The organism is Bartonella sp. AC535YNZD, assembly GCF_042196625.1.
Classification (GTDB): domain Bacteria; phylum Pseudomonadota; class Alphaproteobacteria; order Rhizobiales; family Rhizobiaceae; genus Bartonella.
On record NZ_JBHIQP010000005.1, the window covers coordinates 57672 to 115342 of the forward strand.

At 36.9% G+C, this 57671-nt stretch carries 46 protein-coding genes (2 of these 46 cut by a window edge); 18 read left to right on the forward strand and 28 right to left on the reverse strand.

Annotated features, from left to right (window positions below; translation table 11 throughout):
- Nucleotides 1-172 carry the beginning of an ATP-dependent protease ATPase subunit HslU gene (gene hslU / locus ACFIM8_RS04540; RefSeq protein ID WP_375606778.1) on the reverse strand. It extends 1139 nt beyond the left edge of the window, so the window shows 172 of its 1311 coding nt (coding positions 1-172); the start codon lies at nt 170-172; the stop codon falls past the left edge of the window.
- The gene (gene hslV, locus ACFIM8_RS04545; RefSeq protein WP_012754621.1) at nt 173-754 is read right to left on the reverse strand and encodes an ATP-dependent protease subunit HslV; all 582 of its coding nucleotides are present in this window, start codon (nt 752-754) and stop codon (nt 173-175) included.
- A 220-nt stretch (nt 755-974) separates the two neighbouring features.
- Here hslV and ACFIM8_RS04550 point away from each other — a divergent pair, with 220 nt between their 5' ends.
- From ACFIM8_RS04550 to ACFIM8_RS04565, 4 genes are all read left to right on the forward strand, one after another.
- The gene (locus tag ACFIM8_RS04550) at nt 975-1964 is read left to right on the forward strand and encodes an asparaginase (protein ID WP_375606777.1); all 990 of its coding nucleotides are present in this window, start codon (nt 975-977) and stop codon (nt 1962-1964) included.
- Nucleotides 1965-2086: 122 nt separating this feature from the next.
- The gene (coaA, locus tag ACFIM8_RS04555; RefSeq protein ID WP_375606822.1) at nt 2087-3085 is read left to right on the forward strand and encodes a type I pantothenate kinase; all 999 of its coding nucleotides are present in this window, start codon (nt 2087-2089) and stop codon (nt 3083-3085) included.
- A gap of 13 nt (nt 3086-3098) precedes the next feature.
- Nucleotides 3099-4472 (forward strand): M17 family metallopeptidase, encoded by a 1374-nt coding sequence (locus ACFIM8_RS04560; protein WP_375614575.1) that lies wholly within the window; start codon nt 3099-3101, stop codon nt 4470-4472.
- A 152-nt stretch (nt 4473-4624) separates the two neighbouring features.
- Nucleotides 4625-5488: an NlpC/P60 family protein gene (locus ACFIM8_RS04565; protein WP_375614581.1), complete on the forward strand. Its 864-nt coding sequence runs from the start codon at nt 4625-4627 to the stop codon at nt 5486-5488.
- A gap of 1572 nt (nt 5489-7060) precedes the next feature.
- Here ACFIM8_RS04565 and mutT read toward each other — a convergent pair.
- The 3 genes from mutT to ACFIM8_RS04580 form a co-directional block, all read right to left on the reverse strand.
- Nucleotides 7061-7474 carry an 8-oxo-dGTP diphosphatase MutT gene (gene mutT / locus ACFIM8_RS04570; RefSeq protein ID WP_375614576.1) on the reverse strand — a complete coding sequence of 138 codons (414 nt, stop codon included), beginning with the start codon at nt 7472-7474 and terminating at the stop codon, nt 7061-7063.
- 126 nt (nt 7475-7600) lie between these two features.
- Nucleotides 7601-8833, reverse strand: coding sequence for a bifunctional glutamate N-acetyltransferase/amino-acid acetyltransferase ArgJ (gene argJ, locus ACFIM8_RS04575; protein WP_375614067.1), 1233 nt, complete (start codon nt 8831-8833; stop codon nt 7601-7603).
- Between the two features lie 128 nt (nt 8834-8961).
- Nucleotides 8962-9915: a peptidylprolyl isomerase gene (locus tag ACFIM8_RS04580; RefSeq protein WP_375606773.1), complete on the reverse strand. Its 954-nt coding sequence runs from the start codon at nt 9913-9915 to the stop codon at nt 8962-8964.
- A gap of 434 nt (nt 9916-10349) precedes the next feature.
- Between ACFIM8_RS04580 and secA the strand changes: the two genes are divergently transcribed.
- The 4 genes from secA to prmC all read left to right on the forward strand — a co-directional run bounded on the left by secA (nt 10350) and on the right by prmC (nt 15659).
- A complete protein-coding gene (gene secA, locus ACFIM8_RS04585) occupies nt 10350-13067 on the forward strand; it encodes a preprotein translocase subunit SecA (RefSeq protein WP_375614577.1) in 2718 nt (905 codons plus the stop codon).
- A 10-nt stretch (nt 13068-13077) separates the two neighbouring features.
- Nucleotides 13078-13497, forward strand: coding sequence for a Fur family transcriptional regulator (locus tag ACFIM8_RS04590; RefSeq protein WP_375606771.1), 420 nt, complete (start codon nt 13078-13080; stop codon nt 13495-13497).
- A 222-nt stretch (nt 13498-13719) separates the two neighbouring features.
- The gene (gene prfA, locus ACFIM8_RS04595) at nt 13720-14796 is read left to right on the forward strand and encodes a peptide chain release factor 1 (protein ID WP_375606770.1); all 1077 of its coding nucleotides are present in this window, start codon (nt 13720-13722) and stop codon (nt 14794-14796) included.
- Nucleotides 14793-15659 (forward strand): peptide chain release factor N(5)-glutamine methyltransferase, encoded by an 867-nt coding sequence (gene prmC / locus ACFIM8_RS04600; protein WP_375606769.1) that lies wholly within the window; start codon nt 14793-14795, stop codon nt 15657-15659. Before prfA ends, prmC begins: the two co-directional genes overlap by 4 nt.
- Here the strand turns inward: prmC and nrdF are convergent.
- Genes nrdF through nrdH form a run of 4 tightly spaced genes read right to left on the reverse strand, consistent with a single transcriptional unit; the run spans nt 15656 to nt 19396 of the window.
- Nucleotides 15656-16630: a class 1b ribonucleoside-diphosphate reductase subunit beta gene (gene nrdF, locus ACFIM8_RS04605; protein ID WP_273722534.1), complete on the reverse strand. Its 975-nt coding sequence runs from the start codon at nt 16628-16630 to the stop codon at nt 15656-15658. The genes prmC and nrdF overlap by 4 nt on opposite strands.
- Before the next feature lie 11 nt (nt 16631-16641).
- Complete coding sequence (gene nrdE, locus ACFIM8_RS04610; protein WP_375606768.1) at nt 16642-18792, reverse strand: class 1b ribonucleoside-diphosphate reductase subunit alpha; 2151 nt, start codon at nt 18790-18792, stop codon at nt 16642-16644.
- Complete coding sequence (gene nrdI, locus ACFIM8_RS04615) at nt 18774-19172, reverse strand: class Ib ribonucleoside-diphosphate reductase assembly flavoprotein NrdI (protein ID WP_375606767.1); 399 nt, start codon at nt 19170-19172, stop codon at nt 18774-18776. Before nrdI ends, nrdE begins: the two co-directional genes overlap by 19 nt.
- Complete coding sequence (gene nrdH, locus ACFIM8_RS04620) at nt 19172-19396, reverse strand: glutaredoxin-like protein NrdH (protein WP_005774163.1); 225 nt, start codon at nt 19394-19396, stop codon at nt 19172-19174. The genes nrdI and nrdH overlap by 1 nt, the downstream gene beginning before the upstream one ends.
- Before the next feature lie 680 nt (nt 19397-20076).
- Here nrdH and ACFIM8_RS04625 point away from each other — a divergent pair.
- Genes ACFIM8_RS04625 through ACFIM8_RS04635 form a run of 3 tightly spaced genes read left to right on the forward strand, consistent with a single transcriptional unit; the run spans nt 20077 to nt 22630 of the window.
- On the forward strand, nt 20077-20832 hold the full coding sequence (locus tag ACFIM8_RS04625; RefSeq protein ID WP_375606766.1) for an ABC transporter ATP-binding protein: 756 nt from the start codon (nt 20077-20079) through the stop codon (nt 20830-20832).
- Between the two features lie 3 nt (nt 20833-20835).
- A complete protein-coding gene (locus tag ACFIM8_RS04630) occupies nt 20836-21705 on the forward strand; it encodes a metal ABC transporter permease (protein WP_375606765.1) in 870 nt (289 codons plus the stop codon).
- Between the two features lie 10 nt (nt 21706-21715).
- Nucleotides 21716-22630, forward strand: a complete 915-nt coding sequence (locus tag ACFIM8_RS04635) for a metal ABC transporter solute-binding protein, Zn/Mn family (RefSeq protein ID WP_375606764.1) — start codon at nt 21716-21718, stop codon at nt 22628-22630.
- 1915 nt (nt 22631-24545) lie between these two features.
- On the opposite strand, the gene ACFIM8_RS04640 is transcribed toward ACFIM8_RS04635, so the two are convergent.
- The 7 genes from ACFIM8_RS04640 to ACFIM8_RS04670 all read right to left on the reverse strand — a co-directional run bounded on the left by ACFIM8_RS04640 (nt 24546) and on the right by ACFIM8_RS04670 (nt 33611).
- Entirely contained in the window at nt 24546-25592 is a 1047-nt protein-coding gene (locus tag ACFIM8_RS04640; RefSeq protein ID WP_375606763.1) for a sn-glycerol-3-phosphate import ATP-binding protein UgpC, read from the reverse strand.
- A gap of 2 nt (nt 25593-25594) precedes the next feature.
- Nucleotides 25595-26446 (reverse strand): sn-glycerol-3-phosphate ABC transporter permease UgpE, encoded by an 852-nt coding sequence (ugpE, locus tag ACFIM8_RS04645; protein WP_375606762.1) that lies wholly within the window; start codon nt 26444-26446, stop codon nt 25595-25597.
- 10 nt (nt 26447-26456) lie between these two features.
- Nucleotides 26457-27341: a sn-glycerol-3-phosphate ABC transporter permease UgpA gene (gene ugpA / locus ACFIM8_RS04650; protein ID WP_375606761.1), complete on the reverse strand. Its 885-nt coding sequence runs from the start codon at nt 27339-27341 to the stop codon at nt 26457-26459.
- Between the two features lie 95 nt (nt 27342-27436).
- Entirely contained in the window at nt 27437-28771 is a 1335-nt protein-coding gene (gene ugpB, locus ACFIM8_RS04655) for a sn-glycerol-3-phosphate ABC transporter substrate-binding protein UgpB (RefSeq protein WP_375614578.1), read from the reverse strand.
- Between the two features lie 971 nt (nt 28772-29742).
- Nucleotides 29743-30465: a glycerophosphodiester phosphodiesterase gene (locus ACFIM8_RS04660; protein ID WP_375606759.1), complete on the reverse strand. Its 723-nt coding sequence runs from the start codon at nt 30463-30465 to the stop codon at nt 29743-29745.
- A gap of 170 nt (nt 30466-30635) precedes the next feature.
- Nucleotides 30636-32192 carry a glutamine-hydrolyzing GMP synthase gene (gene guaA, locus ACFIM8_RS04665; RefSeq protein WP_375608103.1) on the reverse strand — a complete coding sequence of 519 codons (1557 nt, stop codon included), beginning with the start codon at nt 32190-32192 and terminating at the stop codon, nt 30636-30638.
- 132 nt (nt 32193-32324) lie between these two features.
- Nucleotides 32325-33611, reverse strand: a complete 1287-nt coding sequence (locus tag ACFIM8_RS04670; protein ID WP_375614579.1) for an RsmB/NOP family class I SAM-dependent RNA methyltransferase — start codon at nt 33609-33611, stop codon at nt 32325-32327.
- Between the two features lie 513 nt (nt 33612-34124).
- Here ACFIM8_RS04670 and ACFIM8_RS04675 point away from each other — a divergent pair.
- Entirely contained in the window at nt 34125-34271 is a 147-nt protein-coding gene (locus tag ACFIM8_RS04675) for a hypothetical protein (RefSeq protein ID WP_273722522.1), read from the forward strand.
- Nucleotides 34272-34447: 176 nt separating this feature from the next.
- On the opposite strand, the gene guaB is transcribed toward ACFIM8_RS04675, so the two are convergent.
- The 3 genes from guaB to ACFIM8_RS04690 all read right to left on the reverse strand — a co-directional run bounded on the left by guaB (nt 34448) and on the right by ACFIM8_RS04690 (nt 39467).
- A complete protein-coding gene (guaB, locus tag ACFIM8_RS04680; RefSeq protein ID WP_375606757.1) occupies nt 34448-35947 on the reverse strand; it encodes an IMP dehydrogenase in 1500 nt (499 codons plus the stop codon).
- Nucleotides 35948-36096: 149 nt separating this feature from the next.
- Nucleotides 36097-37668, reverse strand: coding sequence for a phospholipase D family protein (locus tag ACFIM8_RS04685; RefSeq protein WP_375606756.1), 1572 nt, complete (start codon nt 37666-37668; stop codon nt 36097-36099).
- Nucleotides 37669-38081: 413 nt separating this feature from the next.
- Nucleotides 38082-39467, reverse strand: a complete 1386-nt coding sequence (locus tag ACFIM8_RS04690; protein WP_375606755.1) for a sigma-54-dependent transcriptional regulator — start codon at nt 39465-39467, stop codon at nt 38082-38084.
- A 253-nt stretch (nt 39468-39720) separates the two neighbouring features.
- On the opposite strand from ACFIM8_RS04690, the gene ACFIM8_RS04695 reads away from it, so the two are divergent.
- The gene (locus ACFIM8_RS04695; RefSeq protein WP_375606754.1) at nt 39721-40080 is read left to right on the forward strand and encodes a hypothetical protein; all 360 of its coding nucleotides are present in this window, start codon (nt 39721-39723) and stop codon (nt 40078-40080) included.
- 277 nt (nt 40081-40357) lie between these two features.
- Here ACFIM8_RS04695 and ACFIM8_RS04700 read toward each other — a convergent pair whose 3' ends face one another.
- The gene (locus ACFIM8_RS04700) at nt 40358-41350 is read right to left on the reverse strand and encodes an SIS domain-containing protein (protein WP_375608011.1); all 993 of its coding nucleotides are present in this window, start codon (nt 41348-41350) and stop codon (nt 40358-40360) included.
- Nucleotides 41351-41389: 39 nt separating this feature from the next.
- Nucleotides 41390-42280, reverse strand: coding sequence for a UTP--glucose-1-phosphate uridylyltransferase (locus tag ACFIM8_RS04705; RefSeq protein ID WP_375608010.1), 891 nt, complete (start codon nt 42278-42280; stop codon nt 41390-41392).
- Between the two features lie 266 nt (nt 42281-42546).
- Between ACFIM8_RS04705 and ACFIM8_RS04710 the strand changes: the two genes are divergently transcribed.
- Together ACFIM8_RS04710 and ACFIM8_RS04715 are read left to right on the forward strand one after the other, a co-directional pair.
- The gene (locus ACFIM8_RS04710; RefSeq protein WP_375608009.1) at nt 42547-43806 is read left to right on the forward strand and encodes a lytic murein transglycosylase; all 1260 of its coding nucleotides are present in this window, start codon (nt 42547-42549) and stop codon (nt 43804-43806) included.
- Nucleotides 43807-43820: 14 nt separating this feature from the next.
- Nucleotides 43821-44897, forward strand: coding sequence for an SGNH family hydrolase (locus ACFIM8_RS04715; protein WP_375608008.1), 1077 nt, complete (start codon nt 43821-43823; stop codon nt 44895-44897).
- 161 nt (nt 44898-45058) lie between these two features.
- Here ACFIM8_RS04715 and ACFIM8_RS04720 read toward each other — a convergent pair whose 3' ends face one another.
- Nucleotides 45059-47083: a M3 family metallopeptidase gene (locus ACFIM8_RS04720; protein ID WP_375610566.1), complete on the reverse strand. Its 2025-nt coding sequence runs from the start codon at nt 47081-47083 to the stop codon at nt 45059-45061.
- Nucleotides 47084-48034: 951 nt separating this feature from the next.
- Between ACFIM8_RS04720 and mgtE the strand changes: the two genes are divergently transcribed.
- From mgtE to ppa, 3 genes are all read left to right on the forward strand, one after another.
- Nucleotides 48035-49411 (forward strand): magnesium transporter, encoded by a 1377-nt coding sequence (gene mgtE / locus ACFIM8_RS04725; protein WP_375608006.1) that lies wholly within the window; start codon nt 48035-48037, stop codon nt 49409-49411.
- A 1263-nt stretch (nt 49412-50674) separates the two neighbouring features.
- A complete protein-coding gene (typA, locus tag ACFIM8_RS04730) occupies nt 50675-52501 on the forward strand; it encodes a translational GTPase TypA (RefSeq protein ID WP_375606747.1) in 1827 nt (608 codons plus the stop codon).
- Between the two features lie 68 nt (nt 52502-52569).
- Complete coding sequence (gene ppa / locus ACFIM8_RS04735) at nt 52570-53100, forward strand: inorganic diphosphatase (protein WP_375606746.1); 531 nt, start codon at nt 52570-52572, stop codon at nt 53098-53100.
- A 52-nt stretch (nt 53101-53152) separates the two neighbouring features.
- Here the strand turns inward: ppa and ACFIM8_RS04740 are convergent, their stop codons facing one another.
- From ACFIM8_RS04740 to ACFIM8_RS04765, 6 genes are all read right to left on the reverse strand, one after another.
- A complete protein-coding gene (locus ACFIM8_RS04740) occupies nt 53153-53467 on the reverse strand; it encodes a DUF167 domain-containing protein (RefSeq protein WP_375606745.1) in 315 nt (104 codons plus the stop codon).
- A gap of 22 nt (nt 53468-53489) precedes the next feature.
- Nucleotides 53490-53783 (reverse strand): YggT family protein, encoded by a 294-nt coding sequence (locus ACFIM8_RS04745; protein ID WP_375610568.1) that lies wholly within the window; start codon nt 53781-53783, stop codon nt 53490-53492.
- A 326-nt stretch (nt 53784-54109) separates the two neighbouring features.
- A complete protein-coding gene (locus ACFIM8_RS04750; protein WP_375606743.1) occupies nt 54110-54670 on the reverse strand; it encodes an invasion associated locus B family protein in 561 nt (186 codons plus the stop codon).
- Between the two features lie 101 nt (nt 54671-54771).
- Entirely contained in the window at nt 54772-55299 is a 528-nt protein-coding gene (locus ACFIM8_RS04755) for an RNA pyrophosphohydrolase (protein ID WP_375606742.1), read from the reverse strand.
- Between the two features lie 39 nt (nt 55300-55338).
- A complete protein-coding gene (locus ACFIM8_RS04760) occupies nt 55339-56649 on the reverse strand; it encodes a S41 family peptidase (protein WP_375606741.1) in 1311 nt (436 codons plus the stop codon).
- Nucleotides 56639-57671: the 3' portion of a murein hydrolase activator EnvC family protein gene (locus ACFIM8_RS04765; RefSeq protein ID WP_375610579.1), read on the reverse strand. The gene runs 212 nt beyond the window's last position; only the last 1033 of its 1245 coding nucleotides appear in the window; its start codon lies beyond the right edge, outside the window; its stop codon occupies nt 56639-56641. The genes ACFIM8_RS04760 and ACFIM8_RS04765 overlap by 11 nt, the downstream gene beginning before the upstream one ends.

Consider the following 57671-nt stretch of genomic DNA (forward strand, 5'->3'; position numbering starts at 1 on the left):
CTATCATTAAAATATTTTTTGGCATAACTTCTTCACGCATCGGCTCATCAAGCTGTTGCCTACGCCACCGATTGCGCAGTGCAATAGCTACAGAGCGTTTGGCATCATTTTGGCCAATAATAAAACGATCAAGTTCAGAAACAGTCTCACGAGGGGAAAATACAACACACATTTAAATAGCTTTCTCTAAAGAAGATAATTCTGCATCCAATGTTTCAATCGTAAAATGATCATTGGTGTAAACACAAATTTTAGCGGCAATAGCCATAGCTTTACGAGCAATAGTTTCTGCATCCAAATCCAAATCCATGAGTGCACGCGCTGCCGAAAGCGCAAAATTTCCTCCAGAGCCAATTGCCATAACCCCATCTTCTGGTTCTAAAACATCACCAAGCCCTGTTAGAGCCAAAGTTACTTTCTTATCAGCCACGAGCATCATTGCTTCGAGACGACGCAAATAGCGATCTGTTCTCCAATCTTTTGCAAGTTCTACACAGGCACGCATAAGCTGATCAGGATATTGTTCAAGCTTTGTTTCCAATCTCTCCAGTAATGTAAAAGCATCTGCCGTAGCACCTGCAAAACCAGCAATAACCACTCCGTTCTTTCCAAGACGACGCACTTTACGTGCATTGCCTTTCATAATTGTCTGTCCAAGAGAAACCTGACCATCACCGGCCATCACGACTTTTCCACCTTTTCGTACCGTAATAATTGTTGTACCATACATTATGTCTGGCTTATGTTCTGTCATAAGGAAACTCCTTAATATTAACTTTACTTTTTAATATTGATTTCTTTTCATACAATGTAAAACTCAATTACTATTGTCCTATTTAAGAACATATACAGCAAAACACAATGATTCAGCATAACTCAATTTGTTGAAAATGGAAAAATGATATCATTGTTGTCAATGCAAATTACTGCTAAATAGCTTTATATAAACAGTTTGTGCTTTTTAGAGGAAAATTATGAAAAAAATAGCCATAGGGACCTTAGGTGGAACAATTGCAATGACGGCTGATAGTTTTGGTCACATGCAACCGACTTTAACTTCAGATAACCTCATAAAAAGTGTTCCTGCTTTAAATAACGTTGCTGATATTCATGCACAAACATTAATGCAAATACCAAGTGGATCTTTATCGTTTCAAATGCTTTTTGAAATAATTAAGTGGGCAAAACAACAAATAAACGCTGGTGCAGAAGGTATTGTTTTAACACAAGGGACTGATACTCTGGAAGAAACAGCTTTTTTTCTTTCTCTTTATTGGAAAGAAGCTGAACCTCTCATCATAACCGGTGCTATGCGCATGCCTCATGAAGCAGGAGCCGATGGCCCAGCTAATATTTTAGCAGCCACTCATGTTGCGGCAGCCCCACAAAGTCGTAACAGAGGCGTTCTCGTTGTCATCAATGATACAATTCATTCACCTTATTGGCTCTATAAAAGCCATACCGTCAAAGTCGAAACTTTTCAATCAGGTCTTGCAGGTGTTTTAGGAACTATTTTAGAGGAAAAACTTATTTATTTCAATGATCGAAAATTTTTCCCAAAAACGTTTGATTTTCCCCAAAACCATGATCATCAAATTGCACTCCTCTATTCCTCTTTATCTTCTGATGCACAATTAATGAAACTCTGCCTCGAAAGTGGGTATTATGCTGGGCTTGTTATTGCAGGTTTTGGTGCAGGACACTGTAGTTTTCAAGAAGCAGACCTCGTACAACAATATGCACAAAAAATACCAATCATTATTGCTAGTCGTTGTTGTAATGGCTCCACAACTCGTATAACTTATGGCTATAAAGGCTCAGAAATCGATATGATTGCTTCTGGTGCGCTCATGTCTGGTTATTTATCAGCCGTAAAAGCCCGTCTACTTTTATGGGCTTTTTTGGCGCAAGGGTACTCATTGGAACAAATCCGTGTAGATTGGAATGACTGGACGATAAGCTAACAAAAAATGACCTATTATCTTGAAGAAGAGAGCATGAAAAACAAAATTTACTTGAATACAAAGCCGTTCACATGTCCGTTCTTAATCGATTGCTGCGGCAAAAAAATTCTCGACCAATACAAATGATTGATACGACTATACAAAAAATTAATCAGAAAGATAATCTGGTCAAATCCGTTTCTGACCGATATTCACCCTACCGTGTCTTTACTGCACAACAATGGTCAGAGTTTCGTGCGGATACACCTCTTACTTTGACTTTTGATGAAATTAAGCGTTTACGCTCTATGGATGATCCTATCGATCTTGAGGAAGTTCAACGCATTTATCTTTCTTTATCGCGTTTGTTATCATGCCATGTTGAAGCCGTACAGGAACTTTTTCACAAACGTCAGAAGTTTCTCCATCAAGAAGAGATGAGGAAAACGCCTTTTATTATTGGAATTGCTGGTTCTGTAGCAGTAGGAAAATCAACCACTGCTCGCATTCTTCAAGAACTATTGAAACGTTGGACATCTAGTCTTAAAGTTGATCTGATCACAACGGATGGTTTTCTCTATCCTAACGCAATCTTACAGCAAAAAAATCGTATGAATCGTAAAGGATTTCCTGATTCCTATGACATAAAAAAATTGCTATGCTTTCTTTCTGCTATAAAAGCAGGTGTCGGAAATATTCGTGCTCCGCTTTACTCACATATGACCTATGATGTTCTAGAAAACCAGACAATTGCCATTGACCATCCTGATATTTTAATTGTTGAAGGTATTAATGTATTACAGGTCAGTGATCTTCCTAAAGATGGGAAAGCCATTCCTTTCGTATCTGATTTTTTTGATTTTTCAATTTATGTCGATGCTGAAACAGAAGTCATTCGTCACTGGTATTTGGAACGTTTTAAACGTTTGCGTAAAACAGCTTTCCAAAATCCTGAATCCTATTTTCATCGTTATGCCCACCTCAATGAAAAAGAAGCCTCAAAAATTGCTGAGGATCTTTGGCAAACGATTAATTTAAAAAATTTACAAGAAAATATACTGCCAACACGACCAAGGTCCAATCTCATTCTACGAAAGGGAAAAAATCATTTGGTCGAATATGTCGCACTTAGACGACTATAAGGATCTCATAACTATGCACCACCACCCCATTCATTTTACCTCAACGCGTATCGATAACAGTTGCCCTATCATCTTGGTAAACCAAAGAACTCTTGCCAACTTATCACTTGATGCGTCAACAACAGCATGGATAAAAGTTAATGACTTTACTGGTAAAGCAGGACAAATACTCTTTATTCCTCACGAAACGGGGCATTTAAAAAAAGTTTTATTTGGAATTGGCAATGGTAACGATCCTTTTATCACAGGAGTTCTTGCTCAAAAACTTCCTGCTGGTCAATGGCATTTAGAAGGTACAAACTCTGATGAAATAAATACCTATCTTGGATTGGCATTCGGCAGTTATCAATTTAATCGCTATCGTCAAAATTCTTCTTTCAAATCTTTATCTATCCATGTCAATGAGGCAATTGATCTTAATGAACTCCAACGAATTTATGAAGCTGTCTTCTTTGTCCGTGATCTCATTAATATTCCAGCCAATGATATGAACCCTGATACTCTCGAAAAAGAAGTACGACAACTAGGAAAAATTTATGGTGCTCATGTCCAAAGTATTTGTGGAGATGATCTCTTAACCCATAACTTTCCGATGATTCATGCCGTAGGACGAGCAGGCAGTACTCCACCACGACTGATTGAGTTACTCTGGGGCCAAGAACATCATCCTAAAATAACGTTGGTGGGCAAAGGCGTAACTTTTGATACTGGAGGACTCGATATTAAATCAGCCAATAACATGTTGCTTATGAAAAAAGACATGGGGGGTGGAGCAAACGTTTTGGGATTGGCTAAACTTATCATGGATGCAAAATTGCCTTTCCGTCTACGCGTTTTGATTCCAGCTGTAGAAAATGCAATTTCTGCGAATGCTTACCGACCAGGTGATATTCTCAAAAGTCGTAAAGGTTTAAGTGTTGAAGTAGGTAATACAGATGCTGAAGGGCGACTTGTCCTTGCCGATGCACTCGCCTATGGTGATGAAGAAAGTCCACAATTCATGCTTTGCATGGCTACTTTAACAGGAGCAGCACGCACAGCATTAGGACCAGATCTTCCGGCATTTTATTGTAATGATTCAATATGGGCACAACAAATTTCTGAATCTGCTCACGCTGTTTTTGATCCTCTTTGGCAAATGCCCCTTTGGAAACCTTACCAAGAGATGTTATCATCACCAATTGCTGACCTTAACAATGTAACTGGAAATAGCTTTGCTGGCTCTATAATCGCTGCTTTATTTCTTAATTCTTTTGTTGAAAAAACTGAACATTTTGCGCATTTTGACCTTTATGGATGGGTTCCAAAAGAAAAACCAGGATACCCTATTGGTGGATCAGCACAAACTATCCGTGCCCTTTATAATATTTTTAAAAATGAGTTTTGACACAAATATCCACAAAAATGGATAATTTTGCAGCTTAAAGAATAATTGGTCTTACACTGTGTTCTTGGTTTTATTGGAAGATAAAAATCTTACCAAGACAGTTTTCGTGAGTCTTCTTAAAGGTGAGATGCCCAAAAATGGAAAGCAAAAAAATGATCTCTAAAGACCCAAGGCTTTATGCATTCAGAGATGATCTAGCAGATCAACGTCTTGAAACAGAAATTACAGCTCAGCGCTTTGTTCAAGGTAAAAAAAGACGTGTTAATACCGCGGTCGCCGGACTTTTTAAAGAAAATAGTAAAAACAGTGAAAGACAAACAGAATGCTTATTCGGAGAAGAGCTTCTCATTTTTGAACAAGGGGAAACGATGTCGTGGGGGCAATCACTCAAGGATGGTTATGTCGGTTATATTGATACAAAAGTTCTTTGTTCATCAACCATAAAACAAACACATGTGGTTTCAGTACCACGCACATTTAAATATTTACACGCTGACTTACGTGGACCGATAAGCTCCCCTTTATCTATGGGAAGCAAAGTCAGTGTTGTTGATGAAATTGAAGTCCGTGATACAACGTATTCTATTCTTGAAAATGGAACGGCAATCATTACGAGCCATCTCAGCCCCATTGGACGCGTATATGAAGATTATGTCACAGTTGCAGAAACCTTTATCCGTACACCTTATCTTTGGGGTGGTATCAGCGGTTTTGGAATTGATTGTTCGGGACTCATTCAGCTCTCTATGATGATGACCGATCAAATAGTTTTACGAGACACCGATATGCAGCAAGAAACTGTAGGCAAGCTTCTTACAGACACTGATAAACTTCAACGAGGTGATTTAATTTTTTGGAAAGGTCATGTGGCTATTATGATTGATCATGAAAATATTATTCACGCTAATGGTTTTTCTATGGACGTTATGATCGAGCCATTGGAAGAAGCAATTACGCGTATCGCTAAAAAAAATCAATACCCCATTGCAAAACGTCGCCCAATTCAAGAAATTTAATACATGCCTCCTATAAAAAATTAATTGAATGTTTTTTATTATACAATAGATTGATTTATAAGGATAATTATCCATTATTTACTCTGTGTCAAGCATTCTAAATATCGTAAAATTCTCTCATTTCAAATCGGTTTTTATGTTGAATCAATCAAAATCGCTTGCTTGTTCATCACAAGCAAAATTGATGTATAAGTAAAAATATCCCTTATGAATGCTCTCAAATGCCAAGAGCTATCATAATAACATTGGGACCAACTTACTCCTTCGTAAGCGTAAGGATAGTATGCTCAATAGATTTTACATTATTTCCATATTTCCATGGGAGCTTTAACGTTATACCATTCACTAGTGCGGCACGAAACGGGTTTTGGAGCATTGCGAAATGCCTCTTTTAAACAAGCTCGTGAATACGCAGCACAATGCCGCTCTACATTACGTAAAGAACGCGCTCCTCTTAATAAAAAGCAACATTTTTGATCTTTTCTTAAAGTTCATACTCATTTAGAAATCTTTATCAATATTCGCCTATCTTTAAATACTGAGAAAACTAATCGACCGTCTTACTGAAGAACTTTCATTAAAATATCATATAGTCAATTATAAATCGTATTACATAACTTAAATAAGAGTTCTTAATATTATCATATTTCACTGTTTCAAATACCTTTATTACAAGTCAATAGAGAAATAAGCGTATTATAAAAAAATGAAAATAAAGATTACTACGCAGATTTATTATTTCTTTTCTATTCAGTTTTATGTTTTTTTAAATATACAAAAATAATATATTCCTTATTTATATACTTACCTAGGTAGCTTTTTCTCCATCTCTCATACCATAGATATGTATGATATATAGTTCTCTAAGAAGTCTTATTTTCATGTTTTCTTTTATATTTAATCATTCATTAACCGTATGTTTTATTTTTTTAAAATTATTTTTTAAATTACATACCACTCTTTTTATTCGTACGTTATTGAACATTTTTTTGATTGGGAAATCGTATAACATCAAGAAAAATAAAACTTATGATTACAAAACAATACGTTATTATATAATATATGTATTACATATGATAATTAGGATTTTGGTCATGTAAAACAATCTCCAATAATAAACACAAAGCGTTCTTTTTTAAAGCATTTTTTGAATTTTTTCTATTATTGATATCTTATGAAATAAATACTCCTAATATCTCTCAGTGCATCTAAGACAATCTCTCAATGATAATCGCGAAAAGTATAAATCCATTATCTACCACCATTTTTATGCTTATAAAGCGTGCAAAGGCATCATTATATACTTTGCTAATTCTCAATGTTGCGATAACCCTTGGCTAGTAGAGAGTGTTCTTTCAGCACGTATTTTATTTCTTTCTTAAATAATTTTAACATGCCCCGCCCCGCTTGGAACATGAAAAAGAATGATTTTGATTAATTTAAAATAAGACAGTTTTGAAATGAGAAAATTTTTTACGACTCTGGACTTCCCCATGCAACATAAAAATTATATTATCATTATAACTCAATATATTGGTTTATATTTAAACAATATTCCCTGCTTATAACACATCAAAGAAGGTGATTTTTCAATACCTGAACCAATGGTTTATCAGCATCAGGCATAGGGTATTTATCAAGATCATTAATAAAAACCCATTCTAAATTTTGCCCTTCTCGTCCTTGTGCAACGCCCTCATAATGGTCACAAAGATACAATGGCATTAAGAGATGAAATGTTTTATAGCTATGACTTGCAAATGTTAAAGGGTGTAAATTATTTGGTTGAACATAAATACCAAGCTCTTCCTCTAGTTCACGAATCAATGATGCTTCCGGAGTTTCACCTTGCTCAACCTTGCCACCAGGAAACTCCCATAAACCAGCTAGTGATTTTCCTTCAAGACGCTTAGTTAGCAAAACACGATTATTCTGATCGAACAATGCGCATGCAACAACAAGAAGAATGGAACTTTTTATATACATATTACTCGCCAATAGGGATCATAAAGATAACTGTCTTTATCTATCATACCCCTCCTGCTCCTAAAAGAACTTACATCCTTCATTTTTTCTGAAAAATAATAAGCTGTTAAATATAAAATGCATCCGTTAACTTCTATAATTGCTGTTGATCATAACGTACTCTTTTGTTAAATCGCAAGACCAAACTGTCGCTGTACCATTACCCAAACCGATATCAACACGAATTGTGATGTGCTTACCTTGCATATAAGTACCTATTGTCTCTTCACAATACTCAGGATCTCGTTCGCCATTGATCGCCACACGATGCTCACCAAACCAAATCATCAATAGATCACGATCGACTTCAACACCAGCCTTCCCAACGGCCATAACCACCCGTCCCCAATTCGCATCTTCACCGGCAATAGCCGTTTTTACAAGTGGTGAATTTGCAATTGACAAAGCAATCGTTTTTGCAGCATCGTTTGTTGTAGCACCAATTACATTAACCTCAATTAAATGACGAGCACCTTCACCATCACAAACAACTTGTAATGCGAGCTCGTGCAAAAGTGCACTCAAGTGCTTTGAGAACACTTCATAACGCGGATCTGTTTTACATCTAATGCAGGGAAAATGTTCTTTTCCTGTCGCAAACAACATAAGCGTATCTGAAGTTGAGGTATCACTATCAACAGTAATTGAATTAAAAGAACCCTCAACTGCCTCTGATAACATGGATTGGAGTGCATCCGAAGAAATAGTAGCATCACTAACTACAAATGACAGCATTGTCGCCATATCGGGTGCAATCATACCAGCACCCTTTGCAATTCCATTAATGGTAACACACTCTCCCCCACAGTCAAAAGTGCGCGTCGCAAGTTTTGGAAATGTGTCCGTTGTCATTATGGCTTTCGCAGCTTCCAACCAATTTCCCTCTTCTGCTGTCTCTGTCATACTTGGTAAAAGATTGACAATACCCGAGGCATCCATTGGCTCACCAATAACACCTGTGGAAGCTATAAAAACTTCATCTTCTCTAACCTTTAAAGCGTTCGCTGCTGCATATATTATTTCATTCGTTGTGTGCTTTCCTTTGCTTCCTGTAAAAGCATTTGCATTTCCAGAATTTACAACAACAGCTCTAGCAACCCCATGAGGAAGCGATGCGCGACAATGCTCTACAGGAGCAGATGGACATTTAGAACGTGTAAAAACGCCTGCCACACTCGCTGGCTCATCGAATATAATCAAAAGAAGATCTGTACGACCTTTATATTTAATCCCAGCTTCAACTGTTGATATCCGTACACCAGATAATGGAGAAAGCTCCTGGATCTTTTGAGGCGACAAAGGAGAGATTTTCAAAACCACAATATGCTTTCTATAAAAAAATGAAATGATTGCAGATCAATAACCTCTCATAGAAAACTGCTAGATTTTTTGAACAAAACCAACCTAGCAAATTATCTATTAAAGAGGCTATCTACTTATTTTCCTAGCTATTCCGTATCTTCTTCATCGGACGTCTCATCGGGAAGCAGCGTCCCATTTTGATGAAGCGATTCCATGATTTTTGTAACATTAGGATCAGGGTATTTCACATCTATCTTGCTACGTAAATCAACAATCAGTTCTTGATAGCGCTTTTTTATCAGCTGTGTCCGCAACATTTCTTTAACATCATCAAATGCAGGCGGTTGTTTTACACGACGATCCTCTAATTTAATAATATGCCAACCAAAAGGACTTTCAACAGGTTGTTTAGTGTATTCGCCAACTTTCAAACCAAATGCGGCATCTTCAAAAGGCTTGACCATTTGACCATGGCTAAAATAACCAAGATCACCCCCAACGGCAGCAGAACCATCTGTTGAACTTTTCTTTGCAATCTCTTCAAAACTTTCGCCTTTATTTAAATGCTTAATGATAGCTTCTGCTTCTTTTCTCGTTTTGACCAAAATATGACGCGCTTTAACCTCATCCTCCTTAGGTAGAGCAGCAACTTCTTGCTTATAAAGAGCTTCCAAATCAGTATCCGATATTTTGTCAACAATCGTCTGTTTAAAATAAAGCTGTTGAAGAACATTATCACGCATGACTGCCATACGTTTATCGTAAGCTTCTGTCTTATCAAGACCTTTTCTTCTTGCTTCTTTTGCAAGTGCCTGCATATCTAAATAAGCTTTTAGAACCATCATACGACGTTGTTCATCAGGAAAACGTGCTAAATTAGGATTTATTTCAAGTGCTAAATCATCCAATTGACCTGCTGTAATATTTTTCCCATCAATAACTGCCATAACATGAGAAGGAGAAATTGCTTTTTCAGAAGCTTTCTCCAAAGTTTTTAAATCATTCGATGGTGAATTCACACCTTCTTGGGCTTTCACCCCTAAACTTGTACTTGCCAATAAAGTTGATGCTAAAAACAGCGTGATAAAGTTGAATTTCATAAATATACTCCTTAAAAGTGAAGGCAGGTTCAAGATTCCAATTTTCTTTACCATAACACTTTATTCTTTAAATATAGAGAAATAAATTAGTAATTTCATTGTAAAAAATATAAAATCGTTCTTTTATCTCGGTTTCTACAACCCTATCTAATGCAAATGAAAAACATGATCATAGAGAAAAATGACATATTGTATCTTCAATTACTTTGTATTGTATCAGTTAAATAGCATACCTAAAGTTGACATAGCGCGCTTAGCCTCTTATCTCTACGTTACAATTAAAATGGAAAATTGCACACCAGCAAGTATAATGGTACCATCTGCATTTCATTATATCTCTAATGATATCAGAAAACTTAAAGAAAATGTAGAGAATGGGGAAAACGTATGAATTACCCAACAAAAGTGACAATAATTAAAAGAAAGGGCCAGTGATGGTCGGTTTAGGTGTTTTTGCACGTAAATTTTTTGGTTCAGCTCATGAGCGACGCCTCAAAGCACTCCGCCAAAAAGTTGCACAAATTAATGCTTTGGAAGAACAATTCGTAAAATTAAGTGATGAGCAGCTTTACCAAAAAACAGATGCCTTTCGTAAACGTCTTAGTGGAGGTGAAAGTATTGATTTGCTCTTACCAGAAGCTTTCGCAACTGTTCGTGAAGCAGCAAAACGTGTTTATGACATGCGTCCTTTTGACGTACAACTTATTGGTGGAATGGTCCTTCACGACTGCGGCATAGCTGAAATGCGTACTGGTGAAGGTAAAACATTAATGGCAACTCTACCAATTTATCTCAATGCATTGGAAGGTAAAGGCGTTCATGTTGTGACAGTAAACGATTATCTCGCCAGTCGTGATGCTGAAACAATGGGGAAAATTTTTAGTTTTCTAGGGCTTACAACAGGCGTGATTCTTCATGATCTTGATAGTGAAGCCCGCCGAGAGGCATATGCATGCGACATCACCTATGCCACAAATAATGAACTAGGTTTTGACTATTTGCGTGATAATATGGCCTTCGATCATAGTCAAATGGTCCAACGTGGACATCATTACGCAATTGTTGATGAAGTTGATTCGATTCTTATTGATGAAGCCCGTACCCCCCTTATTATTTCTGGTCCTCTAGAAGATCGGACTGACTTCTATAACCTTATTGATACATTTATTCCTGCCTTAACTCCAGAAGACTATGAAATAGACGAAAAACAAAAAACAACGACCTTTACTGAAGTTGGTACTGAAAAAATTGAAAAAATGCTCGAACAAGCTGGGCATCTTAAAGGTGAGAGTCTTTATGACATAGAAAATGTCGCTATCGTTCATCATGTCAATAATGCTCTAAAAGCTCATAAACTGTTTGCTCGCGATAAAGATTATATTGTTCGCAATGATGAGATCGTTATTATTGACGAATTTACAGGGCGAATGATGCCTGGGCGGCGTTATTCTGAAGGACTTCATCAAGCTTTAGAAGCTAAAGAGCATGTTGCTATTCAACCAGAAAACCAGACACTTGCTTCCATCACTTTCCAAAATTACTTCCGTATGTATAGAAAATTATCTGGCATGACTGGAACTGCAACAACAGAAGCCGAAGAATTCAGAAATATTTATGGTCTTGACGTTGTCGAAGTTCCTACAAATTTGCCAATACAACGTATTGATGAAGATGATGAGATTTATCGAACAGCAGAAGAGAAATATCGGGCAATTGTGCGTGATATCCGTCAAGCACACGAAAAAGAACAGCCTATTCTTGTTGGAACAACCTCTATTGAAAAATCAGAACAATTGGCAGAACGTTTGCGAAAAGAAGGCATTACCGATTTTAGAGTCTTAAATGCTCGCTATCACGAACAAGAAGCATATATCATTGCGCAAGCAGGAGTTCCTAGAGCTCTCACCATTGCAACCAACATGGCAGGACGCGGTACGGATATACAACTTGGTGGTAATGTTGAAATGCGCATTCGACAAGAGTTACAGGATATCCCCGATGGTCCAGAGCGGACAGCTAAAATTGAAGAAATAAAAAAAGATGTCAAGCAACTTAAAGAAAAAGCTTTAGCGGCTGGAGGGCTTTACGTTATCGCTACTGAACGTCATGAAAGCCGTCGTATTGATAACCAGCTTCGTGGACGTTCTGGTCGCCAAGGCGATCCTGGTCGCTCAAAATTCTTTCTCTCTCTTCAAGATGATCTTATGCGTATCTTTGGCTCCAACCGTATGGATGGTATGCTACAAAAACTTGGATTGAAAGAAAATGAAGCTATTATCCATCCATGGATTAATAAAGCCCTTGAAAAAGCACAAAAAAAGGTCGAAGCACGAAACTTTGAAATTCGTAAAAATCTACTAAAATATGATGATGTCATGAATGATCAACGCAAAGTTATTTTTGAACAGCGTATGGAGGTCATGAATGCAGATGATTTATCAGAAATGATCCTTGAAATGCGTAATGAAGTCGTAGAGGATCTCGTAGAGGCTTATATTCCATCAGGGACATATTCTGAAAAATGGGATGCAAAAACTCTCGAAGAAGAGCTTCAACAACTCTTTAATCTTGAGCTTCCAGTGGAAGAATGGGCAAAAGAAGATGGAATTGCCGAGGAGCAAATTCTAGAGCGTGTATCAGATGCTGTTACAAAACTTGAAAATGATCGTACTGAACGATATTCTCCAGAAGTTATGGCTTATTTTCACAAAGCAGTGTTGCTCGAAACTATTGACACGTTATGGCGTGAACATCTGGTAAGTTTAGACCATTTGCGTTCTGTTGTTGGGTTTCGTGGTTATGCGCAGCGGGATCCACTCAATGAATATAAGACAGAATCATTTGAACTCTTTCAAAATATGTTGAAAAATTTGCGCAGAATTGTCACTTCTAAACTTATGCGCTTTGAAATTATTCAACAACCCACAGAACCAACCATGCCTGAGCAAACGGATGCTGTTTCATCCGTCTTTAATGATCAAAGTCAAGAAAATGCTCCAACCTTATGGGCACGATCACAAGAAAATAGATTTGTTAATCCACAAGATCGTGACCCTAACGATATAACCACATGGGGAAAAGTTGGACGTAATGAGCGTTGTCCTTGCGGTTCAGAGAAAAAATACAAACACTGTCATGGAGCCTTTGTTTGAAAAGTAAACTATGCAAATGAATAAAAAGCGAAATTATGAGCAAGAATTGCGCACAGCTGGTTTAAGAGTAACACGTCAACGACGTGTTATTCTTGATATTTTGACGGATACAAATGATCATCCCAATGCATTTGAAATTTTTCAGCGTGCAAACAAAATAGATTCGAATATTTCACTCTCAACGGTTTATCGAACCATGAAAATATTAGAAGGAAATGGAACAATTCATCGCCATAGCTTTAGTGGTGGTCCATCTCGTTTTGAGCAAGCAGATGGGCAACATCATGATCATCTTATTGATATAGAAACAGGACAAGTTATCGAGTTTCATTCTGATGTTATTGAAAAGCTGCAAGAGGAAATTGCAAAATCCCTTGGCTATGATATTATTCATCATCGCCTTGAACTTTACGGAAAAAAAAACTCTTAAAAAAATGATTATATATCATTAGATAAAATACCTCAGGCAAATCAAATTTTATAAAAATTTACCTTTAAAATATAATAGTTTTCATTGGCAAAAAAAAAGAATTGCTTTATTACCTCTTTTTGTATGATGCTATACGGTAATTCATTGCCGATATTATCACAAAAAATCATTGCAAAAAAATATTATAAAAATTGTATTATGAAAAATTAGGCCAATATTATCATGGTTTCTTTGCCACAAGATCGTATGAAACAGCTTGAAAAGCGCTTTGAAATAATTGAAAGCCAAATGACAACAAATCCAAATGCTGAAACATATGTCAAATTAGCTTCTGAATATGCAGAACTACAACCCGTTATTACCTCTATACGCGCATTAAATGCTCTTTACGGAGAGATTACAGAATTAGAAGCGATTATCAACGATAAACAAACAGATATAGAGATGCGTAACCTTGCCCAGGAAGAGCTACCATCGTTATATAAAAAAGGAGAGCAATTTGAAAAAGAACTCCAGATTCTGCTTTTGCCTAAAGATGTTGCTGATGAAAAAAGCGCTATTATTGAAATTCGAGCAGGAACGGGTGGATCAGAAGCAGCACTTTTTTCCGGTGATCTTTTTCGCATGTATGAACGTTATGCCCATGCTCACCATTGGAAAGTAGAAGTTATTTCACTCAGTGAGGGGGAAGTTGGCGGATATAAAGAGATTATTGCTAGCATTTCAGGAAAAGGTGTCTTTTCTAAATTGAAATATGAATCAGGTGTCCATCGTGTGCAACGCATCCCTGAAACAGAGACAGGTGGACGTATCCATACATCTGCTGCTACCGTTGCTGTACTTCCAGAGGCTGAAGATATTGATATTGATATTCGTCCTGAAGATATTCGTATCGACACAATGCGTGCATCTGGAGCAGGAGGACAGCATGTTAATACAACGGATTCAGCTGTTCGTATCACGCATATTCCAACAGGAATTATGGTCGTACAAGCAGAAAAATCACAACATCAAAACCGAGCACGAGCCCTTCAAATTTTACGGGCACGCTTATTCGATATCGAACGACAAAAAGCGGAAAATGAACGTTCAGCTTCCCGTAAGAGCCAAGTTGGTTCTGGTGATCGTTCAGAACGTATTCGTACCTATAATTTTCCACAAGGACGCATCACGGATCACCGTATTAATCTGACCCTGTATAAGCTTGATCGCATATTGGAAGGAGATCTTGATGAGCTTATTCATGCACTCATCTCAGATCACCAAACAGCACTCCTGATGGAAATGGACAATAATTGAACAAATATTCTTTCAAAAATGTCATCCAACAAACTCAAGAAAAATTGCGCATGAAAGGAATTTCTGAAGCCAATCTCGATGCGAAAATACTCATTGAATGGATAACAGGAATAAATGCTGCTGAAAGAATTTCTCAACCAGATATACCTCTATCTTCTGAGCACATTACACAAATAGAACAGGCTGTCCAACGGCGGATTGCAGGCGAACCCGTCTACCGTATTATAGGAGAACGAGAATTTTATGGCATATCCTTCGCTTTGTCTCAAGAGACGTTAGAACCCCGTCCTGATACAGAAACGTTGATAGATCTTGTTCTCCCTTTCCTCAAAAAATATGTCGAAAATTCGAGAAAAATAACACTCCTTGATATGGGGACAGGAAGTGGCGCCATTGCCATTGCCATTCTTAAACACATTCCACAATCCTATGCAGTCGCTGTCGATATTTCTGAAGATGCCCTTAAAACAGCGACAAAAAATGCAAAAAATGCTGAAGTAATACATCGCTTCACACCTCTTCTTAGCGATTGGTTTAATTCTGTCACTGGTCGCTTTGATTTCATTGTTTCCAATCCACCTTATATCCCCGCAAAAGATATCAAAAAACTTGCAAAAGAAGTGCGCTTACATGATCCATTGCGCGCTCTTATCGGTGGAAAAGATGGTCTTGATTTTTATCGTAAGCTCGCCCATGAAGCAGCCAACTACTTAAAAGAAAACGGCACTATCGCTGTTGAAATTGGTTACTCTCAAGAAAAAGAAGTTTGCAATTTGTTTGAAACAAATGGCTTTCAATGCTTAGAAATGCGCAAAGACCTCAGTGGAATACCCCGCGCACTTCTATTTGCATGCAAACATTAAAATTCCCAATCATCATCCGTGGTAGCAACCGCCTTGCCAATGACATAAGAAGAACCTGCCCCTGAAAAAAAGTCATGATTTTCGTCAGAGTTTGGTGATAAAGCTGCCAAAATAGCGGGATTAACACGACAAACCTCAGGAGGGAAAAGAGCTTCAAAACCTAAATTCATTAAAGCCTTGTTAGCATTATAATGAAGAAAAATTTTAACATCTTCCGTCAATCCAAGTGCATCATAAAGATCTTCAGTATATTTGCACTCGATGTTATAAAGGTCAAAGAGCAGGTTAAAAGCAAAATCTTTAATTTCTTGTCTTTTGGCTTCATCAAGCTTTGCAAAGCCCAATTGGAATTTATAACCTATATAATAACCGTGAACCGCTTCATCACGAATGATCAGTCGAATGAGATCTGCTGTATTGGTTAACTTAGCGCGACTAGCCCAATACATGGGCAAATAAAAACCAGAATAAAATAAAAAGCTTTCCAGTAAAGTAGAAGCAATTTTTTTCTTGAGTGGATCATTTGCTTCATAACGTTCAAGTACTAATCTAGCCTTTTTCTGCAAATGAATATTTTCTTCCGACCATCTAAATGCATCATCAACTTCTACGGTCGAGCAAAGGGTTGAAAAAATAGAGGAATAAGAACGTGCATGAACCGCTTCCATAAACGCAATATTCGTCAAAACCGCCTCCTCATGCTCTGTTATCGCATCAGCCAGAAGCGAAATGGCTCCTACAGTGTTTTGAATTGTATCTAAAAGCGTTAGTCCTGTAAAAACACGAATCGTTAATTTACGTTCTTCATCCGTTAAGCTTGACCATGAGGGAATGTCATTGGAAAGTGGAACCTTCTCAGGTAACCAAAAATTCCCAGTTAAGCGGTTCCATACTTCAAGATCTTTCTCATCATGTAATCTATTCCAATTAACAGCACACACAACAGGATTTTTGGTTGTAATCTTTGTCATATGATGATCTCCTATAAACTGCACGAAACACAGCCATCTACTTCTGTTCCACTTAATGCTACTTGCCGTAATCGTACATAATAAATACTCTTGATACCCTTTTTCCAAGCATAAATTTGTGCGCGGTTAATATCACGTGTGGTCGCTGTATCGGGAAAAAATAATGTTAATGAAAGACCTTGATCAACATGCTGTGTTGCAACAGCATAGGTATCTATAATTTTTTCAGGCCCAATCTCATAAGCATCTTGGTAAAAATTCAAATTCGTATTATCCATATAAGGAGCGGGATAATAAACGCGCCCAATTTTTCCCTCTTTGCGAATTTCAATTTTTGAAGCAATTGGATGAATAGAAGAAGTGGCATGATTAATATAGGAAATAGATCCCGTGGGTGGAACAGCCTGTAGATTGCGATTATACAACCCATACTCAACAACTAAATCTTTGAGTTCCTGCCAATCATTTTGACTTGGAATAACAATATTGTTCCGTGCAAAAAGCTCTTGTACAAGCGCAAATTGCGGTTTCCATTCTTTTTCAATATATTTTTCGAAAAAACGCCCATCTGCATAAGCTGATTTTTCAAACCCTGCAAATATTTCTTGACGTTCGCGCGCAATTAAATTGGAAGCACGTATGGCGTGATATGTCACAATATAAAAGTAGATATTGGTAAAATCAATCGCTTCTGGAGATCCATAATAAATCTGCTCACGCGCTAGAAACCCATGCAAATTCATTTGTCCCAAACCAATCGCATGACTTTCGGCATTGCCTTTCGCAATGGAAGGTACACAAGCAATATTGCTCATATCCGAAACAGCAGTCAGAGCACGAACAGCAGATTCTACGGTCTGTCCAAAATCAGGACTTTCCATTGCTTTGGCAATATTCATGGATCCAAGATTACAGGATATGTCACTTCCAATCGTGCGATACGTTAAATCTGTCTCCAGTTCACTCGCCTCACTCACCTGCAAAATTTCTGAACATAAATTGCTCATACTTATGCGCCCAGCTATCGGATTCGATCGATTAGCAGTATCCTCAAATAAAATATAGGGATAACCCGACTCGAATTGAATTTCCGCTAGTGTCTGGAAAAAAACGCGTGCACTTATTTTCTTTTTACGAATCTTTGCATTATCAACAAAGGATCGATAATGCTCCGTTAAAGAAATATCGCTAAAGGGTTTACCTGTAACACGCTCGATGTCATACGATGAGAAGAGATACATATCCTCATTATTCCGTGCAAGCTCAAAAGTAATATCAGGAATAACGACACCAAGCGAAAGCGTTTTGATTCTAACTTTTTCATCAGCATTTTCACGCTTTGTATCCAAAAACTTCATAATATCTAAATGATGAGCATGCAAATAAACAGCTCCAGCCCCCTGTCGTGCCCCAAGCTGATTGGCGTAAGAAAAAGAATCTTCCAAGAGTTTCATCACCGGTAAAACACCTGAGGACTGATTTTCTATTTGCTTAATTGGCGCTCCAGCTTCCCGCAAATTGGTCAAACAAAGCGCCACACCTCCACCACGTTTTGAAAGCTGCAAAGCCGAATTAACCGAACGACCTATCGATTCCATATTATCTTCAACACGTAGCAAAAAACACGAAACCAATTCACCACGTTGTTTTTTGCCAGCATTTAGAAATGTTGGCGTTGCTGGTTGAAAACGTCCTGTAATAATTTCATCCACAAAACTTTCCGCAAGAGCTTTATTCCCTTGTGCCAAATATAAAGCTACAAGACAGACGCGATCTTCATAACGTTCAAGATAACGTTTCCCATCAAAAGTCTTCAGTGTATAGCTGGTATAATACTTAAACGCGCCTAAAAAGGTAGGAAAACGAAATTTAAATGCATAAGCACGTTTAAAAAGCTTTTTAATAAAAGAAAAATCATAAAGCTCAAACAAAGCTTTTTCATAATAACCTTCTTCTATTAAGTAATCTATTTTTTCCTTCAGGTTATGAAAAAAAACTGTATTTTGATTAACATGCTGAAGAAAATATTGCCGCGCAGCAAGCCGATCCATATCAAATTGAATATGACCATTTTCATCATAAAGATTAAGCATTGCATTCAACGCATGATAATCAGTAACCTGATCGGATTTCTGCGATTGTCCTATACCAATTGTTTCCAAAATCTTTCCAATCCCTTTTTTACATAAATAACATCTTCATCAGTTCCACGCAGCTCAAAACGATAAAGGCAAGGGACACAACATTTTTCAGCAATAATTTTACTTGCTAAATTATAATAGCGACCAAAATTACGATTCCCACCGCCAATAACACCACAAATTAATTTTCGGTTCTCAGATTCATTAAGAAACTGGACAACGGCCTTTGGCACGGCCCCTCTTCCTTCGCCATCTGCATATGTAGGAACAACCAATACATAAGGTTCACCAACCAATGCAGAAGGCTTTTTTTTATCAATTTTGAAGAGTCGTTGACCAAGCTGCGAGACAAAATGTTCTGTATTACCCGTTGCACTCGAATAATAAACAATAAGCCCCATTAAGCACAAAGACCACTAATCATATCTGGTCTAAAACCAGACCAATGATTTTCACCACAAACAACGACAGGAACCTGACGATACCCCAGAGATTGAACAAAACTATATGCTTGTTCATCACAGGAAATATCAACAACACGATAATGAATGCCTTTTGCATCAAAAGCGCGGCGTGTAGCATCACATTGGACACAAGATGGTTTACTATAAATAGTGATCGACATTTTCTTCAACTTTCACAATTCCAAACAATCAACCCTGAAAGGTCAATCTAATAATTTTATAGGTACTCAAGAATAACAAAAAACAGAAATTGTAAGCAAAACATGTGGTTATTTTCAAATAATACACAGCTTCTTAAACATAACAGAATTCCTCATCAAATAACTTCAAAAACTATGATGAGAATAAGCGATTATTCTACAACTTAAATGGCAAAGCCCCCTAGTTATAAAACAATCTTTTGCTTGCATTACAATTCCCTCCTGCTGTCTAAAAAACTAACGTTCTAAACTACCGTTTTTCAAGAGCTCTGTTTACTCTTTTACGGCAAAAATCAATTACAAAAACGAAAGGGAATCCTTCCAAAAGAGATTCTTCAGTAAAAATACTGCTATACCTTTGGCCAATAAACTCTTTACAATAATGGAAATAACTTAGATACCAAACGAAACACACTAACACCCTCTCTTGTGCTTATTTAGAATCACCAATCATTTTGATACTATATATAGTATATACTCTCTCTCTTTCGTCAAGGTGAATTCAATTATTATTTTTAATTTTCCACGATCTTCCCACTAAAATTTTCAGTACTCAAAACTATGTAATAATATAACATTTTGTTGACAAACGTTATATTATTACATAGTTTCCAAAATAATAAGCAACGATGGTAAAAAATATGGATCTGCACTTCAATAAGACAACATTAGGCTATAGGAATAGAATAGCAATAAAGAACTTTTCAGCAAAGTTAAAAGCTGGTTCATTGGTTGCAATAACAGGTGATAATGGCGCTGGAAAATCGACACTGCTAAAAGCTATCGCCGGATTGATTAAACCTCTTAAAGGAAAAATTACAAAACCAAAAAAAAGCCGCATTGCTTATCTTGCTCAGCAATGTCATGTAGATCAAACATTTCCAATTGATGTGAAAACGCTTATCAAAACAGGGTTATGGTCCTTTTGTGGATTATGGAAAAACCAACGCCCTTATGATTCTAAGATTCAGAATGCGCTTGAAATGGTTGGACTCTCAGCACTTGCCACCCGTTCGCTTGAAACATTATCAGGTGGGCAATTACAACGCGCTCTTTTTGCACGTATCATTGTACAAGATGCCAATATTATTTTGCTTGATGAACCTTTCAATGGTGTAGATCATAATACCCAAAAAGACCTTCTTGCACTGATCACATACTGGCAACAGCAAGGACGCACAATTCTCACAGCACTCCATAACCCTCTCATCGTGCAAGAATTTTTTCCCCAAATGATTCAAATTGATCAACAAAACGCCTTTTATGGAGAAACAACACAGTTTTTAAACAACACCCTTCATCACGTTATGCCACCTCTCACATCCAATTCTTTCCCTATTAGCGCACAACAAAAACAAAATCTTCTCATTAATGATCCTCTCTTTCTTAGGTTATAAGACGTGTATGCATTTTTTCTTGCCCCCTTTGTTGATTTCCAATTTATGCAAAACGCTCTTATCGGCTCTATTCTCCTCTCTATTAGTGCTTGTCCTGTTGGTGTGTTTTTGATGCTCCGTGGAATGAGTTTGACAGGAGATGCTATCTCTCATGCCATTCTTCCTGGTGTTGCAACTGCTTTTCTCATTTGCGGCTTCTCCCTTATATCTATGACACTTGGTGGTATTTTTGCTGGCATTATTGTTGCTTTAGCAACCATTTTGATTTCACGAAACAGCTTTCAGAAAGAAGATGCATCCATGACCGTCTTTTATCTTATTGCACTCGCGGCAGGTGTTATTATTATCTCACTGAAAGACTCAACTATTGAGCTGCTTCATCTCTTATTCGGATCGGTTCTTGCACTTGATGCACAAGCCCTTTGGTTAATCACTACTATAATGCTGATTACACTATGCAGCCTTTGTATTTTTTGGCGTGCACTCGTTTTAGAAAGCTTTGACCCCCTCTTTTTTAAATCACTCTCTCCATTGAGTAAATATATTCATATTTCATTGCTTGGACTTGTGGTGCTGAATCTAGTTGGAGGCTTTCAATCACTAGGAACATTACTTTCCGTTGGCATTATGATGATTCCAGCCATTACAGCCCGTTTTTGGTTTTCACGGCTAGGCCCTATTTGCGCGCTTTCCACTCTTTTTGGAATCATTTCTAGCGTAGGTGGTCTCCTGCTTTCTTTTCATCTTTCACTTCCATCCGGCCCTGCTATCATCATTACCGCAGGATTTATTTATCTTGTTTCCTGTTTGATAAGTCCACGTGGCTTTATTGTAGCATGGTTTCCCCACCTCTTTTATACCTCCTCACTTTAAGGAAAAAAACGTGCCTAAATTTGCTCAAAAATTTGTTCTTCTTGGAGCTTTATTGCTTGCCCTTTCTCCATTTTCTGCTTCTGCACACAATAAAATCAAAGTTGTTGCGAGCTTTTCCATTCTTGCAGATCTCATAAAAAATGTAGGAGACAACCATATCTCTATGACCACTTTTGTAGGTCCCAATGCGAATACCCACACTTATGAACCTACCCCTCATGATGCTCAAGCTCTTAGAAATGCTCAAATTATTTTCATCAACGGACTTCATTTAGAGGGGTTCATTGACCGCCTTATCACAGCAAGCGGTACAAAAGCACTTCTTGTCAAAGTTAGTGATAATATACCCCCTCTCGAAATGAAAAAACAAGAACATAATGCCCATCATCACAGCGTTATTGACCCACACGCTTGGCAAACAATTCCCAATGTTGAAATCTATGTGAAGAATATTGCTGCTGCTTTTTGTAAAATTGATCCACAATCCTGCACCAGCTACAAAAAAAATGCCGAAACCTACATCCAAAAACTTAAAATAGCACAAGATACCCTGAAAACAAAAATTGCTACCATTCCTAAAGATAAACGTATCATTATCACATCTCATGATGCCTTTGGCTATTTTGCCAAGGAATATGGTTTTACTATCCTTGCTCCTCAAAGTGCTTCAACAGAAACTGAAGCAACCGCAGCCGATGTAGCCAAGCTTATTAAACAAATTAAAGCGAATAAAGCAACGGCCCTATTCGTTGAAAATATCTCTAATCCTCGTCTCATAAAACAGATTGCAAAAGAAACAGGTCTAACAATTGGTGGAACACTTTATTCTGATGCATTGTCAAACAAAAATGGCCCTGCAGCAACTTATCTCGATATGATGGAACATAATGTGAATACCATCATTGATGCTATCACAAAACATTAAGATCTTCTATAAAAGAGATAAAAAAGAGTTCATAAAATCGTAAGTCTATGGTTATGTTACTAATGATGCCCCAACAGCTATAATTGATAACATTGATATGAAATAAAGTTACTTTTACAGAGAAATTTATACTCTATAGATTCTAAGATAGATAAAGTAAGTAGATTTATTGCCTCATGGTGCCCAAACTGTTAGCAGTAGCATTCTATTTTTCAATGCTTCTTTTACAATAACTCTCGACACTTGAAAGATTCATAAGAAGAATTTGGTGTCTCTTTCTTAAAGTATTTTTATCTATCCAACTTCATTTATAACATGTAAGTAGAATTGTGTATGAATAAAAACCACTTGAAGAAAAAATGCCTCTTATGAAGAGTCTCAACACAATAATTGTTGCAATGTTGGAGACTGAAAGAGAGTATGATGATGGCCAAAGCTTGTATTTTTATACGCATAAAGATGGCAATACACAATGGATTTATGTTATACTATTTATAAACGACTGCGTGAAAAAATAGTTTGAACAACCTAGCAAGATATTTTTTTAAAAAAGTGCGTAAATTGGCAACCCAACAGCCTTCTGTTTAGGTATTCTTTTTGTATGAGAGATGCAATTTTATTCAACGAACGTAAAAAAAATGTGTTCGGCAATGCTTAATCGCCATTATGTAAGAGACATTGGCTTAGATGTTTTTGAAAATCGCAATACTAAATTAAAAGATGAGGCTAAAGATAAAATCTATTTTTTATTTGATGCTTTCATATTCTGCCTAAATTAAGCTGTCTCCTCATTTTAGAAATTACACAAAGCAGATAAGCTTATTCTACTTTAGCATATAAAACTGAATACAGCACTGAACCGTCTTCATATTTGTCTCAAACATACTGCTGTATAAAGTTTAGGTTGATTTATAAGCAACAAAAAAGCACGCGCTTTATAAGAAAATAATATCATAAAACCATTAATAGACTGGCAATATATTGAAAAAATATACCAGCTTTTATAAAATGCTTTGCAAAACAATAATATAACTGCCTTTGTCCCTACTGATTCTTATAGGTGTTCGCACCAATCCCTTATGTTATATTCATAAAGATCTGTTTTAGGATGATCTATAGGCAATTTTTAACTCAAGAATATAGAAAGATCGATGAGATGTTACAGATGTGTTTCATCTGCTTTTATCGCTAAAAGCAATGAAAATTCTAAAATAAGCACACCTTCTATCTCTCAGTGATTTTTTGCAACTTATCAGATACCCTTGCTGAGAATTACATAGTGATTTACATGAGAAAAAATAAACTTGCAGCATGCGCGCATAGGTTTCTCTCTAATTTATGTGATTGGTAAAAAAAATAAATGCTTCTTATAGGAGCTCTGAAACTATTTTAGATCATATGGCCAGCAGTAAAATAGAATGCGCCTATTCTCGTAGAGACTATTTAGAACAGCGTCGTATTTTATGGATCAAATAGACTTTTTATGTTAGGGATCAAAGCTCAGATATGGGGCGCATCCTCCCTTATCTATGACTCATTTTTTCTCTCTATTTCTCTCATTTACTTTTATAATACACATAAATTATTACATCAATAAACATATGATAATATGTTGTTTTTTATAACAAAATTATAAATGAGTAAAAATTGGTTAATAAAGATTTATTCTATATTGATATTTTTTTATAATGAAAATGATGTTTGAAAATTATATTCTTCTTATAGACCAAATTTCTTCATATAAATGTTTTGACATTCTCAGCGCCACGGAACAATGGATCATTACCAAAACTGTTAAAATTTTGTTTTTAATCCCATCGGTTACAACCTGAGTTTGTAAATGTAATTGAGCAAGTCAAAACACACCATTATCATGACGCAGCATAAAAGAGAGTCGTATCACATCAATTAATGCTTACTTATTATTTGTGCGCTTTCCTGTGTTTTTATTAAAAGTATGAAAATTCTGATGAGCAACTGTGAAACTTAGTTTTTGACCATAGTCGTGTGTCAAGCGTTCTTTTATTTCAATCGTAAAGATGCTACCATTCCAACGCGTTAAAACATGGCAACCTGTTCCAATAGGCTTGATAAGCTCAATTTTTGTGTGAAAGACAGGCCCTTTGTCTGGATGTTCGCCCAATAAGATGATCTCAGGTCTGAAGGCTAAAAGATCAGTTTCTTCGCCATAAGAAAATGAATGCCCTAAATGTTGTTCTAAGACATGGCGATCAAGAAAATTCATAGGAGGAGAACCAATGAAATCAGCAACAAATGTTGTTGCTGGAGTATCGTAAATTTCCATTGGTGTTCCAATTTGCTCGATAGCTCCTTTATTCAAAACCACTATTCTATCAGCTAATGTCATAGCTTCTAGTTGATCATGGGTAACATAGAGGCTCGTTGTTCCTAATGAACGCTGTAGTGTTTTTATTTCAATACACATTTGCGCCCGTAATTTTGCATCAAGATTTGAAAGAGGTTCATCAAAGAGAAAAACACGGGGTTGACGTACAATCACACGCCCCATTGCAACACGCTGACGTTGTCCTCCTGATAATTGTCGTGGTTTACGATCAAGAAATGGTTCTATCTCCAAAAGCTTTGCAGCATGTGCGATACGTTTTTTAATTTCTTCTTTAGGAGTTTTACGATTTTTAAGACCATATTCTAAGTTTCCACGAACTGTCATATGGGGATAAAGGGCATAATTTTGAAAAACCATAGCAATATCACGATCAGCTGGTTCACGATCATTGATACGTTCGTTATCAATGCATAATTCACCTGAGGTGACTTGTTCAAGTCCTGCTATAATACGTAATAAGGTTGATTTTCCACACCCTGAAGGACCGACAAGAACAAGAAGCTCTTTATCGGCAATAGTTAAGTTTAAATCATCAATGACCAGAATGCCGTTGTCATACTGTTTTTTTATATTTGATAACTGGATTATGGCCACAATTACTTCTCCGTTTCAATAAGGCCTTTGATAAAAAGCCGCTGCATGAAGATAACAACAAGAACAGGGGGAACCATGGCAACAACCGATACTGCCATGAGTATATTCCATTGAGGATCATGTTGAAGTGATTCGACAATAAGCTGTTTTAAAATAATAAGGATCGTTTGATGATTTTGATCCGTTGTGATGATAAGAGGCCAGAGATATTGTATCCATCCATAAATGAACATAATGATAAATAAAGCAGCGATATTACTTTTACTAAGAGGAAGAAGAATATCCTTAAAAAATTTAACTGGACCTGCACCATCAACACGTGCCGCCTCTAAGAGTTCATCTGGAACAGTCAAAAAAAACTGGCGAAATAAAAATGTAGCGGTTGCAGATGCAATAAGTGGAATAATCATTCCACTATAGGTATTAACCATCCCCAATTTTGCAACAATCTCATAGGTTGGAAGAATACGAACTTCGACAGGGAGCATCAATGTAACAAAAATAAGAACAAAAGCAGTTTTTCGGAAGGGAAAGCGCATGTAAATAATTGCATAAGCAGACAAAAGTGAAATAATAATTTTTCCAATACTAATCCCAAGAGCCATAATGAATGAATTCATTAAAAGTGGCCAGAGGTTGGGCAAACCCAGCTGTGCAAGGCCATCACCAAAGATTGTTTTATAATTTTCCAGAGCATATTTCCCAGGCAAAAGAGGAAGTGTTCCTGAGGTAAATGCTGCTGAACTATGAGTTGATGCAATGATAGCAACATAAACTGGAAAGCAAATAATGATAATACCAACAATGAGCGTTATATGGGTTATAACTTTCAAAACAGGGCGATTTTCAACCATAATTTGTTTCCTAATATTGTACACGGCGCTCAATCCAGCGAAACTGGATAAACGTTAAGACAATAACCATCAACATCAATAGTGTTGATTGTGCTGCCGATGCACCGATTATTTGATTTCTAAAGCCATCATCATATACTTTATAGACGAGGATGCTCGTTGCACGCGCAGGACCTCCAGAAGTTGTATTATCAATAATACCAAAAGTATCAAACATAACATAATTGACATTGACAATAAGAAGGAAAAACGTCGTTGGTGAAATTTGTGGGAAGATCACAGTCCAAAATCGTTTAAAGGGACCAGCACCATCAATGGCGGCTGCTTCTATTTGAGAACGCGGAACAGACTGAAGACCTGTAAGAAAAAAGAGAAAATTGTAAGAAATCTGTTTCCAGCTAGCCGCAATGACAATAAGAAGCATCGCTTGAGTGCCATTAATACGATAATTCCATAAAACCCCTATTTTTTCGAGAAGAAAAGGGATAATCCCAATAGTGGGATGAAAGATAAACAACCATAATATACCGGCCAATACTGGAGCAACAGCATAGGGCCAGAGCAAAAGCATTGTATAAGCCTTTTTTGCACGGATGACACGATCAACACAGACAGCTAAGAGAAGTGATATTGTCATTGAAGCGACAGTAACTGAGATGGAAAATACTGCGGTTGTAAGAAGCGATTGCCGATAAGTAGGATCAGAAAGAACGGTTATATAATTTTCAAGACCAATAAAAGTTGTTGTAAAGCCAAAAGGATCTTCGCGTTCAAAGGATGATTTTATTGCCTGAGCAGCAGGCCAAAAGAAAAACAAAAAAGTCACAAGGAGCTGAGGAAAAAGCAACCCGTAAGAAAGGAGACTATTTTTAAAATATGCATGCTTTTCTTGCATTCGTAGGGCTCTTTAAATGTAGAGACTTTAAAAAGATAAACAAAAAGGACTCAACGATTTTTGTTGAGTCTTTAATGTTTAACAATAAAACGAAATTAATGATTGGATTTTTCAAATTCACGCAAGAGTTTATTTCCACGTTTAACGGTTTCATCTAAACCATCTTTCGGTGTTTTTGAACCACGAAGAACAGCTTCCAACTCTTGATCAAGAATAGTACGGATTTGTGGTAAATTACCAAATCTTATACCTTTCGAATTAACTGTTGGAGGATTAAGATTGATCTGTTTAATAGCTATATCAGCACCTGGCGTTTTTTCATAGAAATGTTGTTTTTTGCTTAATTCATAAGTCGCTTTTGTGGTTGGAAGATAACCTGTTTCTTGATGCCACCTTGCTTGATTTTCTGTTTTTGAAAGAAATTTAAGAAAAGCGGCTGCCCCTGCATATTCCTTTGGAGTATGTCCCTTAAACGCCCAAATAGAAGCTCCCCCAATAACTGAATTTTGCGGCGCTCCTTCTGCATCCTTATAGTATGGTAGCATACCAACCCCCACATTAAACTGAGCTTCAGAAACAATTCCAGCATATGATCCTGAAGATTGCATTAAAATTGCACAATTTTGTGCCATAAACATTGGTGTTGAATCTAATGCGCCAGCAGGACCACCATAGCGGAAAATACCTTGATCAGACCACTTTTTCAAGTCAGCCCACATACGCACTTGTAAAGGTCCATTAAATGTAAGTTCTGAATCAAATCCTTTAAAGCCATTTTCCTTCGTTCCAAAAGGAACATTATGCAACGCTGAAAAGTTTTCTATACCAATCCATTGAGCTGCATAAGTCATTGTAAAACCACACGTTGCCGCTTTAGTTTCAAGAATTTTTTTGGAAAAATCTTCTATATCTTGCCACGTTTTAGGAGGCTGTTCTGGATCAAGCCCTGCTTTTTTAAAGATATCTTTGTTATAATAAAGGATTGGTGTTGAAATATTGAATGGCATAGAAACCATATGCCCCTGTTCATCGGAGTAATAGCCACTAATAGCAGGAAAATAATCTGTAGGATCGAACTCTTGTTTTGTATCAGCCATAAGTTGATAAAATGGATAGATTGCGCCTTTTGCTGCCATCATAGTTCCAGTACCAACGTCATAAATTTGAGCGAGCACCGGCTGTTTCTTTCCACGAAATGCTGCAATGAGTGAAATCAAACCCTCTTCATACTCACCGCGATATGAAGGAATAACTTTATATTCAGATTGACTCGCATTAAAATCGTTAATGAGACTTTCAGTTTCCTTTCCTAGTTCACCACTCATAGAATGCCAAAAGCTAATTTTTGTCTGCGCGAAACCTTCTGTTATTCCCGCTGTTGTTATTATGATAGCAACCGTAGCTACTATGGAAAGATAAAAACGACTCATGATTCACCCTTTCTGAAGTGATGGAATACAAACTACCCCTAAATTTATAGTATCACACATGAACATGCCATGCCGATTTTATTATAAAAATATGCTGGCTCATTTAAACAGGAACCACCAAAAGGTCAAATGAATTTGTTTAGATTTATTCGTTTTCTTTTATAAGCTTTCTTATGTATTCATGAGTCATTCGATTGTAAATATTTAAAAAATGAGAAGGTTTAAATAAACAAGGAAATAGGTAAAAAGATATATATCGTAAATGTTATTCAATGACTATTGTAATATTTGAACTTACTTTTTAAAAAAAGAGTTGTTTATTATTTTGTTATTTGTCTTATAACTTTCGATTTATGCCTTAAAACGGTGTTGATACTACATTGAACAAAGAGATAAATAGACTTTTTCTTAAAATGAAGAAAATTATTTTAAAGTATTTAATGGCCTCCTTCCCTGATAATGGGGTCATGCCCTTCATGCAAAACAAAACGGCTTTGTCTTACAAAATTTTCATGCTGTTAAAAAATCTTTCAATACATCTATATCTCATGATAGCTTCTATAAAATGGAATATTAAAGTCCCTCCACTAAAGTGTATAAAACTTTTTGCACGCCATCATTCTTATGCTTCAAAAAGTGAAAAACAGCACCACTCTATGAACCCTCATGCTTCAACAAGTCTTGCATTTGAGAATGTTTAAATGAAAATTTTTATTCTTTTCTCACGAGATATTTATCCACACACCAAGCCTACTTGTAATGTGCAAGTGAATGATTTTGATTGATCCATTGTAAAAAGATTTGAAATGAAAAAACCTTATATGTTAAGAATTCTCATTCAACATGAAAAACTATTAATTATCATTATAAATTAATGTGTTATTGTTACGTGTAAAAAAATATTTCTTGTTTTCTTCCATTAAGCTCGCTTTATGAAGGTACAAGGATTTCTTTTATAAGGTATATATTTTTTACCTTTGTGCTCGCAATGTCAATGCAAGATCAGGTTGATCTGTCGTAATATAATGTACAGGCATATCAAGCCAATGTGATAACCGAGCTTTTCCATTAATTGTCCATACCCCTACAATAAAATCAGCCTCAAGAGCTGATTCAATAAAATCCTGTGTAACAATAGAGCCATTTAAACTTAGATCAGTATACCCCAATTGTTTCCATTCAGAAAAATGACGGTGCATATCACCTTCAAAATTATCAACACATGGACCAGATGGTATTCCTGCCTCAATAAAAGGACGAAGAACTAAAGGATCAAAACTAATTGCAGAAACCCGTTCTGTTAAATTGCGGCTTTTTATGAGCGCAAGCGCTTTTTGAGATAATATTGTTTCACGCTCCACTTCACCACATGTTTTGATTTCAATATGTAACGCAACATTCGTTGGTGCTAGAAGATCAAGCACCTCTTCTAATAAAGGAGGTGCTTCTCGGCTACCTTTCACGCAGAGTTGTTTGCGTGTTTCATTATCAATGTCGTGAATATATCCCTTTTTGCCAACCAATTGGTCTAGATGAAAATCGTGAAAGACAACCACCTCACCGCTTTTTAGCAAATGAACGTCGCATTCAACTTCATCAACACCTAACGCTATAGCATTATTAAATGCCGAAAGGGTATTTTCAGGATAAAGATGAGCTCCTCCACGGTGTGCAACAATTTTTTTCTCAGACATGCAAAATTTCATACTTCTCACTTTTCAATATATTGACGTACAGATTTTCAGATAAAGACTTATATCAACATGAAAATGCACAATAATTTTTAAATATTTTTTCTACATTTTTCTGAATATCAAACCCTCAGTCATATTTTATTCTGAAAAAGGCTTATCCTTCATTTCAATTATTCCCATTCAATGGTACCAGGAGGCTTTGAGGTTACATCATACACAACACGATTAATTCCTCTAACTTCATTAATAATACGTGCTGCTGTCTTACTTAAAAATGCCATATCATAGGGATAAAAATCAGCGGTCATTCCATCTACAGATGTGACAGCGCGAAGAGCACAAACAAATTCATAAGTGCGATCATCCCCCATAACACCAACAGTTTGAACTGGAAGAAGAACAGCAAAAGCTTGCCAAATTTCATCATAAAGTCCGGCCTTACGGATTTCCTCAAGATAAATAGCATCTGCTTCGCGTAAAATTTCTAATTTTTCACGTGTTACAGCACCTGGACACCGAATTGCAAGGCCGGGACCTGGAAAAGGATGGCGACCAATAAACTGCTCCGGTAGCCCTAACTCTCGCCCTAGCGAGCGAACTTCATCCTTAAAGAGCTCACGCAACGGTTCTACAAGTTTCATCTTCATCTGTTCTGGTAGTCCACCCACATTATGATGGCTTTTAATGGTTACCGTTTCACCAATAGCAGACACACTCTCAATGACATCTGGATAAAGTGTTCCTTGTGCTAAAAACTCTGCACCTCCTATTTTTTTCGTTTCTTCTTCAAAAACTTCAATAAAAAGGCGACCAATTGTTTTGCGTTTTTTTTCTGGATCTGTCTCACCTTTTAAAGCATTAAGAAACACATCAGCAGCATTAACGTGAATAAGCTCTATATTATAGTGATCACGAAAGAGCGTGAGAACTTCTTCAGCTTCATTCTTGCGCATCAGCCCATGGTCTACCAAAATACATGTCAGTTGATCTCCTATGGCTTCATGAAGGAGTACCGCTACAACAGATGAATCCACTCCCCCTGAAAGACCACAAATCACACGACTTTTCCCAACTGTTTGTCGTATTGTCGCAATTGCCTGCTCACGATAAGAAGCCATTGACCAATTACCTTTAATAGCAGAGATCTTATGAACAAAATTTTGCAAAAGTTTTGTACCATCTGGTGTATGGATAACTTCAGGATGAAACTGTACCGCATAAAAATGCCTTTTCTCATCAGCAATAGCCGCATAGGGAGCACCTTTTGAGGTTCCTATGACACGAAAACCTTCTGGTAAAGCTGCCACACGGTCACCATGGCTCATCCATACTTGATAACGAGAACCTTTTTCCCACACTCCACCAAAAAGGGCACTCTCTTCTTGAACTTCCAAAAAAGCGCGCCCAAATTCACGCTCATGTCCAGCTTCAACCTTTCCTCCAAGCTGAATACACATGACTTGTTCACCATAGCAAATACCCAGAATCGGAACACCCGCCTCAAAAATTTCCATTGGAGCACGCGGAGAGCCCTCATCAATAACGGAATAAGGACTCCCTGATAAAATAATAGCTTTAGGATTTATGCGGCGCACAGCTTCTAAAGCCAATTGAAAAGGAGTAATTTCACAATACACTCCCATTGCTCGTACCCTTCGTGCAATAAGTTGTGTAACTTGTGAACCAAAGTCAATAATAAGAACAGTGTCTGGATGTGATATGCTCATAGAAAACCAATCAACAATTGTAAAAGAAAACTCATGAGAGTTATGATTCAATCTTTCTCTTTTCACAAGCCTGTTTTCTTAAGAAAAAGATTATTCTCGTAAAGTTTATGATAAAAAGTGTAAAAATATGGATCAATGTTTTTTTTGCAACACAGATAAAAAGAACCCATCTGTTTGTGTTGTGGCCGGCGACAAAGTAAGTCCATAATTTGAAAAAACTGGTTGCACAGGAGAAAAACTAAAATGTTTCTGCCAAAGCGCTGGCATATCTATTGGAGAAAAATGAGAATGTTGTTGAAGGAAATGGGAAATTTGTTCCTCATTTTCATCTGTAAAAAGAGAACAGGTAATATAGATTAGGCGCCCATTTGGCTTAAGATAAGCTATCGCTTCATTCAAAATATCCCTCTGTTCTGTTTGGCGTTGTTTCACCTGTTCTAATGTTAAACGCCATTTCGCATCTGGACGACGACGCCATGTTCCTGTCCCACTACATGGTGCATCTAGTAGAACTCTATCCATCTGGCCTATTAATGGCTTCAATTCTTCTTTTTGTGCTCGTACTTGGACATTACGAACACCAGCGCGTCGAAGACGATCAAAAATAGGAGCTAGGCGTGCTTTATCAGAATCATAAGCATAAATTTGCCCACGATTGTTCATATCAGAAGCTAAAGCTAATGTCTTTCCACCAGCACCTGCACAATAATCTAATACCTGTATGCTCTCTTGCGCTTCTACAAGATGAGCAACAATTTGAGATCCTAAATCCTGTATTTCAAAGTATCCTTTTTGAAAAGCTGGTTCCACTTGAACATTGGGATGACGATTAAACTTTTCAATCGGTGCAATTCTTAAAGCTTGCCCAAACCATGGAAAAGATTTAAGTTTGGTTTTTGCTAATTCTTTCAGCACCTTTTCTGGTGTTGCCTTTAGGTTATTTACCCGTAGGTCTAAAGAAGGACGCGTTGCTAACGCAGCCGCTTCAGTGATCCAATTATCACCAAATAAAGGACGCAGATGCGCTTGACACCATTGCGGAATATCACCACGAATATAGTCTGGAGCATCCACTAATTGCTGACCTTGCCACGATTTACGCTGTTTAGCCCCTAATAACTGCGGTGCAAACCGATCTTCTGCCAACTCACCGTCAATTTGCTCCAGCGTCATTTTTCCAGAATCTAATAAGGCACCAAAAACGATATCTCGGATATCATCACTCTCCATACGCCATTGTAAAGAATAACGTCGTCTTAAAACATCATAAACGATTGTACCAATGGCTGCACGATCACCTGCTCCAGCAAAGCGATGAGAAAGACCCCAATCCTTTAAAGCTTCTCCTACTGGGCGATGCTTCATTTCTATCTCTTTGAGAATATCTATTGCTGCTTGCAAACGCCCACCTAATCGCACTCATTTCTCCCATTAAAATAATAAAATTTTAAATCATCTAAAAAAATAATATTATCTTCTTCTTGCCAATGAAACCTTCTCAAAGCCATAAAAATTTACATTCAATATTAAAATTATCTGATCAAACTTTTTATAAAACCCAATTTAGAGTATCTAGATTTCTCCCTTTATCGTTTTGCCCATTTCCTTTTTATCCTTCTACCTCTTATACTAAAAGATACGTAGCCATCCATAAAGAACTTATTTCCGCCATGCATTATGCAAAAAACAACCTCTCTATCATTGTGTAAAATAAAATTTACGAAGATTATCTGAATAACAGAAAAAGCAAATATCTCCCATCTTTTGATGGCTATCCTTCTGAAAAAATAGAAAAAATATTTTCATAAAATTAAACAAGTTCATCTGACGCTCATCAAAAAATTAACTTTTTAGAAAATGCTTGGAACCACTATTTGGCATGACCGTTTTTACTCTACTGGCAACTGCCAGGAAATTTAAAAGGAGAAAATAATGACTTATAATAATGGAAAAACAACTTCATCTAAAAGCCGTCATAATACAATGCCCTCAAACAACGGAAAGAAATCCGTCCAAAGTGATCAGACAAACACTCGCCAACGTGCGTCAAAGACTGGACGGAAGACAACAAAAAGTTAATTCTAATTGTATATAACTTATTTCACATAGTCTAGAAGAAAGAATTAGAGTTTTAGTCTCTAATTCTTTCCTTTTAGGATTTTATTCCAAATCACAAACAGAAAGAAGAACAGCCTCTCTTTTTTGTTCTCGGAAGATTTTATATTTATGCAATATGATGCTAGACTCTTATTTCTTCAAACAGGCCCACGATAGTTTGGACTCTCCCGAGTGATAGAAACATCATGCGTATGACTTTCATGGAGTCCTGCATTCGTAATACGAACAAACGTTGCTTTTTCACGAAACTCTACGAGATCTTTTGCCCCAACATACCCCATCGAAGCGCGAAGTCCACCAGCAAGCTGATGTAGAACTGATGCTATAGGACCTTTATAAGCCACCTGCCCCTCCACACCTTCAGGAACCAACTTAAGTTCATCACGAACGTCATCTTGAAAATAGCGATCAGCCGATCCTCGTGCCATAGCACCAACAGATCCCATACCGCGATAGGCTTTAAAAGATCGACCTTGATAAAGATAAACTTCTCCAGGACTTTCTTCTGTACCTGCTAAAAGAGAACCAATCATCGCTGCACAAGCCCCACCCGCTAAAGCTTTAGCAAAATCACCCGAAGCTTTGATCCCACCATCTGCAATTATGGGAATGTCCGCTTTTTCAGCAGCTTCTGCAGCATTCATAATGGCTGCAAGTTGAGGTACTCCGACACCAGCAACTATACGCGTTGTGCAAATAGAGCCAGGACCAATTCCAACTTTTACCGCATCTGCACCACTGTCAATCAATGCCTGCGTTGCTTGAGCAGTCGCCACATTCCCAGCAATAACAGCTGGAGAGGAAGTCATCTTTTTAATTCGTTCAACAGTTTCTAACACACGTTGAGAATGTCCATGTGCTGTATCAATGACCAGAACATCAACGCCTGCGTCAATGAGACGTTCAGCACGCTCAATCCCATCATTCCCAACACTACTAGCCGCTGCAGCACGCAAGCGCCCTTGAGAATCTTTAGCAGCATTCGGATTTAATTTCGCTTTTTCGATATCCTTAACTGTTATCAGTCCGACACAGCGATTCTGTTCATCCACAACTAATAATTTTTCAATACGATGATGGTGTAAAAGATACTTCGCTTCATTGAGTTGAACATTTTCACGCACTGTAATTAAATTTTCATGCGTCATTAATTCATAAATTTTTTGTTTGGGATCCGATGCAAAACGCACATCCCTATTGGTTAAAATGCCAACAAGCCGTCCAGCAGTTTCACCTTTAGCACCATTTTCAACAACCGGAATACCGGAAATACCATGAGAGCGCATCAAAGATTTTGCTTCTTCAAGTGTTGAATCTGGTCCAATTGTGACTGGATTAACAACCATACCAGATTCAAACTTTTTTACTTGGCGAACTTCTTCTGCCTGCTCTGCAGGAGACATATTACGATGAATAACCCCAAGACCACCAGCTTGAGCCATAGCAATTGCCAAACGCGATTCTGTTACCGTATCCATTGCCGCAGAAAGCAATGGCAAATTGAGCTTAATATCCGCTGCAATGCGCGTACTGAGATCCACTTGACTAGGCATAACAAGAGAATGACCGGGTTGTAAAAGTACATCATCAAAAGTTAGTGCCAATGCACCTGTCCCCGTTTCAACAATCTTTGCCATATCAAATTCCTTTTATAATAAAACACCGCAAGAAGCTTTAAACTACAACTGCGGTTCTCATACATGGTAGATTGGCAAAAAATTATGCCATGCTACAAACAAAATGAAAAGAAAAATAAATATTTTTTTTAAGTGTGGTTTATAAAGATTTACAATTGTGATTCAATAGGTAACCAACTTATTATTTTTGCAAATGCGCGACGCCAAAAATTGCTTTCTGGCTCATAGTCAATGCTATATTTTTTTTCATTTTCAATAAAATCCCAATAAATACGATTATTATCACCAAGACGCAGATGATAGCTCATTTCCCCTGTGGTTTCTTCAGAAAACAACAAATCTAATCTTTCTGTAATGGGAGCACATTCAAAAAGAATGCCCATTTCTGTATTTAATGATGCTGATCTTGGATCAAAATTTAAAGATCCAATAAAAGCTGTTTTATGATCAATTAAAAAAGCTTTTGCATGTAAACTTGCCTTACTCGATCGAAACAATCGCAACCCATGAGTATTGCCTTCCGCTTTTAATTCATAAAGATTAACACCACTTTTCAACAATGCCTTACGATAAGGTACATAACCACCATGCACTAAAGCTACATCAGTAGCGGCTAAAGAATTTGTCAGAATTTTGACATTAACACCCTTTGAAACCAAATTACTAAAATTCTGCGTGCCAACCTTACCAGGAACAAAATAAGGAGACGTAATCTGAACCGTTTTTTTGGCATTTCCAATAACCTTTGAAAGTGCCTTCATAAGCCAATTACTTGCTTTTTTACGCAATGCTTTTTCTGGAGGATCAGAAAGAACAACAACTTTATCTGCTAAAAATAACCGCTTTCCTGTTTGGATAAAACAACTAAAGTTAATGTGTTCTTTGACATAATCTAAATAAACCTTTGCAACCTTGGAATCCCGAAATTTTCGTAATTTATCTCTCCAATAGCTAAGATCACTTGCGCTTTTAGGAACAACCAAAGTATGAATTGGCAAAACAACAGCACTATTCCAAAAATCATCAAAGATACTTTCCACCTTTTTAACAGAGGGACCGATTAACATCAAATCTAAATCTCGAAAATGAGATTCTTTACCAGCATCAAAATAAGAATCTGCAAGATTACGCCCTCCGACAAAAGCAACCCTACCATCAATGATAAAAGCTTTATTATGCATTCTACGTGTTACAGTAATTGCCCGTAATATAATTTCTAAACCACGGCGTAAACCACCTTGACGCGATCGCCCTGGATTAAACATTCTCACCTCAATATGAGGATGTTTATCTAGCGCAATATAAGCTGGATCACGTGACTGAGCATTAATATCATCCAAAAGAAGCCGTACCCGAACCCCCCGATCAGCTGCTTCAACTATTTCACTTAATAATAGGCGCCCCGTTAAATCATCGTCCCAAATATAATACATCAGATCAAGGCTACGCCCAGCCTCTGCAGCTCCTATTGCACGAACACAAAACGCATCCAAATTGCTGATAATGAGGGAAAGGGCATCTTTATCAATCCCCAATCCATTTTCTTCCTCAGCTAATTGACTGACGATACGATCAAGCTTAGTTTCATCTTTCTGAATAGGTAACGCATAAGAACATTGCCCCCTAGCATTTTTCACAAAACGCCCATAAGTGTAGATTGCCAACATAGATGCAATAAAAAAAAAGAGGACAAAACCAATAATAATCTGTAAAAGAGTCAAAGAGGGCAAACTTTCTATTTTAAACTATCACATCATCAGTAATGCAAACGATAACACTAATCACTTCATCTTAATCGTATAGCAGATAAAATGCCACCTCTTGCTTAAGAGAGTATAAATTTAATATTGATGATACAAAAATTTTAGCGGTAGTATTTAAAAGTTTTTAAAAATGCTTCTCTGTTTTAATAGTTTTAATAAATGCAAACTTAACCAAAACTGTATAAATTGAAACAAACGATTAAAATAGTCACATAAAATTTATATTTGATTTAAATCTACAAAATCATCCTCTATAGATAAATTTTACAATAAATGATTGTTTTCTTAAGATTCCCCCCACGAAATTTATCAAAATCCACTCTATTTTTTTGAAACTCATGCTTGTCATGAGGAGAAATTTGTTATGAATTTTACTTTCGTTCTTGATTTCTTATTGCTCTCAATTCTTCCATTTTTCTATAAAGTGTAGAGCGACCAATATGAAGGCGGCGTGCAATCTCACTCATATGTCCTTTATAATGTTTAACCGCTTTCTCGATAATATCATGTTCCATCTCTGCAAAAGTACGCACATGCCCATCAGTATTCAAAAATTTTATCGATTCTTGTTCATCATCTTCTTGCATATTACCCTCAATGATATTGGGAACATTCATTAATGAATTTCCCATTAATTGCGGAAAATCTCGAACCGTTAATAACGGTCCTTCACTGAGTAAAATCGCACGAAATAAAAAGGTTTCAAGCTCATTTCTATTGCCAGGCCAATCATACTGCATAAGCAAGGAAAGAGCAGAGCCTGCTAAACCATGGACATGTGATCGCCCTGTTTCTGTAATAATGCGATCAATCAAACGTTGTGTGATCTCTGGAAAATCATCCCTTAATTCTCGTAAAGCAGGGACGCTAATAGACAAATGAGAAAATTGTTCAAACAAACTATGCAAAAAAAAGTTCTCATTAACCAAATCCTTTAAACGTGATGTTGAAATAGCAATGATCCGAAAAGGAAAAAAATCTCCTTTTGTATCCCTTTCCCTTTCTTTAAGGTAATGAGCAAACCGTTTTTGCTGTATGGGCTCAAGTCGATCAATATCACAAAGGCAAAGTGTCCCTTTTTCAAGAGAAGAAACCAATGGCAGGAATTCTTTAAACCACTGCTGATTTTCTTCTTCTGGATCAACGATAGCTGAACATTGAAAGCGAATAAAAACACCCTCCGAGAATAATCCCTCATGATGAATAATCCGAGCTAAAGTCTCACGTCCTGTTCCAGCTTCCCCCTCTATCAAAAGATTCTGTAAAGAAGTTGCTGCTTGTCTCGATTGTTCTAACACTATCTGCATAGCCCTACTTTTTACGCAAAGATCAGAAAACCGTAAATGATTCTCTTTTTTTCGCCGAATATCTCGAACCTCATGCTCCAAGGCAGAAATAAGAGCAAGGATATCCAAAGTAACTCTTACGCGTAATAATGTTACTGGATGGATCCAATAATCAATAGCTCCAGCTGTTAAAGCTTTCTGGAGTAAATGCTGATTCTCTTGTTGTGCTATAACGACAATAGGAACAGAAACACCAGCAACTCTAATCATTTTAATCAAATCGCTCACACTCAAATCACTCATAACGACATCAAGGAGTGCGAGCACAATGTTTTTACGCCTGTGTAAAAGATCAATCGTACGGAGACCATTTTCTGCTTCAATGACACGATAACCAAAACCTCGCAGCATAGAAGAAAGTTCTATACGTCTTCCATAATCTTCACTCGCAACAAGAATGGGACCAACCATAATGTCAATAATCTCCTTTGAGACTACTCAGCAGCTTAATATAAAAATTGTTGTAAACCATAAGAAATATTTTACCTCTTGTGTTTCACTTACGAACTTCATCAAGCTGTCAATTAAATACAACATTAAGGCATTTTTTTCCATTTTTTTGCTTTTTCATTGATTTTCATCAAATTTTTCATATTGACTCATGGGATAATTTAATAATGTTATAGAAACTAGAGAGCAAAATAATCTAAATAGAGTGCAATAAATGAAACATACCTATCATATTTTATGTCTTACAATTACCGCCTTGCTGTTAAGTGCCTGTAACTTTTCGCGATATTATAACTCAAATATGCCAACAGGAATTGATGGAAAATGGGTTGATGAGAATGGTATTATTTCCTCCTTCCACAATGGTGTTTTTGAAACACATGCAGCAGATACAGAAGAAAAGCTATCAGAAGGAGCATATAATTATCTCAATGCTCAAAATATAGAAATTGAAATACGCTCTATTCTTCGTGGAACAATCTCTAGAGTCAATTGTACAATGTCATATGACTTCACACAACTTCTCTGCACCTCACCTACAGGAGCACAATTTTTTCTTAAACGAAAATCTTAGACAAAATATAAAATAAAGCTTTTTTTATAAGATAGACAAAATACATACATTAAGCAGGAGGTGTTCCTTTCTCCTCCTGACAGAGAATCTTCTCTCAAATACGTAAAGAAACTGATACAATCTCTATCCGTAGAATTTTCTAAACATTATGAAATGCGTAAAACATTCATTTTCTTCCACAAAATATCAGTAAGGCCACCTCACAATAAAATTGTAACTTTGTATCATTCAATCTATTTTAACCTAAAATAACATTTATTTGATAGGGAACCTTAATCTAAGCAGCACCAATACGCAAAAGATCATGAAAATGGACAATTCCTATCGGTTTTTTATCTTCAACCACGAAAAATGCACCAATCTGATGATCATTAATAAAAGCTGTTGCTGCACCAACAAGTGTATTTGGCTTTACAACTTTAGGAGCTTTGGTCATCACCTCGTCAACATTAAATTTTGATAAATTAAAATGAATGTTACGTGCAAGATCGCCATCAGTTACAATTCCGATTAGTTCACCTTCTTGATTCACAACACCAACACAACCAAAATGTTTTTCCACCAAAACATTCATCGCTTCAGTCATAGCTGTTCCCTGCATAACCAGAGGAATACTATCACCCTCATGCATAATATCACACACGTATTTAAGGCTTGCACCAAGAGAACCACCAGGATGATATATTTTGAAATCCGTTGCGGTAAAACCACGCATTTCTAAAAGAGAAACCGCTAATGCATCTCCCATTGCCAATTGCATAATTGTTGAAGTTGTAGGGGCTAAACCATGGGGGCAAGCCTCTTCTATCTTTGGTAATAATAGCACAATATCAGCTTGTCGTCCTAACACAGAATGCTCATTTGATGTCATTGCAATAAGAGGGATACGAAAACGTGCAGCATAGCTCATAATACCACTTAACTCTTGAGTTTCACCAGACCATGATAAAGCAAGAATAACATCATCAGATCCAATCATACCAAGATCACCATGATTGGCTTCTGCAGCGTGCACAAAAAAGGCAGGTGTTCCAGTTGAGGCTAAGGTTGCTGCAATTTTTGTGCCTATATGACCACTTTTTCCAAGACCAGTAATGACCACATGTCCACGCGCATTTCTAATAGTTTGAACAACCGCTTCAAAAGAAGAAGAAAGACTTTCCAGAAGAGCTTTTTCAAGAGCTTCAAGCCCCTGCTTTTCACTCGCAAGTGTTTTAAGCGCTGATGCTACTGCACCTTGCAAAGCCATATGAGGAGACGGTATTGTCATAATCAAATTCGATCAATAAAATTAAGTGAGAGATCTATATCACTTTTCAACATTAATGGTTTCTAGTAAATTTTTCAATGAAGCAGAAACGTGGCTGTGCATATCAGCGCGTGCTAAAGAAAATGCAACGTTGGCTTCAATAAAACCAGCTTTAGAACCGCAATCAAAAGTGCGCCCTTTTACTTGCAACCCCCAAAAATCTTGCTCATTTGAAAGCCGTATCATAGCATCTGTTAATTGAATTTCATTTCCTGCTCCTCGTTCTTGAGTGGAAAGAATATTAAAAATTTCTGGCTGCAAAATATAACGTCCATTGATGTACAAATTTGATGGTGCCGTTCCTTGTGCTGGTTTCTCTACCATTTTTGTGATTTCAAAACCATTTGCAATCTGTTTGCCTTTCCCAACAATACCATATTTATGTGTTTCTCTAGGATCGCATTCCTGAACTGCTATAATATTTCCCCCACCTGTTTTTTCATAAAGGCTCATCATTTCAGAAAGACAGCCCTTTTTCGCCTGTATCAACATATCGGGTAATAATAAAGCAAAAGGTTCCCCTGCAACTAATTCACGCGCACACCAAAGAGCATGCCCTAATCCCAAAGGTTGCTGTTGCCGAGTGAAAGAAGTTGACCCTGGTAATGGCTGTAAACGGTATAAGTTTGCAAGATCTTCTTTCTTTCCACATTCAGCAAGTGTCGTGTATAATTCAACTTGCGCATCAAAATAATCCTCAATGACTGCTTTGTTGCGTCCAGTCACAAAAATAAAATGCTCAATACCAGCTTCCCTCGCCTCATCCACAACATATTGAATAACAGGTTTATCAACAACTGTTAGCATTTCTTTAGGAATCGTTTTTGTCGCAGGAAGGAAACGCGTACCAAGACCTGCTACTGGGAATACTGCTTTCCGGATTTTACGCACACTCACCCTCCTCAATGAATTCATATAACTTTTTTGTTTTATTTATCATATGTTTTTACGAAATGGTAAAAAAGATATCTTATTGTTTTGATTATCATTATAATAGGCAATCAAAAATGTAAAAAGAATCTGAGAATTTATTGAAGGAATTAAAACGAATTATTTATTTCAGTTTTTTCCTATTCTTGATCATATTATCGATTAAACTAAATACAAAATAAAGTTATTGCACATCTAATGAATTGAATATTAATGGGGATTTCAAAATGCAAAAAACAGAATTGAAGAGTTTCTCTTTTTTTTTAGAGAAGTCAATAGCTTGGAGACCCCTTGTCACTGGCTCTGCCATTCTTTTGTCTGCTTTTTTAATGTTTTTTGCATCATTTTCACATGCGGATAGCGGATTTAAACACTGGATTAAAGAGTTTAAAAAAATAGCTATTGCTCACAATATTAGCCCTTCTACGTTTCATATGGCATTTAAAGACATTAATGCCATTGATCCAGAAGTTTTAAAAAGCGCCGCATACCAACCGGAATTTATTGCTCCTTCATGGAACTATTTCGATAATCGTGTCCATGATATTGCTATTATAGAAGGACGGCGCCAAGCAAAAAAATGGAATAAATGGCTTCTTCAAATTGAAGAACGTTTTGGTGTTGACCGTAATATTCTGCTTGCTATTTGGTCAATGGAAAGCAATTATGGAAAAATTTTAGCCAATAAAAGTGTCATGCATGATACCATTCGCTCGCTTGCAACCCTAGCCTATGCCGATAAAAAACGCGAAAAATACGCACATACACAACTTATTTCTGCTATGAAAATTCTACAAAGTGGTGAAATTAAACGCTCTCAACTCACTGGATCTTGGGCCGGAGCATTGGGACATACACAATTTATTCCAAGCAGTTATCTCGCCTATGCTGTTGATATAAATCAAGATGGACGGCGTGATATCTGGAACTTTGTTCCAGATGCTCTGGCTACTGCTGCTAATCTTCTTCACAAAAATGGCTGGCAACCTAATCTTATTTGGGGAGTAGAGGTAAAAGTGCCGCAGGGAAAAAAACTTCCTGAAGGCTGGTATTCCTTTGAACAATGGAAAAAATTAGGTGTAAAATACGCTAATGGGCATCCTCTTCCTACATTAGCTGAACAAGCAATGTTAAAATATCCAGATGGAGAAAAAGGACCTATATTTTTAGTCACAAAAAATTTCTTTGTTCTAAAACGTTATAATAATGCAGATCGTTATGCTCTTGCCGTTGCCCTTCTTGCTGATCGCATTGCTGGACGGCCTGGATTAGTGCATGATTGGCAAAGACCTTTTCAGCCTATTACCTTCCAAGAATGTAAAGAACTGCAATCTCGCTTAAGTGCATTGGGATATTATAAAGGAGATATTGATGGACAAATCGGAACAGCCTCTCGCAAAGCAATCAAAGCTTTTCAGCTGCATTACGGTCTAAAAGAAAATGGATATCCATCATCTCAAGTGCTTTTTCTCCTTCGCCAACAATAATGGAGAATAAGGTCTTGTCTCTTTTGCGTCTTATATACTTGATATTCTTACTGTTTTCATTTTCTATTGTGGGGATCATACAACCATCCCCAAGTAAAGCAACGAACTTCTTCAAATGGTTGTCACAACATAACAAACAGACGCAACAACCACCGCAAATTATAGAACAAAAAATAAACAAGCCGCAAAAAAAGATCGTAACACAAAAAAACATACAAAAGCTAAAAAATGAGAACGCAAAGCGCATTCTTGTCATAGGAGATTTTACAGCTTCTGCTGTTGCCGATGCACTTAAGAAGTTTTTTATAGATAATAGTGATATCGTTATTATGAACAACACAATGCCAGCTTCCGGATTAGTTCGAACTGATTATTATTCTTGGCAAAGCAATATTTCTAAACTCATTAATCAAAATAACCCCGATGTCATTATCATGATGATCGGGGCCAATGATAATCAACCCATCATAGACTCTCATAGCACGATTAACACAGATCAATCAGAATGGATGCACATCTACAAACAAAGAATTATCGAAATTGCTGAAAGTCTTCATGCCTCTGGAAAATCGTGGATATGGATAGGTCAACCTTCTTTTGGAAATAACCTTTTGACACAAAAAATGAAAATTTTTAATGCGCTCTACAAACAAGTAACAGAAACAGCAGGAGGATATTTTCTTGATATCTGGAGTGGCTTTAGTGATGAAGAAGGAAACTTTTCTTTTTCAGGCTATGATATTAATGGAAAAATGACCAAATTGCGCACCAATAATGGCATGCATTTCACTTCTGAAGGAAAGAAAAAACTTGCTGCTTATTTAGAAAAGCCATTGAAAAATATTTCAAATTTTCATGCCTTTTCTCATGAAAATTCTTACTCAACCGATCAAGTTATTAAAAAACTTATACAAGAATCAGAGAATCAAGAGCCAAGTAATATTATGCGTCAGCCTCCAATGAGCCTTAATGATATGGTACAACAAAACACCCACCTCATAGGCAGGAAAAAATCAAGTTTTATAGAAAAATCATGGTTTCCACCAAATGGACATCAAAAAGATCGAGCTGATAATTTTTCTTTCCCATAATGTCTATTTAAAATACAAAATCTATTTCCCCTATAAACAAAAAGCGAATAAGATAAAAACACTGTTTACATAGCTATAATGAAGAGAAAATTTGCATAAATTGCAACTACATCTTTGCGAAGAATATGAAAACGGCATGGTTAGCACCATGCCGTTATATCTTACAATCCACGTTTGTTAATCATTGCCTCTGGTAAAGGCATCCGTCCCCGAAAAGCTTTATAAAGCTCCTCTGGATCACGACTTCCCCCAGCAGAGTAAATAAAACGTTTCAACTTATTAGCAAGCTCTGAATTAAAAACATCTCCCGTTTCTTCAAAAGCCTGAAAAGCATCAGCATCAAGCACTTCCGACCACATATAAGAATAGTAACCAGCGGCGTAACCATCCCCTGAAAATATATGCGTAAAATGTGGAGGACGATGGCGCATAATAATTGTATCAGGCATTTGCAGCTTGTCTAATTCTTGGCGTTCAAACACTGTTGGATCAGTGACTTTTTCTCCTTGGTGAAAAGCCATATCCACGAGAGCTGATGAGATAAATTCAACCGCAGAAAATCCAGCATTAAATGTCTGTGCTGCTAAAACTTTATCTATCAACTCTTGTGGCATAGGAAGCCCTGTTTTTGCATGTATAGCATAAGATTTTAATACTTCTGGTACAGTTAACCAATGTTCATAAAGTTGAGAAGGCAGCTCAACAAAATCACGCGAAACCGATGTTCCCGATACAGATGGCCATACAACATCAGAAAGCAAACCATGCAATGCATGCCCAAACTCGTGAAAAAGCGTACGTGCATCATCAAGAGATAAAAGAGCAACCTCCCCTTTGGATGGTTTAGCAAAATTACAAACATTGTAGATAATGGGCTTTTGTCCGCCTTCCAATTTATGTTGTGATTGCAAACTACTCATCCACGCACCAGACCGTTTTGAAGAACGTGCAAAATAATCACCAATGAAAAGCCCAAGTAAGCTTCCATCAGATTTTTTTACTTCCCATAAACGTGCATCAGGATGCCAAAGTGCAACAGCATTTTTTTCTTCAAATGTAATGCCAAAGAGTTTTTCTGCTACTCCAAAAGCCGCTTTAATCATATGATCAAGTTGAAAATAATATTTAATTTCAGCGCCATCAAAAGAAAACTTTTCAGTGCGAAGTTTTTCAGCATAATAACGCCAATCCGAAGCTGTTAAAGATTCATTGCTTCCCTGATTATTGGCAAAATTTTGTAATTCAATTTGCTCAGTAGAAGCCTTCGCTTTTGCTCGCTCCCATACAGGCATAAGCAAATTCATAACAGAATCAACACTTTTAGCCATAGTATTATCGAGTTTTAAATCCGCAAAAGATTTATATCCCAATAATTTAGCTTGCTCATCTCGAAGCGCAACAATCTCTAAAATAATGGTTCGATTGTCATTCTTGTTATTATTTTCACCACGTTTAGCCCAAGCTTGGAATGCAACTTTACGCAAATCACGACGATCAGAGAATTTTAAAAAAGGTTCAACAATTGAGCGTGCTAGTGTTAATGCATAGGCTTCTTCACTGCCTCTTTCGTACGCAATTTCTTTCATTGAAGCAATGAGATCTTCCGGTAAACCAGATAAGTCTGTTTGTTTTAAAAATAGAATCCATTCAGCTTCATCGTTTAAGACATTTTGCCCAAAAGTAGCATTTAAAAAAGCGAGTCTTTCATTAATTTCTACAAGCCGTTTCTTCGCTTTTTCATCTAATTTTGCACCATGACAAACAAACTTTTTCCACCATAATTCAAGAACACGTGTTGTTTCATTCTCAAATGTCCCCTGTTGCGACTGTTTATAAAGCATATCTATTTTCGCAAATATCCGCGCATCCATCATCATTTTTGAAGAATAACGAGAAAGTTTTACAACGAACTCTTGCTCTAGCTGTTGAATTAATACATTCGTATGAGCACTAGTGCGTAAGAAAAATATTGAACAGACACGATCAAGCGCTTTGCCGCAAAGCTCAAAAGGCTGCAAAAAATTCTCAAGCGTTGGTGGTTCTTGCACCATCGCAATTGCCTCTAGTTCTTCTTCTGCTTCTTGAAGTGCCTGTTCAAAAGCGGGTTTAAAATCTTCATCACTTATAGAAAAAAAATCAGGAAGACCTGAAAATCCCTTCCAGTCCAGCACTGCTGCTTTTGTCATAATACTTTATGTCTCCATTATAAATTTAGGCTGTAATCATTATCTTTACGACACAAATTGATAATATACTAAAACTATTTTGTGAGTTTCAAAACTACCTGTCAAAGCTCTATTGAAGTAAAAAACCTTAAGATCGTAAGATTCTCTCATTTCAGACCTGTTTATGTTGAATCAATCAAAATCACTTGCTTGTACATCACAAGCGGAGCTGGCGTGTGGGTAAAAGCCGTAATAAGAAAGGAATAAAAATAGCTCTTATGAACCGTCTTAAATGCTAAGAACACCTACAAGCTAGCAAAGTGTTGTGATGGTACTGGTTTGATCCTTCATAAGCATAAAGATGGAAGTGTTCAATGCATTTACCTTTATACCCTTCACAAGCGCCGTCGTGAAATGGGCTTGAATGCTCTTTGAGAGATATTTCTTAAAATAAGCGCGTGAAACTGCAATACAATGGCGTTCTGTTTTACGTGAAGGGACGGTTGCCCCATTACAAGAACGGAGGTTCCTACCAGTCTCTGGACTGTCAACAGTCCAGCTTATCTCGGCGGATTCTACCTGCTAACCACTCATGCAGTTTACTTCATAAGCGCAACAGATAAGCCCCTGCCCTGAATACGGATTGCGATATCTAAAAACACTTAATATGTAAAGCTTTTCATGCCTTATATCACCGCTCTAAACAACGGTGTTTGACGGCATAATAAGGTAAAAATGGGAACTGATTTTTACATTTACGCCTTCATATTATCCTCCAATCAAGCTGTATTCTCGTTTCAGCAATTCAGAAACTTGTTCATAACTGATAATTTATCCTTGACTTTAACTTAAAATATTAACAATTGAAAATATAGTCGGGGAGGTTTTTTTCAAATCTTCCATAAATTTTTGTTTTTATCTCATCTATTATTTAGATTTACAACTCCCCAACTCTTCAGGAGGTACTTTATCATGACTGAAATTAAAACGGCCTTCGACTTCAAAAATTTTTCTCCTGAAGCTCTCGCTGAAAAATTAAAAAATCAGCATTTTGCAGACTCTATTGATATCATCAATGATCTCGATATCATGGAACGAGTTACTATTCTTAGTCTTCTACCTCTTGATTATGTTATCGAACTTTTTGATAAACCAGAGCTTGAGCAACCTGCTGCTATTTTAGAACTTCTCCCTATAAATCGTGCGGTTGAAATTCTTGATGGCATGTCTGCAGATGCTGCTGCAGACGTCTTTCAAGAAATAAATAAAGAAACCCGTACACGGCTTTATGCCTTGCTTAAACCCTTAACACGTGCGGAACTTAAAAAACTTACCAGTTATCCTGATCATACAGCAGGAGCACTGATGACAACAGAGTTTATAGCCGTTCCTTCGAACTGGACCATACAAAAAACTTTGGATCACATTCGTGAAGTCGAGCGAACACGTGAAACAGTTTATACCAGCTATGTGATTGATCCTAAAACAGGTACTCTTCTCAAAGCTGTTTCACTGCGTAACCTTATTCTTGCCTCACCTGATGAACAAATTCTTAATGTCCCTACCCATGACTCGCCCATTACAATATCGCCCTTCACACATCATGAAGATATCGCACGCCTTTTCCAACGCCATGATCTTCTCTCTGTGCCTGTAGTTGATGAAAGTAACCATGTCATTGGCATTGTAACCGTTGATGACGTGCTTGATACTATGGTCGATGAGATGAATGAAGATGCCTATAAATTTGGGGGTATGGAAGCGCTTAATAAGCCCTATATGCAAATTAAGTTTCCTGAAATGATGAAAAAACGTGGCGGGTGGCTCGCTTTACTCTTTATCGGTGAAATGCTGACAGCAAGCGCTATGCAGCATTTCGAAACAGAACTCGAAAAAGCGATTATTCTTACACTGTTCATACCTCTCATTATGAGCTCAGGAGGAAATTCCGGCTCACAAGCTACATCCCTTATTATCCGTGCATTGGCTTTACGTGAACTCACATTAAAAGACTGGTGGAAAGTTATTATTCGTGAAATTCCAACAGGATTATCCCTTGGTCTCTTACTCGGAATTATTGGTGTTACGCGCATTGCTCTTTGGCAAAAACTGGGTATCTACGACTATGGCCAACATTGGATTGCTATTTCGACAACAGTGGGTACAGCTTTAGTTGGAATCGTTACCTTTGGTTCTCTTTCTGGATCTATGTTGCCTTTTATTCTTAAAGGTTTAAAATTTGATCCAGCAAGTGCTTCTGCTCCTTTTGTGGCAACTTTAGTAGATGTCATGGGCATTATAATCTATTTTTCTGTAGCTTCCCTCATTTTGTCAGGAACTCTCCTTTAAACATGTAAAGTAAAAACTCTTACTTATGGAAAAATCTTGTCATGTAACCTAAGATTCTTTCCATAAGAGAATAAGCTTTATTATTTTAGCGCACCGCTCTATAGATAATTTATTATTTTTTTTGAATAACAGCTCCGAATAGCGTAATTTCACCTCATCATAAAGCTTCTCATATTAAATCGATTAAAGTCATCTTCTTGCCAGTCACAAACGAGATCGGTGTATGGCTAAAAACTATTCAAGAAAAAATAAAATACTTCTTATATCATCTCTCTCTCGTATCAAAAACTGGCGCAATATTGACAGCTGAGAAAGAATAATAATGATGATACTCAACAAGCTTTATATTTCTTCACAAAGGCGTTAATAGTATACTATTCGCGTATGTTATATCATTTATGAGCCCTATCATGGAATGGATGTAGTGTACATTAAGCGATCTCTCTTAAGTACATGAATATGCAACAAAAAGTATATTCTGTTTAAAGTGTTCTGTTTGGCATGAAAAGCATACTCCTATTAGAGAATGCAATTAACAAAAAAGTGTAAGGCAATGCACTATCTCCATGGTTTAAAAAATATTACTTTAGATGCTTTTGAAATCATAAATTGGATTAACGGCAAAAATGGGAATTTTCTTTGGATACCTTCATATTCTTTCTAAATAAGACTGTATTCCGGGTTCATAAATAAATCAAAAGATATAACTCTTACCCTAATCTGGCATACAAAAGCTAGAACTTCTTATAAAATTCTTAATCGTCTCAATATTTACCTCAAATACACGATTGCATTAGATCTGGATTTTGATTGACAAGTTATTGAATAAGAAAAAGCTTTATTTAGAATAAAAATATTGTAAAATTGTCAATAAATTGGCTATGGATTGAGAGATATTCCGGATTTTTATCAATCTCTTTGCAAAACAACAACAACAATACCGCTAGCTTTATACTTACTTACTCTTACAAGAATTCATATAAATTTCTTGTGTCATATTGATAAAAATCAAATTGACTGTGATTTTTGGGATAATTCTTAGCTCGAGAATAGAACATACGTATTATAAAAAACTTTTACGAAGCTTCAGAAATTGAAGCTCAATAGAGCCTTAAAGACTTGGATAAATAGTTTTGCCATAAAAATATTGCCTCCATCTTCCAAAATTATAAAAAAACATGTAAAAGGTTTTCTAATAATCAGGCAAAGAATGTAAAGACTTTGCCTCAAATGAAATTTCATTAAACGAAAAGAAGAAAATTTATGCAATTGCGTAACATTGCCATCATTGCCCACGTTGACCATGGGAAAACAACGCTTGTAGACGGGCTTCTCAAGCAATCAGGAAACTTCCGTGATAATCAACGTACAAGCGAACGTATGATGGATTCAAACGATATTGAGAAAGAACGCGGAATTACAATCCTAGCGAAAGTGACATCTGTTGTTTGGAAAGATACTCGAATTAATATTGTTGATACACCAGGACACGCTGACTTTGGTGGAGAAGTTGAACGCATCCTCAATATGGTTGATGGAGCCATCGTCCTTGTTGATGCAGCTGAAGGACCAATGCCACAAACAAAATTTGTCGTTGGCAAAGCATTGAAAGTAGGTTTGCGCCCTATTGTTGCTATTAATAAAATTGACCGACCTGATGCACGCGTTGATGAAGTTATTAATGAGGTTTTTGACCTTTTCGCTGCTCTTGACGCAACTGATGAACAGCTTGATTTTCCCATTCTTTATGGTTCAGGACGCGATGGATGGATGGCTGAAGCCCCCGAGGGACCAAAAGATCAAGGATTAGGTCCTTTATTTGATCTTGTAACGCGGCATGTTCCTTCCCCTAGCGTCGCAGAAGGCCCGTTCCGCATGATTGGAACTATTCTTGAAGCGGATCCGTTTTTGGGACGAATTATTACAGGTCGTATTCATTCCGGCTCTCTAAAACCCAATCAAAATGTCAAGGTTCTGGGACAAGATGGAAAACTTTTAGAAACTGGGCGGATTTCAAAAATTCTAGCATTTCGTGGTCTAGAACGGCAACCTATTGAAGAAGGAAGTGCTGGTGATATTGTTGCGATTGCAGGTCTGCAAAAAGGTACCGTCGCTGATACTTTCTGTGATCCTACGGTTAATGAACCCCTTACTGCCCAACCAATTGATCCTCCTACTGTGACGATGAGTTTTCTCGTCAACGATAGCCCCCTTGCAGGAACTGAAGGCGATAAAGTAACAAGTCGTGTCATTCGTGACCGATTGTTAAAAGAAGCAGAAGGCAATGTCGCTCTTAAAATTGAAGAATCAGCCGATAAAGATTCTTTCTACGTTTCAGGACGAGGAGAATTACAGCTTGCAGTTCTTATTGAAAATATGCGCCGTGAAGGATTTGAGCTTAGTGTTTCACGTCCACGTGTTGTTATGCAAAAAGATGAAAATGGAACAATTCTTGAGCCAATCGAAGAAGTTGTTATCGATGTCGATGAAGAATATTCCGGTACTGTTGTACAAAAAATGTCTGAACGTAAGGGTGAAATGGTAGAATTACGTCCTTCTGGAGGTCATCGTGTCCGCCTTGTCTTTTACGCCCCAACTAGAGGACTTATTGGTTATCAATCTGAACTTTTAACGGACACACGTGGTACAGCAATTATGAATCGCCTTTTCCATGCTTATGAACCTTATAAAGGAGACATTGCTGGTCGCGTTAATGGTGTTATGATTTCTAATGACAACGGTGAATCTGTTGCTTATGCTCTTTTTAATCTTGAAGATCGTGGACCTATGATCATTGATGCAGGTGTGAAAGTCTATCAAGGTATGATTATTGGCATCCACTCACGCGATAATGACTTAGAAGTTAATGTGTTAAAAGGAAAAAAACTTACTAATATGCGCGCTTCCGGAAAAGATGAAGCGGTAAAGTTAACGCCTCCCATTAAAATGACATTAGAACGTGCCTTATCATGGATACAAGATGATGAACTTGTGGAGGTAACCCCTAAAAATATTCGTCTCCGCAAACTCTATCTTGATCCCAATGAACGTAAACGTTTTGAAAAAACACGTGCATCAATTTCAAGTTAATTTCATAATCTCTTTGGTAAAATATTTAATTGTATTGAGCCTCACTATATTCCAGAAAGGATGTCTCTATGAATATTAAGGAAATACCCGTAGGCAAAAATCCACCAGAAGATATTAACGTTATTGTGGAAGTCTCTCTTGGTGGTCAGCCAATAAAATATGAGATGGATAAAAAGTCGGGTGCATTATTTGTTGACCGTTTTCTTCATACATCGATGGTTTATCCTGGAAATTACGGTTTTGTCCCTCATACGCTTTCAGATGATGGTGATCCTATTGATGTCCTTATCTGTAATACCCGTCCACTTATACCTGGTTGTGTTATCAATGTTCGCCCCATCGGAGCTCTAATGATGGAAGATGATGGTGGTAAAGATGAAAAAATTATTGCCATTCCCACGACAAAATTAACAAAACGCTATATCAATATTCATGACTATACAGATCTGCCCGAGATTACACTCAAACAAATTGAACATTTCTTCAAGCATTATAAAGATCTGGAACCTGGAAAATGGGCTAAAATTGAAGGATGGCGTGATAAAAACTTTGCTCATGAATTAATTAAGCAAGCTGTTGAGCGCAATAAAAAAGTATAACGATTTTAATAAAATAAAGCCTATAAAAAATAGGCTTTGTTCTTTATTTTTTCTACGAGATGCAATCTCTAAAGGATTGCCATATCTGCTTTAGCTCTTCTAAATGTGTTGAAAAGTAAAGTTGTTTGTAGCGAGATATTGCGCCGCTTTTCAGAGAAATAGAAGAAGATGGGATTTTCCACTGCTTCGCAAGAAATTTAATGAGAGCTTTATTCGCTTTTCCATCTTCAGGAACAGCACGAAGGCGTATAACCAGATATTGCTTTTCACCATCCCTACATTCAACCCCTATTATTTTGTCAACAGATGATTTGGGAATGAGATATACAAATAAAATCAAGTTATTTTTATCAACTTGATAAAACATGTATTCGCCTCAAGTAACATTTCTATACATACATGTTTGCGTAAACACGCCACATAAAAGTACGAATAAAATAAATAATAACGAACACTATAATAGGTGAAATATCAATTGTTCCCAAATTTGGTAAAATTTGCCGGATACGGCTTAGAACGGGATTTGTAAGACGATATAGAAAGCTTCCTATCAAAACAACAAAGCGATTGCGTGAATTTATGATATTAAAGACATAAAGCCAAGAAAAAATGACACTAGCGATTAAAATATCAATATAAATCTCAAAAATCAAATCAATCGTTCGAAGCAATGCATAAATCATGCGTCATCCCTTTCAATCAAGGAAACAGAAGAGCGTATAGAAAACCTTCATTAAAGCAGGCCTGTGTATCAAAAAATGGTTTTATATTTCAATACTCTTTTTTCTTGAATAAAAACCAGACATCTAAATTCTTCATCTCTCTATTTAATGACGATGCAGTTAGAAAACAAATATCAAAATTAAAAATAGCACATAAAATAGAAGAAACGGCAAAAAATCTGAATATCCCTTATAGGATTAATCTTAAATCTCATCGTTTTAATTATTAATTATAAAAAACAAACAAACTAAAAGCGGCCTTTAAAAGGCCGTTTTTAATTTTAAAATTATTTTTGCAAAGCAGTCAAACGATTAAGAGCACTGCTAAAACCATCTAGCTGAATAAATAAATCATTCAAAGCTGGTTCACCTGCAGCAGCAATTGTCATCGCCAACTTTAACTGTTTTCCAGAACGCAAAGCTGCTACGTGATTTTTGTCAAAAACGACAGGAACCACACAACCTGCTGGCACACAAGTCCTTATACCAGTTTCAATAACAGCTTTCCCTTCATCAACTTGCAAACGAACAGGTTTAGAAACCAAAATGCCAAAAGGAACGGTTAAGCTACCTGATACAACACCCTCAGCATTGAGAATAAGGCTCATAGCCACAACAACACGCCCTTGCTCATTTACTTCTTGACGATGCATAAAGCAAACTTTTTTCCCTTCTTGTAACCCACAATTAATGGTCCACAAGCCATAGGTTTCAGTTAAAGAAGAAGCACCATTTGGTAATGTCTCTACTGCATCTTTTGGTGCAGAAGGCTTTGAACCTGTTGCAAATGCAACAGATGAAATACTCAAAAGAGTACAAACTATAAGTAAATTAAATAACTTTTTCATTTTATATCCCTGTTCTTTACATAAAAGAGAAACATATTTATTATTTATAAATTAATATAAAGCATCTCAATACAAAAAGCTTTCTTATAATCATATAGCTTTTATAACAACCGAAGGCTACCTCGAAATTCGCTAACAACTTTCATATAAACATGCTTTTTAAAAGAAACAACAATTAAAGGAAGGGTTTCTAGATCAACCCATTTCCATTGATCGAACTCCGCTTTATTGCCTTCTGGCGGCGGATTAATCGCAATTTCAGAAAGCTTTCCTGTAAACTGGAAAGCAAACCACTTTTGTATTTGTCCACGATATTTATTGCTTAATGTGCACCCAATAAGTTCTTGTGGAAAATCATAGTGAAACCAATTTTGTGCTTCTTTAATCAACTTTATAGATCGAATACCCGTTTCTTCATAAAGTTCACGATACGCTGCATCTAATGGTTTTTCATCTTCATCAATCCCTCCTTGAGGAAGCTGCCAACGATGAGATATGTCAATATCTGCATCTGGATGAATGGGCATCATTAAACGACGCCCAACCCACACTTTACCCTCATGATTAAAGACAACAATCCCAACACATTTGCGATATGGAAGAATCTTCAAATTAATACCTGCATCCATTTAATATTCCTCAAAATCGCAAGCTATAGATATCAATTCTCACTTTAACACATCCTTATTGGGATCTGGTGGAAATGCTGCATTTACCATTTCACCTCGTAATAGTTTATAGGCCTCATTCAATTGAATATCATCTTTAGGGTCTTTGGGAACAAAAGCAGCTGAACCAGATCCTTTATTACTCTCTCGTTTTCCTTTGATATGTCCTTTTAATGCAGACTCACCAACTTTTACATCATAACCCTTATATTTTTCGGGGAGTGGCTGCTCTACAATAATATCAGGCGTGATCCCTGTTCCTTGAATAGAAGTGCCAGATGGCGTGTAATAAAGTGCTGTTGTTAAGCGTAAAGCCCCATTTTCACCCAAAGGAATAATTGTTTGAACAGATCCTTTACCAAAAGACTGCGTCCCTAAAATTGTTGCACGACGATGATCTTGCAATGCACCCGCAACAATTTCGGAAGCACTTGCCGAACCACCATTAATAAGAACAATGAGCGGTTTTCCATTGATGACATCACCTGGCTTCGCATCAAATCTTGTCACATCACTCTTTTTGCGCCCACGAGTCGACACAATTTCACCTTTATTGAGAAAAGCACTCGAAACATTAACAGCTTGATCTAAAAGCCCACCCGGATTAAGCCGCAAATCAAGAACGTAACCTTTTAGCTTATCTTCAGGAATTTTAGATTGGATATCTTTAATTGCCGCTAGAAGATTATTTAATGTCTGCTCAGAAAACTGAATAACTCTCACATATCCAATGTCACCCTCAACCCGATATTTCACCGCTTTTACTTTGATAATATCACGAATAATCTTCACTTCAAATGGCTTATCAACGCCAGAACGAATAATTGTTAAGGTAATTGGCGTTCCAGGAGCACCTCGCATCTTATTAACAGCTTCATTCAATGTTTGACCATTCGTTTGTACATCATCAATTTTTGAAATAAGGTCTCCTGCTAGAATACCTGCTTTTGAAGCAGGAGTATCATCCATTGGTGAAACAACTTTAATTAAGTTTTTTTCCATAGTGACCTCAATACCAAGACCTCCGAACTCTCCTTTCGTAGAATCCCGCATATCCTTGGCTTCTTCGGCATTCAAATAAGATGAATGAGGGTCCAGTGATGTGAGCATGCCATTGATAGCATTTTCAATAAGCTTTTTATCATCTGGAACTGTAACATATTGCATACGCACACGCTCAAAAACATCGCCAAATATAGCTAGCTTTTTATATGCATTATCTTCATTATTCGCAGCAACAGACTGCACCATAATCATTGAACAGGCGCCGAGCAATACCCCAGCGACCAAAAGAATAACTTTACGAATCATTTTGGCTCCTTCTTATTTTTTCAGTCTGCCACCAAGGAGTTGGATTTACAGGTTTTCCCTGCTTTCTAAACTCAATGTAAAGCATTGGAGAAGTTTTTCCTATATCCAATGCAACACTGTTTGAAATAAATTGCATCTCCATTATACCCAGAGGCTCACCTGAAAGAACAAACTGCCCCTGTTTTACATTAATTCTCGACATTCCAGTAAGAATGATATGATAACCATTTCCAACGTTGAGAATGATTAAATGTCCGTAAGAACGAAATGGCCCAGCAAAAGCAACAAAAGCATCCACAGGTGATATAACAACAGCTCCTGACTCTGTTTCTATCGTTTCACCAAAGCGCGTAATCTGCGAACTTTTGTTAGAGTGATGTATTCTTTTTCCTGAAACAGGAAAAAGTAAAGAACCTTTTCGGCTTTCAAAATTGGACTGTTCTAACAATTGCAAACTTTTCCGTACCTGTACTGATGCATCAGAGCTAAGTTTTGACTGACGATCAAGCTCTAAAATCAATTCTTCCAAAGACTGCGCTTTTTTAGCAAGAGCAATATTTTTTCGTTGCTGTTCTGTAAGTTCTTTTTCTGATTTTGTTTGTAGTTTGTTTTTTTTGTCTAATAAAAGCTCTAAACGTTTTCGCTGCTCTGCTTGATTTTGCAGTTTTGTCTTTAATCCTGTATATTCCCTAGTAATGGAATTACTCAAATTGGTCAACTCCTTGAGTTTTACTGTTAAATCTCGTGTTTTCTCCTGCATCTGAGGAATAACTGTACCTAATAAAACAGAACTACGTATAGAAGCCAACGCATCCTCTGGCTGTATCATAAGAGCAGGAGGCGGATTCAATCCCATACGCTCCAAAATTGCAAGAACTTCTGCAAATTCAGCACGACGATTTTTTAAACTTTGATAGACTTGTACCCGCTTTTCTATCATTTTTTTAAGCTTTTCTTCCCTTTTAGCAATATCATCTGCTACTATACGTTCTTCTTTAGCCGCCTTTATGAGTGCATCACTC

Coding starts and splice junctions, on each gene's coding strand:
- hslV (WP_012754621.1), bottom strand. CDS start 754: ATGACAGAACATAAGCCAGACATAATGTATGGTACAACAATTATTACG.
- ACFIM8_RS04550 (WP_375606777.1), top strand. CDS start 975: ATGAAAAAAATAGCCATAGGGACCTTAGGTGGAACAATTGCAATGACG.
- coaA (WP_375606822.1), top strand. CDS start 2,087: ATGATTGATACGACTATACAAAAAATTAATCAGAAAGATAATCTGGTC.
- ACFIM8_RS04560 (WP_375614575.1), top strand. CDS start 3,099: ATGCACCACCACCCCATTCATTTTACCTCAACGCGTATCGATAACAGT.
- ACFIM8_RS04565 (WP_375614581.1), top strand. CDS start 4,625: ATGATCTCTAAAGACCCAAGGCTTTATGCATTCAGAGATGATCTAGCA.
- mutT (WP_375614576.1), bottom strand. CDS start 7,474: ATGTATATAAAAAGTTCCATTCTTCTTGTTGTTGCATGCGCATTGTTC.
- ACFIM8_RS04580 (WP_375606773.1), bottom strand. CDS start 9,915: ATGAAATTCAACTTTATCACGCTGTTTTTAGCATCAACTTTATTGGCA.
- secA (WP_375614577.1), top strand. CDS start 10,350: ATGGTCGGTTTAGGTGTTTTTGCACGTAAATTTTTTGGTTCAGCTCAT.
- ACFIM8_RS04590 (WP_375606771.1), top strand. CDS start 13,078: ATGCAAATGAATAAAAAGCGAAATTATGAGCAAGAATTGCGCACAGCT.
- prfA (WP_375606770.1), top strand. CDS start 13,720: ATGGTTTCTTTGCCACAAGATCGTATGAAACAGCTTGAAAAGCGCTTT.
- nrdF (WP_273722534.1), bottom strand. CDS start 16,630: ATGACAAAGATTACAACCAAAAATCCTGTTGTGTGTGCTGTTAATTGG.
- nrdI (WP_375606767.1), bottom strand. CDS start 19,172: ATGGGGCTTATTGTTTATTATTCGAGTGCAACGGGTAATACAGAACAT.
- nrdH (WP_005774163.1), bottom strand. CDS start 19,396: ATGTCGATCACTATTTATAGTAAACCATCTTGTGTCCAATGTGATGCT.
- ACFIM8_RS04625 (WP_375606766.1), top strand. CDS start 20,077: ATGGATCTGCACTTCAATAAGACAACATTAGGCTATAGGAATAGAATA.
- ugpE (WP_375606762.1), bottom strand. CDS start 26,446: ATGGTTGAAAATCGCCCTGTTTTGAAAGTTATAACCCATATAACGCTC.
- ugpA (WP_375606761.1), bottom strand. CDS start 27,341: ATGCAAGAAAAGCATGCATATTTTAAAAATAGTCTCCTTTCTTACGGG.
- ugpB (WP_375614578.1), bottom strand. CDS start 28,771: ATGAGTCGTTTTTATCTTTCCATAGTAGCTACGGTTGCTATCATAATA.
- ACFIM8_RS04660 (WP_375606759.1), bottom strand. CDS start 30,465: ATGTCTGAGAAAAAAATTGTTGCACACCGTGGAGGAGCTCATCTTTAT.
- guaA (WP_375608103.1), bottom strand. CDS start 32,192: ATGAGCATATCACATCCAGACACTGTTCTTATTATTGACTTTGGTTCA.
- ACFIM8_RS04675 (WP_273722522.1), top strand. CDS start 34,125: ATGACTTATAATAATGGAAAAACAACTTCATCTAAAAGCCGTCATAAT.
- guaB (WP_375606757.1), bottom strand. CDS start 35,947: ATGGCAAAGATTGTTGAAACGGGGACAGGTGCATTGGCACTAACTTTT.
- ACFIM8_RS04690 (WP_375606755.1), bottom strand. CDS start 39,467: ATGGTTGGTCCCATTCTTGTTGCGAGTGAAGATTATGGAAGACGTATA.
- ACFIM8_RS04695 (WP_375606754.1), top strand. CDS start 39,721: ATGAAACATACCTATCATATTTTATGTCTTACAATTACCGCCTTGCTG.
- ACFIM8_RS04700 (WP_375608011.1), bottom strand. CDS start 41,350: ATGACAATACCGTCTCCTCATATGGCTTTGCAAGGTGCAGTAGCATCA.
- ACFIM8_RS04710 (WP_375608009.1), top strand. CDS start 42,547: ATGCAAAAAACAGAATTGAAGAGTTTCTCTTTTTTTTTAGAGAAGTCA.
- ACFIM8_RS04720 (WP_375610566.1), bottom strand. CDS start 47,083: ATGACAAAAGCAGCAGTGCTGGACTGGAAGGGATTTTCAGGTCTTCCT.
- mgtE (WP_375608006.1), top strand. CDS start 48,035: ATGACTGAAATTAAAACGGCCTTCGACTTCAAAAATTTTTCTCCTGAA.
- typA (WP_375606747.1), top strand. CDS start 50,675: ATGCAATTGCGTAACATTGCCATCATTGCCCACGTTGACCATGGGAAA.
- ppa (WP_375606746.1), top strand. CDS start 52,570: ATGAATATTAAGGAAATACCCGTAGGCAAAAATCCACCAGAAGATATT.
- ACFIM8_RS04740 (WP_375606745.1), bottom strand. CDS start 53,467: ATGTTTTATCAAGTTGATAAAAATAACTTGATTTTATTTGTATATCTC.
- ACFIM8_RS04745 (WP_375610568.1), bottom strand. CDS start 53,783: ATGATTTATGCATTGCTTCGAACGATTGATTTGATTTTTGAGATTTAT.
- ACFIM8_RS04750 (WP_375606743.1), bottom strand. CDS start 54,670: ATGAAAAAGTTATTTAATTTACTTATAGTTTGTACTCTTTTGAGTATT.
- ACFIM8_RS04755 (WP_375606742.1), bottom strand. CDS start 55,299: ATGGATGCAGGTATTAATTTGAAGATTCTTCCATATCGCAAATGTGTT.
- ACFIM8_RS04760 (WP_375606741.1), bottom strand. CDS start 56,649: ATGATTCGTAAAGTTATTCTTTTGGTCGCTGGGGTATTGCTCGGCGCC.